At 67.8% G+C, this 54,210-nt stretch carries 58 protein-coding genes (2 of these 58 cut by a window edge); 31 read left to right on the top strand and 27 right to left on the bottom strand.

Translation table 11 applies throughout. The features are described from left to right. On the top strand, positions 1-156 hold the 3' portion of the coding sequence (locus AC1RRV_RS19430; protein ID WP_492861285.1) for a hypothetical protein. It extends 117 nt beyond the left edge of the window; 156 of the gene's 273 nt are visible here — the last part of the coding sequence; its start codon lies beyond the left edge, outside the window; it ends in the stop codon at positions 154-156. Here AC1RRV_RS19430 and AC1RRV_RS19435 read toward each other — a convergent pair. Next, on the bottom strand, positions 151-1,302 hold the full coding sequence (locus tag AC1RRV_RS19435; RefSeq protein WP_492861286.1) for a glycosyltransferase family 61 protein: 1,152 nt from the start codon (positions 1,300-1,302) through the stop codon (positions 151-153). The two genes, AC1RRV_RS19430 and AC1RRV_RS19435, sit on opposite strands and share 6 nt — an antisense overlap. Positions 1,303-1,347: 45 nt before the next feature. After that, positions 1,348-2,805 carry a coniferyl aldehyde dehydrogenase gene (locus tag AC1RRV_RS19440; RefSeq protein WP_492861287.1) on the bottom strand — a complete coding sequence of 486 codons (1,458 nt, stop codon included), beginning with the start codon at positions 2,803-2,805 and terminating at the stop codon, positions 1,348-1,350. Positions 2,806-2,998: 193 nt separating this feature from the next. On the opposite strand from AC1RRV_RS19440, the gene AC1RRV_RS19445 reads away from it, so the two are divergent. Together AC1RRV_RS19445 and AC1RRV_RS19450 are read left to right on the top strand one after the other, a co-directional pair. Then, positions 2,999-4,060, top strand: coding sequence for a GGDEF domain-containing protein (locus AC1RRV_RS19445; RefSeq protein WP_492861288.1), 1,062 nt, complete (start codon positions 2,999-3,001; stop codon positions 4,058-4,060). Positions 4,061-4,206: 146 nt separating this feature from the next. Beyond that, on the top strand, positions 4,207-5,010 hold the full coding sequence (locus AC1RRV_RS19450; protein WP_492861289.1) for an enoyl-CoA hydratase/isomerase: 804 nt from the start codon (positions 4,207-4,209) through the stop codon (positions 5,008-5,010). Here the strand turns inward: AC1RRV_RS19450 and AC1RRV_RS19455 are convergent. Genes AC1RRV_RS19455 through AC1RRV_RS19465 form a run of 3 tightly spaced genes read right to left on the bottom strand, consistent with a single transcriptional unit; the run spans position 4,997 to position 6,783 of the window. Beyond that, complete coding sequence (locus AC1RRV_RS19455) at positions 4,997-5,407, bottom strand: ACT domain-containing protein (protein ID WP_492861290.1); 411 nt, start codon at positions 5,405-5,407, stop codon at positions 4,997-4,999. The genes AC1RRV_RS19450 and AC1RRV_RS19455 overlap by 14 nt on opposite strands. After that, positions 5,404-5,808 (bottom strand): DUF6165 family protein, encoded by a 405-nt coding sequence (locus AC1RRV_RS19460; RefSeq protein WP_492861291.1) that lies wholly within the window; start codon positions 5,806-5,808, stop codon positions 5,404-5,406. The genes AC1RRV_RS19455 and AC1RRV_RS19460 overlap by 4 nt, the downstream gene beginning before the upstream one ends. After that, positions 5,809-6,783: a glycosyltransferase family 9 protein gene (locus AC1RRV_RS19465; RefSeq protein ID WP_492861292.1), complete on the bottom strand. Its 975-nt coding sequence runs from the start codon at positions 6,781-6,783 to the stop codon at positions 5,809-5,811. Positions 6,784-6,891: 108 nt separating this feature from the next. Here AC1RRV_RS19465 and AC1RRV_RS19470 point away from each other — a divergent pair, with 108 nt between their 5' ends. Continuing rightward, on the top strand, positions 6,892-7,452 hold the full coding sequence (locus tag AC1RRV_RS19470; protein ID WP_492861293.1) for a TetR/AcrR family transcriptional regulator: 561 nt from the start codon (positions 6,892-6,894) through the stop codon (positions 7,450-7,452). Between the two features lie 71 nt (positions 7,453-7,523). After that, positions 7,524-8,327 (top strand): lysophospholipid acyltransferase family protein, encoded by an 804-nt coding sequence (locus tag AC1RRV_RS19475; protein ID WP_492861294.1) that lies wholly within the window; start codon positions 7,524-7,526, stop codon positions 8,325-8,327. A gap of 11 nt (positions 8,328-8,338) precedes the next feature. Here the strand turns inward: AC1RRV_RS19475 and AC1RRV_RS19480 are convergent, their stop codons facing one another. The 10 genes from AC1RRV_RS19480 to AC1RRV_RS19525 are packed head-to-tail and all read right to left on the bottom strand — an operon-like array spanning position 8,339 to position 15,792. After that, positions 8,339-8,539, bottom strand: coding sequence for a hypothetical protein (locus AC1RRV_RS19480; RefSeq protein ID WP_492861295.1), 201 nt, complete (start codon positions 8,537-8,539; stop codon positions 8,339-8,341). Further along, the gene (locus AC1RRV_RS19485; protein ID WP_492861296.1) at positions 8,539-8,940 is read right to left on the bottom strand and encodes a HesB/IscA family protein; all 402 of its coding nucleotides are present in this window, start codon (positions 8,938-8,940) and stop codon (positions 8,539-8,541) included. The genes AC1RRV_RS19480 and AC1RRV_RS19485 overlap by 1 nt, the downstream gene beginning before the upstream one ends. Positions 8,941-8,954: 14 nt before the next feature. Next, positions 8,955-9,338 carry an SUF system Fe-S cluster assembly protein gene (locus tag AC1RRV_RS19490; protein WP_492861297.1) on the bottom strand — a complete coding sequence of 128 codons (384 nt, stop codon included), beginning with the start codon at positions 9,336-9,338 and terminating at the stop codon, positions 8,955-8,957. 8 nt (positions 9,339-9,346) lie between these two features. After that, entirely contained in the window at positions 9,347-10,573 is a 1,227-nt protein-coding gene (locus tag AC1RRV_RS19495) for an aminotransferase class V-fold PLP-dependent enzyme (protein WP_492861298.1), read from the bottom strand. Continuing rightward, on the bottom strand, positions 10,573-11,601 hold the full coding sequence (gene sufD, locus AC1RRV_RS19500) for a Fe-S cluster assembly protein SufD (protein ID WP_492861299.1): 1,029 nt from the start codon (positions 11,599-11,601) through the stop codon (positions 10,573-10,575). Before sufD ends, AC1RRV_RS19495 begins: the two co-directional genes overlap by 1 nt. After that, positions 11,598-12,347: a Fe-S cluster assembly ATPase SufC gene (gene sufC, locus AC1RRV_RS19505; RefSeq protein WP_492861300.1), complete on the bottom strand. Its 750-nt coding sequence runs from the start codon at positions 12,345-12,347 to the stop codon at positions 11,598-11,600. The genes sufD and sufC overlap by 4 nt, the downstream gene beginning before the upstream one ends. Continuing rightward, complete coding sequence (locus tag AC1RRV_RS19510; protein WP_492861301.1) at positions 12,340-12,729, bottom strand: hypothetical protein; 390 nt, start codon at positions 12,727-12,729, stop codon at positions 12,340-12,342. Before AC1RRV_RS19510 ends, sufC begins: the two co-directional genes overlap by 8 nt. Then, positions 12,726-14,195, bottom strand: coding sequence for a Fe-S cluster assembly protein SufB (gene sufB, locus AC1RRV_RS19515; protein WP_492861302.1), 1,470 nt, complete (start codon positions 14,193-14,195; stop codon positions 12,726-12,728). Before sufB ends, AC1RRV_RS19510 begins: the two co-directional genes overlap by 4 nt. Further along, a complete protein-coding gene (locus AC1RRV_RS19520; protein WP_492861303.1) occupies positions 14,195-15,334 on the bottom strand; it encodes a cysteine desulfurase family protein in 1,140 nt (379 codons plus the stop codon). The genes sufB and AC1RRV_RS19520 overlap by 1 nt, the downstream gene beginning before the upstream one ends. Next, a complete protein-coding gene (locus AC1RRV_RS19525; RefSeq protein ID WP_492861304.1) occupies positions 15,331-15,792 on the bottom strand; it encodes an Rrf2 family transcriptional regulator in 462 nt (153 codons plus the stop codon). The genes AC1RRV_RS19520 and AC1RRV_RS19525 overlap by 4 nt, the downstream gene beginning before the upstream one ends. A gap of 182 nt (positions 15,793-15,974) precedes the next feature. On the opposite strand from AC1RRV_RS19525, the gene AC1RRV_RS19530 reads away from it, so the two are divergent. Continuing rightward, positions 15,975-16,625: an alpha/beta hydrolase gene (locus AC1RRV_RS19530; protein ID WP_492861305.1), complete on the top strand. Its 651-nt coding sequence runs from the start codon at positions 15,975-15,977 to the stop codon at positions 16,623-16,625. 118 nt (positions 16,626-16,743) lie between these two features. After that, positions 16,744-18,024, top strand: a complete 1,281-nt coding sequence (locus tag AC1RRV_RS19535; RefSeq protein ID WP_492861306.1) for an NAD(P)/FAD-dependent oxidoreductase — start codon at positions 16,744-16,746, stop codon at positions 18,022-18,024. A gap of 130 nt (positions 18,025-18,154) precedes the next feature. Here the strand turns inward: AC1RRV_RS19535 and AC1RRV_RS19540 are convergent, their stop codons facing one another. Continuing rightward, positions 18,155-19,258 (bottom strand): anhydro-N-acetylmuramic acid kinase, encoded by a 1,104-nt coding sequence (locus AC1RRV_RS19540; protein WP_492861307.1) that lies wholly within the window; start codon positions 19,256-19,258, stop codon positions 18,155-18,157. A gap of 43 nt (positions 19,259-19,301) precedes the next feature. Here AC1RRV_RS19540 and AC1RRV_RS19545 point away from each other — a divergent pair, with 43 nt between their 5' ends. From AC1RRV_RS19545 to AC1RRV_RS19565, 5 genes are all read left to right on the top strand, one after another. Then, positions 19,302-19,352: a hypothetical protein gene (locus AC1RRV_RS19545; RefSeq protein WP_324112648.1), complete on the top strand. Its 51-nt coding sequence runs from the start codon at positions 19,302-19,304 to the stop codon at positions 19,350-19,352. A gap of 96 nt (positions 19,353-19,448) precedes the next feature. Continuing rightward, positions 19,449-20,789, top strand: coding sequence for a tyrosine--tRNA ligase (gene tyrS / locus AC1RRV_RS19550; RefSeq protein WP_492861308.1), 1,341 nt, complete (start codon positions 19,449-19,451; stop codon positions 20,787-20,789). Between the two features lie 77 nt (positions 20,790-20,866). After that, entirely contained in the window at positions 20,867-21,328 is a 462-nt protein-coding gene (locus AC1RRV_RS19555; RefSeq protein WP_492861431.1) for a peroxiredoxin, read from the top strand. Positions 21,329-21,566: 238 nt separating this feature from the next. After that, positions 21,567-22,718: a peptidoglycan DD-metalloendopeptidase family protein gene (locus AC1RRV_RS19560; RefSeq protein ID WP_492861309.1), complete on the top strand. Its 1,152-nt coding sequence runs from the start codon at positions 21,567-21,569 to the stop codon at positions 22,716-22,718. Then, positions 22,699-23,235 (top strand): bactofilin family protein, encoded by a 537-nt coding sequence (locus tag AC1RRV_RS19565; protein WP_492861310.1) that lies wholly within the window; start codon positions 22,699-22,701, stop codon positions 23,233-23,235. Before AC1RRV_RS19560 ends, AC1RRV_RS19565 begins: the two co-directional genes overlap by 20 nt. A gap of 57 nt (positions 23,236-23,292) precedes the next feature. On the opposite strand, the gene AC1RRV_RS19570 is transcribed toward AC1RRV_RS19565, so the two are convergent. Continuing rightward, positions 23,293-23,661 (bottom strand): VOC family protein, encoded by a 369-nt coding sequence (locus AC1RRV_RS19570; RefSeq protein ID WP_492861311.1) that lies wholly within the window; start codon positions 23,659-23,661, stop codon positions 23,293-23,295. Positions 23,662-23,750: 89 nt separating this feature from the next. On the opposite strand from AC1RRV_RS19570, the gene AC1RRV_RS19575 reads away from it, so the two are divergent. Beyond that, positions 23,751-24,053: a helix-turn-helix domain-containing protein gene (locus AC1RRV_RS19575; protein ID WP_492861312.1), complete on the top strand. Its 303-nt coding sequence runs from the start codon at positions 23,751-23,753 to the stop codon at positions 24,051-24,053. 3 nt (positions 24,054-24,056) lie between these two features. On the opposite strand, the gene prfB is transcribed toward AC1RRV_RS19575, so the two are convergent. From prfB to AC1RRV_RS19590, 3 genes are all read right to left on the bottom strand, one after another. Continuing rightward, a protein-coding gene (prfB, locus tag AC1RRV_RS19580; RefSeq protein ID WP_492861313.1) for a peptide chain release factor 2 occupies positions 24,057-25,179 on the bottom strand; the annotation gives its coding sequence in 2 pieces (ribosomal slippage) (positions 24,057-25,109 and positions 25,111-25,179; 1,122 coding nt in all). A 67-nt stretch (positions 25,180-25,246) separates the two neighbouring features. Then, a complete protein-coding gene (locus AC1RRV_RS19585; protein ID WP_492861314.1) occupies positions 25,247-27,616 on the bottom strand; it encodes a penicillin-binding protein 1A in 2,370 nt (789 codons plus the stop codon). Positions 27,617-27,791: 175 nt separating this feature from the next. Then, positions 27,792-28,979, bottom strand: a complete 1,188-nt coding sequence (locus AC1RRV_RS19590) for an N-acetylmuramoyl-L-alanine amidase family protein (protein ID WP_492861315.1) — start codon at positions 28,977-28,979, stop codon at positions 27,792-27,794. A 442-nt stretch (positions 28,980-29,421) separates the two neighbouring features. Between AC1RRV_RS19590 and AC1RRV_RS19595 the strand changes: the two genes are divergently transcribed. From AC1RRV_RS19595 to AC1RRV_RS19610, 4 genes are all read left to right on the top strand, one after another. Beyond that, positions 29,422-29,643 carry a hypothetical protein gene (locus tag AC1RRV_RS19595; protein ID WP_492861316.1) on the top strand — a complete coding sequence of 74 codons (222 nt, stop codon included), beginning with the start codon at positions 29,422-29,424 and terminating at the stop codon, positions 29,641-29,643. Further along, positions 29,567-32,302, top strand: coding sequence for an Rne/Rng family ribonuclease (locus AC1RRV_RS19600; protein WP_492861317.1), 2,736 nt, complete (start codon positions 29,567-29,569; stop codon positions 32,300-32,302). The genes AC1RRV_RS19595 and AC1RRV_RS19600 overlap by 77 nt, the downstream gene beginning before the upstream one ends. Positions 32,303-32,445: 143 nt before the next feature. Beyond that, the gene (locus AC1RRV_RS19605; RefSeq protein ID WP_492861319.1) at positions 32,446-33,882 is read left to right on the top strand and encodes a M48 family metalloprotease; all 1,437 of its coding nucleotides are present in this window, start codon (positions 32,446-32,448) and stop codon (positions 33,880-33,882) included. 28 nt (positions 33,883-33,910) lie between these two features. Then, entirely contained in the window at positions 33,911-34,651 is a 741-nt protein-coding gene (locus AC1RRV_RS19610) for a DsbA family protein (RefSeq protein ID WP_492861321.1), read from the top strand. On the opposite strand, the gene AC1RRV_RS19615 is transcribed toward AC1RRV_RS19610, so the two are convergent. Both AC1RRV_RS19615 and thiS read right to left on the bottom strand, forming a co-directional pair. Beyond that, positions 34,648-35,460 (bottom strand): thiazole synthase, encoded by an 813-nt coding sequence (locus AC1RRV_RS19615; RefSeq protein WP_492861322.1) that lies wholly within the window; start codon positions 35,458-35,460, stop codon positions 34,648-34,650. The genes AC1RRV_RS19610 and AC1RRV_RS19615 overlap by 4 nt on opposite strands. Positions 35,461-35,603: 143 nt before the next feature. After that, positions 35,604-35,804: a sulfur carrier protein ThiS gene (gene thiS / locus AC1RRV_RS19620; RefSeq protein ID WP_492861323.1), complete on the bottom strand. Its 201-nt coding sequence runs from the start codon at positions 35,802-35,804 to the stop codon at positions 35,604-35,606. A gap of 78 nt (positions 35,805-35,882) precedes the next feature. Between thiS and aroQ the strand changes: the two genes are divergently transcribed. From aroQ to aat, 5 genes are all read left to right on the top strand, one after another. After that, complete coding sequence (gene aroQ / locus AC1RRV_RS19625; protein WP_492861324.1) at positions 35,883-36,323, top strand: type II 3-dehydroquinate dehydratase; 441 nt, start codon at positions 35,883-35,885, stop codon at positions 36,321-36,323. 61 nt (positions 36,324-36,384) lie between these two features. Continuing rightward, positions 36,385-36,897: an acetyl-CoA carboxylase biotin carboxyl carrier protein gene (gene accB / locus AC1RRV_RS19630; protein ID WP_492861325.1), complete on the top strand. Its 513-nt coding sequence runs from the start codon at positions 36,385-36,387 to the stop codon at positions 36,895-36,897. A 5-nt stretch (positions 36,898-36,902) separates the two neighbouring features. Further along, positions 36,903-38,249: an acetyl-CoA carboxylase biotin carboxylase subunit gene (gene accC, locus AC1RRV_RS19635; RefSeq protein ID WP_492861326.1), complete on the top strand. Its 1,347-nt coding sequence runs from the start codon at positions 36,903-36,905 to the stop codon at positions 38,247-38,249. Between the two features lie 8 nt (positions 38,250-38,257). After that, on the top strand, positions 38,258-38,470 hold the full coding sequence (locus AC1RRV_RS19640; protein ID WP_492861327.1) for a DUF4287 domain-containing protein: 213 nt from the start codon (positions 38,258-38,260) through the stop codon (positions 38,468-38,470). 22 nt (positions 38,471-38,492) lie between these two features. Next, positions 38,493-39,143, top strand: coding sequence for a leucyl/phenylalanyl-tRNA--protein transferase (gene aat / locus AC1RRV_RS19645; protein ID WP_492861328.1), 651 nt, complete (start codon positions 38,493-38,495; stop codon positions 39,141-39,143). On the opposite strand, the gene AC1RRV_RS19650 is transcribed toward aat, so the two are convergent. Together AC1RRV_RS19650 and AC1RRV_RS19655 are read right to left on the bottom strand one after the other, a co-directional pair. Beyond that, the gene (locus AC1RRV_RS19650) at positions 39,080-39,742 is read right to left on the bottom strand and encodes a DUF2155 domain-containing protein (protein ID WP_492861329.1); all 663 of its coding nucleotides are present in this window, start codon (positions 39,740-39,742) and stop codon (positions 39,080-39,082) included. The genes aat and AC1RRV_RS19650 overlap by 64 nt on opposite strands. Before the next feature lie 5 nt (positions 39,743-39,747). Then, complete coding sequence (locus AC1RRV_RS19655; protein ID WP_492861330.1) at positions 39,748-40,143, bottom strand: NADH:ubiquinone oxidoreductase subunit NDUFA12; 396 nt, start codon at positions 40,141-40,143, stop codon at positions 39,748-39,750. Positions 40,144-40,436: 293 nt separating this feature from the next. Between AC1RRV_RS19655 and AC1RRV_RS19660 the strand changes: the two genes are divergently transcribed. From AC1RRV_RS19660 to AC1RRV_RS19670, 3 genes are all read left to right on the top strand, one after another. After that, a complete protein-coding gene (locus AC1RRV_RS19660) occupies positions 40,437-43,166 on the top strand; it encodes a TSCPD domain-containing protein (RefSeq protein ID WP_492861331.1) in 2,730 nt (909 codons plus the stop codon). A gap of 72 nt (positions 43,167-43,238) precedes the next feature. Continuing rightward, a complete protein-coding gene (locus AC1RRV_RS19665) occupies positions 43,239-43,730 on the top strand; it encodes a pentapeptide repeat-containing protein (RefSeq protein WP_492861332.1) in 492 nt (163 codons plus the stop codon). 94 nt (positions 43,731-43,824) lie between these two features. Continuing rightward, a complete protein-coding gene (locus tag AC1RRV_RS19670) occupies positions 43,825-44,712 on the top strand; it encodes a pentapeptide repeat-containing protein (protein ID WP_492861333.1) in 888 nt (295 codons plus the stop codon). 110 nt (positions 44,713-44,822) lie between these two features. Here the strand turns inward: AC1RRV_RS19670 and aspS are convergent, their stop codons facing one another. Further along, positions 44,823-46,661: an aspartate--tRNA ligase gene (gene aspS, locus AC1RRV_RS19675; RefSeq protein ID WP_492861334.1), complete on the bottom strand. Its 1,839-nt coding sequence runs from the start codon at positions 46,659-46,661 to the stop codon at positions 44,823-44,825. Between the two features lie 130 nt (positions 46,662-46,791). Further along, positions 46,792-47,553, bottom strand: a complete 762-nt coding sequence (gene tpiA, locus AC1RRV_RS19680; RefSeq protein WP_492861336.1) for a triose-phosphate isomerase — start codon at positions 47,551-47,553, stop codon at positions 46,792-46,794. Positions 47,554-47,692: 139 nt separating this feature from the next. On the opposite strand from tpiA, the gene AC1RRV_RS19685 reads away from it, so the two are divergent. Both AC1RRV_RS19685 and trpE read left to right on the top strand, forming a co-directional pair. After that, on the top strand, positions 47,693-49,654 hold the full coding sequence (locus tag AC1RRV_RS19685; RefSeq protein WP_492861337.1) for a peptidylprolyl isomerase: 1,962 nt from the start codon (positions 47,693-47,695) through the stop codon (positions 49,652-49,654). Further along, on the top strand, positions 49,654-51,189 hold the full coding sequence (gene trpE, locus AC1RRV_RS19690; RefSeq protein ID WP_492861338.1) for an anthranilate synthase component I: 1,536 nt from the start codon (positions 49,654-49,656) through the stop codon (positions 51,187-51,189). Before AC1RRV_RS19685 ends, trpE begins: the two co-directional genes overlap by 1 nt. 24 nt (positions 51,190-51,213) lie before the next feature. Here trpE and AC1RRV_RS19695 read toward each other — a convergent pair whose 3' ends face one another. Continuing rightward, entirely contained in the window at positions 51,214-51,423 is a 210-nt protein-coding gene (locus AC1RRV_RS19695) for a hypothetical protein (protein ID WP_492861432.1), read from the bottom strand. A gap of 117 nt (positions 51,424-51,540) precedes the next feature. On the opposite strand from AC1RRV_RS19695, the gene AC1RRV_RS19700 reads away from it, so the two are divergent. The 4 genes from AC1RRV_RS19700 to AC1RRV_RS19715 form a co-directional block, all read left to right on the top strand. Next, complete coding sequence (locus AC1RRV_RS19700) at positions 51,541-52,137, top strand: anthranilate synthase component II (RefSeq protein WP_492861339.1); 597 nt, start codon at positions 51,541-51,543, stop codon at positions 52,135-52,137. 8 nt (positions 52,138-52,145) lie between these two features. Then, positions 52,146-53,174, top strand: a complete 1,029-nt coding sequence (gene trpD / locus AC1RRV_RS19705; protein WP_492861340.1) for an anthranilate phosphoribosyltransferase — start codon at positions 52,146-52,148, stop codon at positions 53,172-53,174. Beyond that, a complete protein-coding gene (gene trpC, locus AC1RRV_RS19710) occupies positions 53,171-53,959 on the top strand; it encodes an indole-3-glycerol phosphate synthase TrpC (RefSeq protein WP_492861341.1) in 789 nt (262 codons plus the stop codon). The genes trpD and trpC overlap by 4 nt, the downstream gene beginning before the upstream one ends. A 108-nt stretch (positions 53,960-54,067) precedes the next feature. Further along, positions 54,068-54,210: the 5' portion of a lysophospholipid acyltransferase family protein gene (locus tag AC1RRV_RS19715; RefSeq protein WP_492861342.1), read on the top strand. The gene runs 424 nt beyond the window's last position; the window shows 143 of its 567 coding nt (coding positions 1-143); the start codon lies at positions 54,068-54,070; its stop codon lies off the right edge, out of view.

The following is a 54,210-nucleotide window of genomic DNA, read 5'->3' on the forward strand; positions in this document are numbered from 1 at the left end:
AGCGCGCTAACGGTGTGGTTCGCCACGCCCGGCGGCTTCTGGGGCGGCCTGGTGACCTTCGCCGTCGTCTGGGTGGCCGGCTACTACGGCATGGTCAAGCGCGAGGAAGAGCAGTCGCTCGATCCCTGGGCGCCGGGCCGCAAGGGCATCCTATAGGGCCGCATCCACGAACGTCAGCAGGTCGTCCAGCGACGGCCTGAAGGCGAACTTGAAGCCGCGACGGAACCTCGCCAGCACCGGCGCCTCGCGCGCCGGGCATGGTGACGCGCAGACATAGCCGCGCCAGTCGACGCCAACTTGCCGGCAAGCCGCCCTCACCCACTGGCTGGTGAAGTTCAGCGGCTGGATCTCCACGACCCGCGCGCCGCGCGGCAGGAAGACCGCATTGGCCAGGGCCGCGCCGCTGGCGCCGACCACGACCTCGGCGTCGCGCATCAGGGCGATCTGCTCGCCGGCGCCCAGGGTTTCGGGTCGGACGATCGTGAAGCCCCGCGATGCCAGGGCGCGCTCGAGCGCCGCCTCACCGACCATCACCCGCATCGATTGGCCACGCCGCGAGAGATAGACCCGCCGTGCGCCGCGTCCCGCCGGGGCCCGCTCAAGCACCCGCGCCGCCACCTCGGCCAACAGGCCGTTCGGATGGTGCAGAAAGTGATCCATGCTCGTCGAGAAGGTCGCGCGCTTCAGGCGGACGACCGGCGCGTCGATCTCGCGGAGTTCGATCGCCGGAAAGGCCATGGCGATCAGGTCGCTTTGCCAACTGGTCAGCTTCGGCGCGAGGGCCGGGGCCGCGCCCAGCAGTCCCGCCTGTTCCAGCGCCAGAAGCGACGGCAAGGCGTCGATGACGAAATGGCCGTAGTTGAAGGTCGCCCCCCAGGGCAGAAACACCGCTCCGCTGTCCATCTCGAGCGCCGAGGTCGGCGGCGTAAAGCGGGTCGCGTTCGCGCCAAGGCCGGGGATCGCTGACAGGTCCTGCGAGCCGTGCCGCGCCTCGCCGACCGTGGCGTTATAGAGCGCGCCGTTGGTCCCGATCAGCCCGCCGAAGCCTGGAAACCACCAGGTCTCGCCGACCGCGCAGAGCGCCGGCACGTTGACCGGCGGCGGCGTGGCGATGTCATGCGGCCAGGCGTCGGCCTCTGGGCCGCCCACAAGGCCCAGCGGCGCGCCGGCCGAGGCGTCGTGCTCCGGCGACCACGCGACACCCGGATCGCCGCGCGCGAACCGCTCGCGCAACTCGGCGACCTGCATGCGCGGCAGATCCTGGGCTTCGACGATGGGGCGCAGGGCGAGCGGCGCGGTCATGGGCCGCTTGGAGCATGCCGCGCCCGCCTTGGCTACGTCTTGACCCTATTTCTTGATCTGGCTCGCCAGGTACTTGCGGATCCCCTCCCCGTACGGCGGGCGCAGGCCCAGCATCGGGGCGATGTCCTTCTTCAACTGCTGGAACACGGCCTTGCGGTGGCTGAACTCGCGGAAGCCGTCGTGGCCGTGATAGGCGCCCATGCCGGCCGGGCCGACGCCGCCGAACGGCAGGTCCTCTTGGGCGACGTGGAAGATCACGTCGTTGACCGTGACCCCGCCACTGGTCGTGCGCGCCAGCACCCGGTCCTTCTCGGCCTCGTCGGTCCCGAACCAGTAGAGCGCCAGCGGACGGTCGTGGGCGTTCACATAGTCCACCGCCTCATCGACGTTCTTGTAGGTCTTCACCGGCAGGACCGGGCCGAAGATTTCCTCCTGCATCACCTTCATGTCGTCGGTGGGATCCAGGATCAGGGTCGGCGGGATCTTGCGGTGCTCCTGCTGCGACAGGTCCTCGCCGGCCGGATTGATCTCGACGATCCGAGCGCCCTTGGCCCGGGCGTCATCGACATAGCCCTTCACCCGGTCGTAATGGCGCTGGGCGACCACGGCCGTGTAGTCGGGATTGTCCTTCAGCGTCGGGAAATAGCGGCCGACGGCGGCCTTGGCTTCGGTGACGAAGGCCTCGACCTCCTCCTGCGGCGCGAAGACATAGTCCGGCGCCAGGCAGATCTGGCCGGCGTTCAGGGTCTTGCCGTTCATGATCCGCGCCGCGGCCGTGGCCATGTCGGCGCCGCGCGACAGGATCACCGGGCTCTTGCCGCCCAGTTCCAGGGTGACCGGCACCAGGTTCTCGGCCGCGGCGCGCATCACGTGGCGGGCCACCGAGGTCGCGCCGGTGAAGACCAGATGGTCGAAGGCCAGGCCGGCGAACGCTTGGCCGACCTCTGGCCCGCCGACGAATACCGCGACCTCTTCCTCCGAGAACGCCTTGGCGAACATGGCCTTCAGGAGGTCCGAGGTCGCCGGCGTGAATTCCGACGGCTTGATCATCGCCCGGTTGCCGGCGGCGAACACGCCAGCCAACGGCGCGAAGGTCAGGTTCACCGGGAAGTTCCAGGGGCTGATCACGCCGACCACGCCCTTGGGCTGCCACTGCACGCTGGCCTTGGCGCCGAACAGGCCCAGAATCGCCGGCGTCGTCTTGCGCTTCTCCGGCCTCATCCACTTGGCAACGTTCTCGCGCGCGAACTTCAACGGCCCGATCGAGCCGGCGATGTCCGTCAGGGCTGTCGCCTCCGGCGAGCGCGAGCCGAAATCGGCGTTCACCGCCTTGGCGATCTCGGCCTGGTGTCCGATCAGCAGGTCAATGCAGCGGTTCAGCCACTCAATTCGGGTTTCGAGGCTCAGCGGGCCATCGCGCAGATGCGCGGCCTTTTGGCGCTGGAGGACGTCGTTCATCGCGGCTTTGTGCGCGTCGAAGGACAGATTCACCGGTGCATTCATGGCCTTTTCGCTCCCTCCCAAGGCTCCGGCTTGGCGCGGAGCTCAGCTTATCAATGATCACCATGGGCGAGAGGATGGGGTGACGCAAGCGAGCCCGTTCGTTCTTAACGCCTCGTAAGAACTCTCCGGTCTAAGGTCGCGCTCCAAGCGATCGGTGTTTCCGCAGGGGGAGCCGCCGACGGGGGAAGAGAAAATGTCGGACGTCGAAACCACTCTACGCGGTCCCGAAGCCTACAAGATCGCTTCGCGCGCCCTGGAGCTCATGGAGCGACACCAGGTCTGGCCGACCGCTCTGAACTTCGAGCTGTGGACCCACTATGTGGCCGATCCCGATGGCGCCCTGGCCCGTGAGCTGACCCGCCTGATCTCGCTCGGCGAACCGATGACCGAACTGGTCAGCGAAGAGCTGGCGGCGACCTACCTGCCCAAGGCCCGCCTGAACGAACAGATCCGCGACGCGGGTGACATCCTGTCCAAGGAACTGGAAGCCGTCTCCAAGGCCATCCAGAACGCCCAGAAGTCGAACGCCGCCTTCGGCAAGCAGCTGGCCGGCGCCAGCAAGAGCCTGGACGGTCCGACCGACGTCGACTCCATCAAGACCCTGGTGTCCGGCCTGGCCGACGCCACCCGCCGCGTCCACAAGGAAAACCAGTCGCTGGAATCGCGCCTGGCCGACTCCACGGCCGAGGTCGAGCGCCTGCGCGAACACCTGGAACAGGTCCGCCGCGACGCCACCACCGACGGCCTGACCAATCTCGCAAACCGCAAGGCCTTCGACGAAGAGCTGGACCGGGCGTGCTCCGAGGCCGACGAGCAAGGCACGACGATCTGCCTGGCCGTGCTCGACATTGACCATTTCAAGGGCTTCAACGACACCTGGGGCCACCAGACCGGCGACCAGGTCATCCGCTACGTTGCCTCGGTGATCGGCCGTGTCGCCGCTCCGCCGCGCTTCGCCGCCCGCTACGGCGGCGAGGAATTCGCGATGATCTTCCCGCGCGAAAGCGCCGCGCAAGTGGCCATGACCCTGGAAGAGATCCGCGTCGAGGTCTCCTCGCGCATGCTGAAGCGTCGCTCGACCAACGAGGACCTGGGCGCCATCACCATTTCCTCGGGCTTCGCCGAGCGTAAGTCGAAAGAGAGCGGGCACTCGCTGATGGAACGCGCCGACGCGGCGCTCTACGGCTCCAAGCGCGGCGGCCGCAACCGCGTCACCGCCGCCGAATCCATGCCGGGCGCCGCCAACGCCGCCTGATCGAAATTCGAACTACCGTCACCTTCAGCGCCGTCGACCTCCGGGTCGGCGGCGTTTTCCTTTGAAGATTCCACTAGCCTTCCCAAAGGGCAAAGGCGCCTAGACTCCCCCAACGAACAAACCAGCCCTTGGGGGAGGTCCTAGCCGTGGACTATCAGAAGATCCGCCTCGCGACGCAGGACGGCGTGGCGACCATCACCCTCGCCGATCCCGCCACGCTGAACGCCGCCAGTCTGGAGGTCGCTCGCGAGCTGATCCACGCCTTCTCCTCGATCGCGGCCGGCAAGGTCGAGGCGCGCGCGGTGATCCTGACCGGCGAAGGCCGTGGCTTCTGCTCCGGCGCCAACCTCTCGGGCGGCGGCGCGGCCGGGCGCGAACTGGATGTCGACGGAAAGCCGGACGCCGGCTCGGCCCTGGAGAGCACCTACAATCCGCTGATGACCCTGCTGCGCGACTTCCCGCTGCCGATCGTGACGGCGGTGAACGGCCCGGCCGCCGGGGTCGGCTGCTCGATCGCCCTGATGGGTGACATCATCGTCGCGGCCGAGAGCGCCTATTTCCTGCAGGCCTTCCGCCGCATCGGCCTGGTGCCGGACGGCGGCTCGACCTATCTGCTGCCGCGCCTGATCGGCAAGGCGCGGGCGATGGAGATGATGCTGCTGGGCGACAAGATCCCGGCCGCCACCGCGCTGCAGTGGGGTCTGGTCAATCGCTGCGTGCCGGACGCCGAGCTGATCCCTACGGCCCACACCCTGGCCCTGGAACTGGCCAAGGGACCAGCGGCGCTGGGCACGATCCGCAAGCTGGTCTGGGACAGCCTCGACAGCGACTGGACCGGCCAGCTCCACGCCGAACGCAAGGCCCAGAAGTTCGCCGGCAAGACCGAGGACTTCATCGAGGGCGTCAGCGCGTTCCTTCAGAAGCGCGTGGCGGCCTTCAAGGGGCGCTAGCGGCGCTCCGCTGGAGGTCGAGCAGGATACGAACAGCCTCCTCGGCTCGATCGACCGGCACGAAGACATGGTCGTGGTTCAGCGCCGCGACCATGTTGCAGGCGATCCCCGCCTCGGCCAGCGCCGTCGCCACGGCGGCGGTCAGGCCGACGCCGTCCAGCGCCGAATAGACATCGAGGGTGATCAGGGCCATCGGCGCCTCGACCGGAAGGCCGGCCGTCCCGGCCGCCTCACGCTCCAGGATCAGGCTCACGCCCTCGGCCTCGCGGAACATCGCCAGCGGCTTCAGCGAGGCCCAATCACGATCGCCGGCGGCGCAGAAGACATACTCTCCGCGCTTCAGGTTCGGCGTCATGCCAGCGACCATTTCGCGAGCGTCGCGAATGACTTGCGTCATTCTTTCGATGTCGCGAGGTAGGGCTTGTAGCTCTTCTCCTCGACGATCTCCGAGCCGGCGGCCTCGTTGATGGCGCGCTTGATGGCGGCGCGCTTGTCGTTGTCGATATAGACCCGGCGCGCCAGGGCCACGAAGCCCTCGCCAAAGTCCTGGCGGCGCTCGCAATCGCGCTTGCCGTCCTCGATGTCCCACAGGGCGGCGTTCACGGCCGTCAGTTCCTCGGTCAGGCGCGCGATGTCGGCGTTGTCGGGCAGGTGCTCGCGGGCGGTCGCCTCCAACAAGGCCAGCTCCTTGCGGACATTGGCTTCCTTGGCTGGATCGCCGATGCGCTGGGCCTTCACCCGCAGGATGGTGATCTTGTCGACCAGTTCGCCCGCCGAGATCGGCGCGAGGATGGACATTCAGGAGGCTCCGGAAACCAGACGCTTGAGGGCGTCCCACACCACGTCGACCGGCAGGGCGCTCATGCCGCTTCCGTAGTCCTCCGCGACCAGCATCTCAAGCCGTTGGGCCGCCGGGCGGAACTTCACCGACTTGCGGCGATCCTGCTGCAGCGACAGCAGTGGCGCGCCGCCGGCCGCCAGCATGTGGCCGGGCCCCGCGTCGTTGGCGACACCGGCCGCCAGGCGTCCGGCCAGGGCGATGACCAGCAGCGGGCCCTTCACCTGGGCGTAGCCGTCGGTTCGGTTCCGCTCGGGCTGCAGGGCCTGGGGGAGTTCGCGCGCGGCCACGGCGGCGTCCTCGGCCTCGTCGGGTCCGAAAAGGAAGACGGGCGTCCAGCCCTGGGCGAGGATGCGGCGCGCCAGGTCGAGATAGCGCTCAAGCGGCCAGCGCTTGTCCTGACCGCCAGCGCCGGGCGCCAGGCCGACATAGGTCGGGCCAGCCGGCAGCAGGGCTTCAGCGGCCTTCAGGGCGTCGGAGTCGCCCAACGCCAGCGGCCGCGGCGCGCCCTGCCCGTCCGTGGCCAGCGACAGCAGTCGGGCCAGGCGGTCGGTGACGGCCACCGGCCAATCCTTGTCGCGCGCGTGGCGAGCGGCCGAGACGAAGCGGTCCGTCGTCCCCCGCCGCGCCACGCCGCTACGGCGCAGGTTCTCCTGGGTGTCGATGACGAGGTCGAACTTGCGACCGCCGAACGGCTTGGACCACGGCAGGCTGTCGGCCGCTCGCGCGCCATTGCGGCCTTCGACAATCACCTCGTCGATATAGCCGGCCACCACGCGCTTCAGCGGGCCCGTATAGACGGTCTCGCCCTTGGCCGCGCACCAGTTGATATGGGCGGCCGGGAATGCGGCGCGCAGGCCGGCGAGGAACGGCAGCTTGATCAGGCCGTCGCCGATGACCTCGCCCATCGAATAGATCAGAACCGTCTGGACCATGGCCGTGTGTCGCCGCCCGGCAGCCGGCGGTCAATCGTCTGATTGCCCATCCGGCAATGTAAGTGATTACTCACTTGCGTTCTGGCGCGCCTATGGCATGCTCAACCCATGAGCGCCAAACCCCGCATCGAACGCGCCGCCCTCGAGGCCTTCGTCGTCGACGGCGTCGACGCCACGACCACCAAGACCATAGCCGCCCGCGCGGGCGTCTCCGAGGGCGCGATCTATCGCCACTGGAAGAGCAAGGACGAGCTTGCCGTCGGACTCTTCATGAACTGTCACCGCCGGCTCTCAAAGCTGATCGAGGACGAGGCCGACGCAGTCCAGGGCATCAAGGCCAAATCAGCCGCCCTGGTGAAGGCCTATTGCGCCATCGCCGACGAGGACTGGCTGCTGTTCTCGTTCCACCTGCTGCAGCTCCACCACTTCCTGCCCTACTATCAGGAGGATGGCCGCGACCCGGTCACCCTGGTCGAGAACGTGATCAAGCAGGCGATGATCAGTGCCGAGCTGCCGCCGGGCGACCCGCGCGTGCTGGCCGCCATGGCCATCGGCGTGATCAGCCAGACCGCTCAGAACAAGGCTTACGGACGCCTCGGCGACGATGCGCTCTCGGCCCACGCCCCCCTGATGACCGCGGCCGTCCAGGCCGTGCTCTTCGCTCGATAAGGCGAGCGCGATAGCCAAAAGTGGAAGCCGGTTTTGGCGGCCATCGCGCGACAAAAAGGAAAGACCGAACCATGCGCAGCGCGCTGTTCAACGCCTACTACTGGGTCCTGTCGATCTTCTACGGCTTCTCGGCCGCCTTCGCCGCCCTGGCCCCCGGCCGCAAGCCCGTGGCCTTTGCCCTGCGGCTCTACAGCAAGCGGATGCTGTGGGCGCTGGCGTTTTTCGCTGACGTGAAGGTGCAACTGAAGGGCCAGGAGAACCTGCCCGAAGGCCCCTTCATCATCGCCGCCAAGCACCACAGCTGGGGCGACGGCTTCGTGATGTTCGCCAATGTCGAGAACCTCAGCTTCGTCACCGGCGACCACCTGGAGAAGTTTCCGCTGGTCGGGGCGATCCTGAAGAAGTTCGGGGCCATCGTCGTCGACAGCTGCGGCGGTCCGGAGGCGCGCAAGGCGCTTTCGGAGAGCGCGGCCCAGGTCGCGGCCGAGGGCCGGCGGATCCTGATCTATCCCGAGGGCCACCTGGCCGCGCCGGGCGAGCGGTTCCGCTACCGGACGGGCGTCTACTACATGAGCAAGGACTTCAACCTTCCGGTCGTGCCGGTGGCCACGAACCTGGGCTGCTTCTGGCAGCAGACCGAGAAGAAGAAGACGCCTGGGACGGCGACGATCGAGTTCCTGCCGGCCCTGCCCCAGGGCCTGGAGAAGGCCGAGTTCATGCAGCGCATGGAGACTGTCATCGAAGGCAGGACCAACGAACTGATCGCCCAGGCGCGCGGCGAACCGGTGAGGCCGTCGGTGCTGGTGGAATGGAATGGGCGGAAGAATGTGGCTACGACGCCAGCAGAGCCCGCTGCCGCGAACCTTCTCCCATAGGAAGAGGGATTTTAGACCTCGACCGGGCACTCCGCCGGAACGCCGGCGAATGTGCCCTCGGCCCGACGCTTGGCGAAGTGCGTCTGGGCGCAGGTCGATGAGCACAGCAGGCCGGTGTCCGACCAGTACAGCGGCGCTTCGTCCTCGTGGCGGAAGGCCGGTGCGCCCCAGGCCAGGCCGCATTCGACACAGGACGGCGTGCGGGCCAGCATCAGGGTTCGCCTTCCAGCGCTTCCGGGGCCGGCTGGATCGTCACGCTCTCGCCGCAGCCGCAGGCGTCGGTCTCGTTCGGATTGTGGAACACGAACTTCGAGGAGAGCTTGGTCACTTCGTAGTCGATCTCGGCGCCGATCAGGAACAGCACGGCCTTGGGCTCGATCAGGATGCGAACGCCCTTTTCCTCGATCACCTCGTCGATCGGGTCCTGGGTCTCGGCATATTCGAAGACGTACTCAGACCCAGCGCAGCCGCCGTTCTTCACGCCGACGCGCAAGCCCGCATAGGGCTTCTCAGCCCGGTCCATGATCTCCTTCACGCGCGCGGCCGCGGCGTCGGTCAGGGTGACGACCTTCGGGCGCGGGCGGCGGGGACGTGCGGTGATCGCGGTTTCCATGGAATTTGAACCGATCAGAACATGTTCAGTTGCAGCTTGGCCTCGTCGCTCATCCGCGAAGAATCCCACGGCGGCTCGAAGACCAGCTCGACGGTGCAGGACTTCAGTTCCTTGATCTCCATGACCGCGTCGCGCACCCAGCCCGGCATTTCCCCGGCCACCGGGCAGCCCGGCGCGGTCAGGGTCATGTCGATGGCCACGTCCTTCTCGTCGCTGACGTCGACCTTGTAGATCAGGCCCAGCTCATAGATGTCGACCGGGATTTCCGGGTCGTAGACGGACTTCAGCTTCTCGATCAGCTGGTCCGTCAGCCGGTTCAGCTCGTCCTTCGACAAGGCCGAAGGGACCGAGGGGGGCTCGGCCGAGACGGGTTCGGGGGTTGCTGCGGCGTCGGTCATCTATCGGCTCAACTGAAGAAACTGCGGGCCTTGGCCAGCGCGTCCACGAACGCGTCGGCTTCAGCCTCGGTATTATATAGGGCGAACGAGGCGCGCGCGCTCGACGTAACGCCGAAGCGGCGCATCAGGGGCTCGGCGCAGTGGGTGCCGGCGCGCACGGCGACGCCGTACCGGTCAAGCACCTGGGCGATGTCGTGGGCGTGGGCGCCCTCGACTGTGAACGACAGCACCGCGCCCTTGCCCGGCGCCTCGCCCAGGATCCGCAGACCGTTGACGCCGCGCAGGCGCTCGGCGACGCGTTCGTAGAGGGCGTGCTCGTGGGCGAAGATGGCGTCGCGATCCAGGCCGTTCAGCCACTCGATCGCCGCGCCCAGGCCGACGGCCTCCAGGATCGCCGGCGTCCCGGCCTCGAAGCGATGTGGCGGGTCGGCATAGGTGATCTTGTCCAGCGACACCGAACCGATCATCTCGCCGCCGCCCTGGTACGGCGGCAGGGCCGCCAGACGCTCGGTCTTGCCGTACAGCACGCCGATGCCGGTCGGCCCGTACAGCTTGTGGCCGGAGAAGACGTAGAAATCGACATCCAGGGCCTTCACGTCGACCTTGGTGTGGACCACGCCCTGGCAGCCATCCAGCAGCACCGGCGCGCCGGCCGCGTGGGCCAGGCGGACGATCTGGGCCACATCGTTGACCGTACCCAGCACGTTCGACATGTGGGTGACGGCGACCATCTTGGTCTTCTCGGACAGCAGGCCCTCGAAGGCCTCCATGTCCAGGCGCCCGTCGTCCAGCACCGGGATAAACTTCAGCACCACGCCCTTGCGCTCGCGCAGGAAGTGCCACGGCACGATGTTGGCGTGGTGCTCCATCTCGGAGAGCACGATCTCGTCGCCGGCGTTCAGCGACTGGCCGAACGAACTGGCGACCAGGTTCACCGCTTCCGTGGCGCTCTTGGTCCAGACGATTTCGTTGGTCTGGGCATTGATGAAGTGCGCGACAGTTTCGCGGGCCTTTTCATAGGCTTCCGTCGTTTCGTTGGCCAGCGTGTGCAGGCCGCGGTGGACGTTGGCGTACGAGGTCCGCGCCAAGCCGGTCATGGCGTCCAGCACCACGTCCGGCTTCTGGGCGCTGGCGGCGCTGTCCAGATAGACCAGTGGCTTGCCGTGCACGGTGCGCCGCAGGATCGGGAACTGCTCGCGGATCGCGGCGACGTCGAAGGGCGCGTCAAAAGCCATCAGGCGGGGCTCCCCAGCTTGCGAGCCACCCAGGCGGCGGCGATCTCGCGCGCGCCCTCGTGCTCAATCCGCTCGACCACCTCGCCGACGAAGGCGACGGTCAGCATCGCCTTGGCTTCGGCTTCCGGAATACCGCGCTGGCGGGCGTAGAAGATCGCCTGCTCGTCCAGGGCGCCGATCGTGTTGCCGTGCGCGCATGAGACGTCGTCGGCGAAGATCAGCAGCTCCGGCTTGGCGTCGATCTCGGCCTTGTCCGACAGGATCAGGGCGTGATGGCCCATCCGCGCATCGGTCTGGTCGGCGCCTTGCGCTACGACGATGCGGCCCTGGAAGACGCCGCGCGCCTGATCGGCGGCCATGCCCTTGGTCAGCTGGCTGGTGGTCCCGTCGACGCCGGCGTGAGTGACCACGGTGGTCTGGTCGGCGTGACGCTGGCCGTCCAGCAGGTAGACGCCGTCGAGACGGACCTGGGCGTGAGCGCCTGGATGGTTCACCCGGGTCTCGATCCGCTGGCGGCGCGCGCCCGAGGTCAGAACGGTCTGGGCGTAGGTCGCGCCAGGGGCCAGATCGACCTCGGCGGTGACGACATTGATCGCCTCGGCGTCGTCCTCGACCAGGACGATGCGCTCGAGCGAAGCGCCCTCGCCGACCGCGATGTCGAGCGCGATATCGCAAACATAACCCGCGGCGCGGCCTTCATGGCTTTCCAGCAGGACGAGGGTCTCGCCCGGCTTGACGACCAGGGCGTGGCTGGCGCCTTGCGAAGTCTTGTCGGCCAGGTGGACGAAGCGCAGGGCCACAACGCCTTGAGCGCCGTCGGCGCCGGCGACGCGGCGGCCGTTGACGAAAAGGGTCTCGGCGCGGGTCAGCTCGGCGAACGGGCCGGCCGGAACGTCGCCGTGATGCTCGGGCGCGGCCGGCGGCAGGGCGCGCAGCAGCCCCCGCAGGTCGGTCCAACGCCAGTCCTCGTCGCGCCGCGAGGGCAGCGCGGTCAGGTCGCCGGTCTTGAGGGCGGTCGCAAGGGTCAAGCCGCGACTCCGGCATACTTGTCGTAGCCTTCGGCTTCCAGCTGCAGGGCCAGTTCCGGACCGCCCGAGGCGACGATGCGGCCGGCGGCCAGCACGTGGACCTTGTCGGGTTTGATGTAGTCCAGCAGGCGCTGATAGTGGGTGATCACCAGCATGCCGCGCTCAGGGCCGCGCAGGGCGTTGACGCCTTCGGAGACGATCTTCAGGGCGTCGATGTCGAGGCCGCTGTCCGTCTCGTCCAGGATCAGAAAGCGCGGCGACAGCATCGCCATCTGGAAGATTTCCATGCGCTTCTTCTCGCCGCCCGAGAAGCCGACGTTCAGGCCGCGCTTGAGCATCTCGAAGTCGATCTTCAGCGAGGCGGCCTTCTCCTTGGCCAGCTTCAGGAAGGCCGGAGCCGCGACCTCGTCCTCGCCGCGCGCGCGGCGCTGGGCGTTGAGGGCGGTGCGGATGAAGGTCAGGGCCGGGACGCCGGGGATCTCCAGCGGATACTGGAACGACAGGAACAGGCCCTTGGCCGCCCGCTCGTTGGGCTCCAGGGCCAGCAGGTCGTCGCCGTTCAAGCTGGCCGAGCCTTCGGTGACCTCGTAGCCGCCACGACCGCTCAGCACGTAGGACAGCGTGGACTTGCCGGCGCCGTTCGGCCCCATGATCGCGTGGACCTCGCCGGCCGGCACGTCCAGCGTGACGCCCTTCAGGATCGGCTTGTCTTCGACGCGGGCGTGAAGGTTCTGGATCTTAAGCATGGGTCTCGTTGAGTTTTCTGTATTCCGCGTCTTCGCCGGCGAAGGTTCCGACGATCGCGATCTGGCCTTGGATGGCCGCGTTTAACAGCGAAAGATCCTCGGCGGGGATCCAGTATTCCTCGTGCCCGGGCGTGCCGACGATCTTGTTCTTGTAGGCGCTCAGGAAGGTCGCCGAGACCTCGAAACGCACGACATAGCCGCGCCGCCAGGTGTTGTGAGCGGCGTTCCAGTCCCGCGCGACCTGACCCGCATAGGCGTCGTCCGTCACCGGATGAAAGATCGGCTGATCGATCAGATGCGGCGGGAATTCCCTCCAGCCGGACGCCTTGATCAGCTGCACTTCCTCGATGCCCACCGGCTGGTAGAGGGTGACGGTGGTCATCCCACGCTGCCCTCCAGGCTGATCGCGACCAGCTTCTGGGCTTCGACGGCGAATTCCATGGGCAGCTGCTGCAGCACGTCCTTGACGAAGCCATTGACCAGCAGGGCCACCGCCTCCTCCTGGGAAAGGCCGCGCTGCTGGCAGTAGAACAGCTGGTCATCCGACAGGCGCGTGGTGGTGGCCTCGTGCTCGAACACCGAATGGCCGTTGCGAGCCTCGATGTATGGGACGGTGTGGGCCGCGCAGTCCTTGCCGATCAGCAGGCTGTCGCACTGGGTGAAATTGCGCGCGCCCTTGGCCTTGGGGTGAGCCGAGACCAGGCCGCGATAGGTGCTGGTCGACTTCCCGGCGCTGATGCCCTTGGCGACGATCCGCGAGCGGGTGTTGGCGCCCAGGTGGATCATCTTGGTGCCGGTGTCGGCCTGCTGGTGGCCGTTGGTCACCGCGATCGAGTAGAACTCGCCGGAGCTCCCCTCGCCGCGCAGCACGCAGGACGGATACTTCCAGGTGATGGCCGAGCCGGTCTCGACCTGGGTCCACGACACCTTGGAGCGGTCGCCTCGGCAGTCGGCGCGCTTGGTGACGAAGTTATAGATGCCGCCCTTGCCGGTCTCGGGATCGCCCGGATACCAGTTCTGAACGGTCGAATATTTGATCTCGGCGTCGTCCAGCAGGACCAGCTCGACCACGGCCGCGTGCAGCTGGTTCTCGTCGCGCATCGGGGCCGTGCAGCCCTCCAGATACGAGCAGTAGGCGCCCTTGTCGGCGATGATCAGCGTGCGCTCGAACTGGCCGGAATCCTTGGCGTTGATCCGGAAATAGGTCGACAGCTCCATCGGGCAGCGCACGCCCGGCGGGATGTAGACGAACGAACCGTCGCTGAAGACCGCGCTGTTGAGGCAGGCGAAATAGTTGTCGGAGGTCGGCACGACGCTGCCCAGGTACTGGCGCACCAACTCCGGATGCTCGCGGACCGCCTCGCTCATCGAGCAGAAGATGACGCCGACGGCGGCCAGCTCCTTCTTGAAGGTGGTCACGACGCTGACGCTGTCGAACACCGCGTCCACGGCGTAGCGCGGCGCGCCTTCGACGCCGGCCAGGACTTCCTGTTCTTTCAGCGGGATGCCCAGCTTGGCGTAGACGGCCAGAATCTCCGGATCGACCTCGTCCAGGCTCTTGGGGCCTTCCTTGGTCGAGGGCGCGGCGTAGTAGTAGCTGTCCTGATAGTCGATTTTTGGGAAGTTCACCTTCGCCCAGGTCGGCTCTTCCAGCTCAAGCCAGCGGCGATAGGCCTCCAGCCGCCAGTCCAGCATCCACTGCGGCTCGTCCTTCTTGGCCGAGATGAAGCGCACGATGTCCTCGGAGAGGCCCTTGGGGGCGAACTCCTGCTCGATATCGGTCGTGAAGCCGTGCTCGTACTTTTCGAGCGCGGCGACGGTTTCGACAGTTTCCTTGACCGCGGCCACTACGCCACCTCCCGACGCCGAGCGCCGATACGCTTCCAGGCGGCGAGCCAGGCGTCGCCGCACTTGATCCAATCGTCTTCCGTGCTGGCCCAGCCGCCGCTGACACGCAGGGCGAACGGAGCCAGATCGGTCCGGCCCATGGCTTCTACCACGCGGCTGGCCTTGACCTTGCCTGACGAACAGGCGCTGCCGGCGCTGACCATGACCCCGGCCAGGTCCATGTTCATGACCTGGACCTCGGAGCCGAAGCCCTCGCCCGCGAAGCACAATGTCTGGGGCAGGCGATCCGCGCCCTCCCCGAGCACGACCGCGCCTTGCGCCTTGACCCGTTGAGCCAGGGCGTCGCGCCAATGGGACAGTTCGGCCATCGAAGCAAGGCTTTCCTGCGCCGCGCGTGAGGCCGCCCCGAAGGCGGCGATGCCCGCCACGTTCTCTGTGCCGGCCCGACGACCGCGTTCCTGACCGCCGCCGTGCTGGCGGCGGACGAGCGTGGCGCGGGTTCCGGCGACCAGAGCGCCCACGCCCTGGGGCCCGCCCAGCTTGTGGGCCGACAGCGCCATGGTGTCGGCGCCGAGGCCCGAGAAATCGATCGCGATCTTGCCGGCCGCCTGGACGGCGTCGACATGCAGCCAGCCGTCGTGAGCGCGAACCAGGGTCGAGGCTTCGGCGACCGGCTGGATCACGCCCGTCTCGTTGTTGGCCAGCATCAGGCAGACCAGGGCCTTGCCCGGCGCTTCAAGCGCTCGCGCCAGCCCTTGCAGATCGGCGACGCCATCGCCTTTCACCGGCAGGACCTCGACCGGCAGGCCCGAGGCCTTGGCCGTCTCGGTCACCGCGTCGTGCTCGATGGCGCTGATGATGATGCGGACGACGCCGGCGGCCTTGGCGCTCTCGATGGCCAGGGCGTTGGCCTCGGTGCCGCCGCTGAGAAAGGTCACCGACCCGGCCGGAACACCCACCAAGGTTCCAACCTCGGCGCGGGCGCGCTCAACCACGTCGCGCGCGGCGCGGCCGGCAGCGTGAACGGATGAGGGATTGGCCGGACTCTCCAGGGCGCGCAGCAGCGCTTCCTTCGCCTCCGGTCGCAGGGGGGCCGTGGCGTTATAGTCGAGATAGACCGATGTGCGGGTGATGCTCACTCGGCCGCGATCTCCAACGGGCGAGCCGGACGCAGGTCGCCCTTCAGCACGTCGGCGACCGAGACGCTGGCCAGGTAGCCATGGATCTGGCGGCCCATCTCTTCCCAGAGGCCGTGGGTCATGCAGCGCTCGCCGCCGGCCATACAGCCCTTGGCCTGGCCCTTGGTGAAGCCGCAGCGGGTGGCGCGCAGCGGCTCGTCGACCGCCAGCACGATGTCGGAGATGAAGGTCTCGGTCGACGCCTTGGCCAGGCGATAGCCGCCGCCGGGTCCCCGGGCGCTGATCACCAGCCCCTTGCGACGCAGGCGCGCGAAGAGCTGTTCCAGATAGGACAGCGAGATTTGCTGGCGCGCGGCGATCTCGGCCAGGGCCACGGCCCGGCCATCGCTTTCGTCCTGGCGCTTGGCCAGGTCGGTCATCGCCATGACCGCGTATCGCCCTTTGGTGCTCAGGCGCATCGCCTTACCCCTTGCAGATTCCGCGCGCATCGGCTTTTGCGTGTGCTACAAGCCGCGACTTCGCGCGCGGGCCCTCGAGCCCGCCATGCGGTTGGCGATTTAGGAAGACCAAGCGCGGCGGTCAAGTATTCTGACCCTGAAAAAGGGCCGAATGCGGACCGTCGCCAGCTAAAGGGGACGATATGCCTGATGTGATTTTGACCGGCGCGTCCGGCCGGATCGAAGGTCGCTATTCTCCGGGCAAGACCGAAACAGCGCCGATCGCGCTGATCCTGCACCCGCACCCCAAGGCCGGCGGTCACATGAACCACCCGGTGGCGGTTCAGCTGTACCACCTGTTCATGAAGCGCGGTTTCGCGACCCTGCGCTTCAATTTCCGCGGCGTGGGCCGCAGCCAGGGCGAGTTCGACGCCGGTATCGGCGAACTGGCCGACGCCGCCACGGCTCTGGACTGGCTGCAGACCAGCAACCCGGCCGCCAGCCAGACCTGGGTCGCCGGCTTCGACTTCGGCGCCTATATCGGCATGCAGCTGTTGATGCGCCGCCCGGAGACGGACGGCTTCATCTCGGTGTCGCCGCCGACCAATATGTACGATTTCAGCTTCCTGGCCCCCTGCCCGGCCTCGGGCCTGTTCCTGACGGGCTCGGCCGACACCATCACCCCGCCGGTCGAGGTGGAGCGCGTGGTGACCAAGCTGCGCACCCAGAAGGGCATCACGATCGACTACGAGGTCATCGACAAGGCCAGCCACTTCTGGACCGAGCACCTGCCCAGCGTCGAGAAGAGCGTCAGCGAATATCTCGACAAGCGCCTGGCGGCGGATCCGATCTAGAGACTTCCAGAAGGCCTCCCTCCGGGGAGGCCTTTTTCGTTGCGACGAGACGCCGCTGGCGTAACAACGGTCGCCGCCCTATATATTCACCGAGTGATGAATATGAGCGGAGACGGTGATGCACTACGACATCGTCATCGTCGGCGGGGGCGCCGGCGGACTGGAACTGGCTTCGCGGCTGGGGCGCAAGCTCGGAGGGCGAAACGGCAAGCGCCGCGTGCTGCTGATCGACCGTTCCAGCTTCCACATCTGGAAACCCACCCTGCACGAGGTGGCGGCCGGCACCCTGGACGTCCATCAGGAAGGCATCTCCTATTCGATCCTCGGCCGCACGAACGGCTTCAACTTCCTGCTCGGCGAGCTGGAAACCTTCGATCCCGCCGCCAAGCGCCTGACCCTGAAGGCGATCACCGACGGGGACGGCCAGGTCCTGGCGCCCGAGCGGGCCATCAGCTTCACCTACGGCGTCCTGGCGATCGGCAGCGGCTCCAACCTGTTCGGCACGCCGGGCGCGGAGCTGGCGCATCTGCTGGAGCGGACCGAGGACGCCGAGGCCTTCCACACCCGCCTGCTGGCGGCTTTCACCAAGGCCTCGTTCTCGTCCGACAAGGTCATGCGGGTCGCCATCGTCGGCGGCGGGGCCACGGGCGTCGAGCTTTCGGCCGAGCTGATCGAGGCTCATCGCGAGCTGCTAGGCAGCCTTGGCGACGAACAACGCTTCCGTCTGGACATCACCGTGGTCGAGGCCGCGCCGCGCATCCTGGGCGGCCTGCCCCACAAGATCGCCGACAAGGCCACCCTGGCCCTGGAGCGAAAGGGCGTGGCCGTGAAGACCAGCGCCAAGGTGCTGGCCGTCCACGCCGACCGGCTGGAAACCAGCCAGGGCGACATTCCGGCCGACCTGATCGTCTGGGCCGCCGGGATCAAGGCCGCCGACACCAACACCGGCTTTGGTCTGGAGACCAACGGCAGCAACCAGTTCGTGGTCAACGACCGCCTGGAAACCTCGGCCCCCGATGTCTGGGCGCTCGGCGACTGCGCCGCCGCGCCGTGGAAGGACGGCAAGACCATCCCAGCCCGCGCCCAGGCCGCGCACCAGCAGGCCAGCTATCTGGAGAAGGCGTTGCTGGCGCGCTTGAGCCAGCGCCGGATCGAAGCGCCCTTTGTCTATCGCGACTTCGGTTCGCTGGTGTCGCTGGGCGACAACAAGGGCGTCGGCGCGCTGATGGGCGGGCTAGGCGGTCCGAACTTCTTCGTCGAGGGCCTGATCGCCAAGTGGGCCTACATGTCGCTGCACCTGGACCACCATCGGGCGATCCTGGGCGTAGGTCGGACCGCGACCCTGGCGCTCGCGCGACTGTTGCAGCAGCGGGTGTCGGGACGGTTGAAGCTGCACTGAAGCATTCAAGATCCTCCCCCTAACGGGGGAGGTGTCGGCGCGTAGCGGCGACGGAGGGGGAAGAGGCAGGCTCTGCAGCACTTCCCCCTCCGGCGCTTCGCGCCACCTCCCCCGCTAGGGGGAGGATCTATTAGGGTCTAACGATCCGTCCACCGGTCATCGGCGCCTTCACGCCCGTCGTGCCGGGGAAGCTGATCGGCAGCCCCTTGGCCGTCCGCGCCGCGAGGTAGGCGAAGGCCTCGGCCTCGATGCTGTCGCCCCGCCAGCCGAAGTCCTCGGCGGTCTTGACCGGCACCGGCGCGCGTTCGGCCAGGACCCGCATGATCTGGGGATTGTGCCGCCCGCCACCGCAGACGATCAGGGCGCTAGGCCGCGCGCCCAGGTCAAAGGCCTTGATCACCGCTTCCGCCGTGAACGCCACCAGGGTGGCGGCCGCGTCCTCGGCCGACAACGGCTCCACCAGGTCCAGCGGGAAATCATAGCGATCCAGAGACTTGGGCGCGGGGCCGGAGAAGTAGGAACTATCCAGGAAGCGATCGAGGATCGCCTGCTCCACCCGACCGGACGCGGCCAGGCGACCATTCTCGTCGAACCGACCCAGGCCGCGTTCCTGCAGCATCAGGTCGATCATGCCGTTGCCGGGCCCCGTATCGAAAGCCAGCAGGCCGCCGTCCTCGTCGATCAGGGTGATGTTGGCCACGCCGCCGATGTTCAGGGCCGCCACCGGCGCCGCCAGGCCCGAGGCGCGGGCGCGGGCGGCGTGATAGATCGGAGCCAGCGGCGCGCCCTGCCCGCCCGCCGCCACGTCGGCGGTCCGGAAGTCGAAGGCCACGGGACGACCGCAGGCCTTGGCCAGGCGCTCGGCGTCGAGCAGCTGCACGGTCCGGCCGATCCGATCCGGCGTCGGGCGCTCATGCAGCACGGTCTGCCCATGCACGCCCAGCAGGTCGAAGTCGCTCCAGGCCAGGCCATGCTCGGCCAGGAAGCTCTCGGCGGCGTGGAAGTGTTCGTCCGCGACAGCCTCCGCGGCCTCGGCGAAGATGTCCGGCGCGGGCTTGTCGCGCGGCCAGCCTCGGGCGACCTCGGTGGCGACCAGCAGCAGGTCGCGGGTCTCCTCGCGGAGTTTTCGTTCGCCGGCGGGACCGAAGCTCTGGATCTCTTCGCCGTCCGTTTCCAGCACCGCCATGTCGACCGCGTCGAGCGAAGTGCCGGTCATGAATCCCAGGATTTTCATGGGACCGTTGACTGCCACGACCGTGAAACGGTAGCTAGCCTCAATGATCGACGCTTTCGTCCCGGCCCGCCCCTATTACCGCCCGCTGCCATAGCGGGAGGCCGACCAGACACGTCGCAACGCCCCCGCCTCGCCGGGGTCGCTCATTCCAAGTCGATCATGCGCTCCGGCATCCCGTCCGGAGTCCGAAATGAAACCCTCACAAGCTGATCTCGCCGTGCTAGACGGCGCGCCATCTCTTCCAAAGCCGTCCAAACCAGAGAGTCGATCCATGTCCGCCGCGTCGTCCTTCAAGTCGGAGTTCCTGCGAACCCTGGAGGCGCGTGGCTACATCCATCAGATCACCCATCCGGACGAGCTGGACGCCGCCGCTGCCGGCGGGATTGTCACGGCCTACATCGGCTTCGACGCCACGGCCCCGTCCCTGCACGTCGGCAGCTTGATCCAGATCATGATGCTGCGCCGCCTGCAGCAGGCCGGTCACAAGCCGATCGTCCTGATGGGCGGCGGCACGACCAAGGTCGGCGACCCGACCGGCAAGGACGAAAGCCGCAAGCTGCTGTCGGACGCCGACATCGCGGCCAATATCGCCGGCATCAAGCAGGTTTTCGCCAAGTTCCTGACCTTCGGCGACGGCCCGACCGACGCCATCATGGTCGATAATGACGAGTGGCTCTCGAAGTTCGGCTACGTGCAGTTCCTGCGCGACTACGGCGTGCACTTCACGGTCAACCGGATGCTGGCCTTCGACTCGGTCAAGCTGCGGCTCGAGCGCGAGCAGCCGATGACCTTCCTCGAATTCAACTACATGCTGATGCAGGCCACCGACTTCCTGGAGCTGAACCGCAAGTACAATTGCGTTCTGCAGATGGGCGGCTCGGACCAGTGGGGTAACATCCTCAACGGCGTGGAGCTGACGCGCCGCGTCGACCAGAAGGCCGCCTTCGGCCTGACGACGCCGCTGCTGGCCACCGCCTCGGGCGCCAAGATGGGCAAGACCATGGCCGGCGCGGTGTGGCTCAATGCCGAGCAGCTGAGCCCCTACGACTACTGGCAGTTCTGGCGCAACACCGAGGACGCCGACGTGGGCCGCTTCCTGAAGCTGTTCACCGACCTGCCGCTGGACAAGATCGCCGAGCTGGAAGCCCTGCCAGGCGCCCAGATCAACGACGCCAAGAAGGTGCTGGCCGACGAAGCCACCCGCATGGCCCACGGTGAAGACGAAGCCCGCAAGGCCCGTGACGCCGCCGAGAAGGCCTTCGAACAGGGCGCGCTTTCTGCCGACCTGCCGACCTTCGAGGTGCCCGCCGCGGAACTTGAAGCCGGCATCGTGCTGGCGGCCCTGTTCACCGACGCCGGCCTGGCCGCCTCGCGCGGCGAGGCTCGCCGCCTGGCCCAGGGCGGCGGCGTCAAGGTCAACGACAAGGCCGAGGCCGACGCGAACCGTGTGATTGGATCGGCCGACCTGGTCGAGGGCGTCGTCAAGCTCGCCGCCGGCAAGAAGAAGATCGTCTTGGTGAAGCCTGTTTAGTTAGCTAGTTGATTGTCATCCCGGCGCCGGCCTAGCCAGAGGCCGGGATGACGGATTCCAAGGTGGAGAAGCGTTCGATGCTGCAGCCCGGCGATATGGCCCCCGACTTCGATCTGCCGACCGACACCGGCCGGGTCAGCCTGTCGGGCCTGAAGGGCAAGAACGTCGTCCTCTACTTCTATCCGAAGGACGATACCGCCGGCTGCACGTCCGAGGCCCTGCAGTTCTCGTCGGAAGTCGAGGAGTTCGCCAAGCTGGGCGCGGTGATCGTCGGCATCTCGAAGGACAGCGCCGCCTCGCACGCCAAGTTCCGCAAGAAGCACGACCTGACCATCGACCTGGCCGCCGATCCGCTGGGCGACGTGGTCGAGGCCTATGGCGCCTGGGTCGAGAAGAGCATGTACGGCCGCAAGTACATGGGCATCGACCGCTCGACCTTCCTGATCGACCGCCAAGGTGTGGTCCGCGAGGTCTGGCGCAAGGTGAAGGTCCCCGGCCACATCAAGGCCGTCATGAACGCCGCCAAGAGCATCAAGTAGTTTTCGTCTCTATTCGGAACCGTTCGGCCGCGCGGGTGTTGTATCCGCGCCTCTACCTGTGACCTTTCCAACCAAGCGCAACCTTAATGCGTGACGAACGCGGTCAGGAAACGTTAAGGGTCGGCAAGCAAAACTCGCTTTTTGCGACTCGCGCTCTCTTCGGGCGCGAAGAGTCTTGCACGTTTCCGCTTTATCGTAGCATATCGCCCAGACCTGAAACGGGGGGTTTTCTGGGACGATGGCGATTACGCGCTTCAAGCGGCTGCGGCATTCTCTCGAAGCCCTCTTTCCGGAGAGGCACATCTACATCCGCTCCGGCGGTGAGATGCGCGGATACGTTTTCTCCAGCAACAAGCAACTGCTCGGCGCGACCGCGGTCACCGCCGCCGCCCTATGGATGGGCGTCTGCACGGCCTCGATGATGGTCAACGCCCTGGCGGTCAGCTCGACCGACCAGCAGGTCATCAAGCAGAAGGCCTATTACGAGCGCCTCAACGCCGACCGTCAGGCCCGCCTGAACAGCGCGGTGGCCCAGCTGTCGGCGACCAATGGCAACCTGGACGACCTGGCCACCTCGGTCGAAAAGCGCCACGCCGCGCTCGCCATGCTCGTCTCCGATTTCAAGGGCGTTCCCGGCGCCGCCGACGCCCTGACCGTGGCCAAGCCGCGCCTGCTGGCCGCCAGCCCCGTTGAGCGCATCCAGAGCACCCGGATGGATCAGGAACGCCTGATCGACGCCGCCGAAAGCTTCGCCAAGAGCCGCGCCGAGCGCCTGCGCCTGGCCATGCGGATGGCGGGCCTGGACGCCGGCAACTTCACCGGTCGCGGCGCGTCCTTGGGTGGCCCGCTGATCGAGGCCAAGGATCCCCGCGCCCTCGCCGCCGTCCTGGACGTGGACGAAGAGTTCGCCAGCCGCATCCAGCACGCGGCCAACGACATGTCGGACATGCGCTCGCTGGGCGCGGCGGCCAAGAAGCTGCCGTTCTTCCGCCCGACCAGCAATCCGGCCCTTTCGTCCAGCTACGGTGTCCGTTTCGACCCGTTCACACGCCGGCCGGCCTTCCACTCGGGCCTCGATTTCCCGGGCGCCTTCTACACCCCGATCATGGCCACCGCGCCGGGCGTCATCTCGTTCACGGGCGTGCGTTCGGGCTACGGCAACACGGTCGAGATCGACCACGGCGGCGGCTTCAAGACCCGCTACGCCCACCTGGCCACCATCGGCGTCCGCGTCGGCCAACGCGTGGCGATCGGCAATCGCGTCGGCGCCATGGGTTCGACCGGCCGCTCGACCGGCCCACACCTGCATTACGAAGTCTGGGTCAACGGCAAGGCCCAGAACCCCAACCGTTTCCTGAAGGCTGGTGAGTATGTTCAGCAAGCAAGCTAAGTCCGCCCCCAAGGGGTCGGCCCGCATCGAGCCGCTGCCGACCCAGATGGCGGTCGTTCCCACGGATCAAGCCCGTCGCGCGCCGCCGAAGGTGGCCTCGCTGCTGTCGGCCGACCTGACCATCGAGGGCAGCGTCACCGGCGAGGGCGAGCTGCAGATCGACGGCGTGATCAAGGGCGACGTCCGCGTCGGCCGCCTGACCATCGGCGAAACCGGCCACGTCGAAGGCTCGCTCTACGCCGAGATCGTCGAGGTGCGCGGCCGGGTGGTCGGCTCGATCACGTCCAAGCAGGTCCGCCTCTACGGCACCTCCTATGTCGACGGCGACATCACCCACGAGCAGTTGGCGATGGAAACCGGCGCCTTCTTCCAGGGTCGCAGCCTGAAGTTCCAGCGCCCCGCGCCGGTCCAGGCTCCCGCTCCGGTCGCCCAGGCGGCGCCGGCTCAGGCGGCTCCGGCGGCCGCGCCGCCCCAGGCCGAAGCCACCCTGGCCCTGGCCAAGCCCGTCGCGGGCTGAGGCTTCCAGGCTCAAGAAAGTCAGAACGCCCCGGAGTGATCCGGGGCGTTCTTTCGTTCAGCGGCTGGAGAGCACGAAGGTGTTGCCGTCCGGGTCCTTGAACTTGGCGAAAGTCCCCCAAGGCTGCTTCTCGGGCGGCCCCTCGAACTCGACGCCCTTCTCGCTCAGCTTGCGATAGGCGTGCTCGACGTCGTCGCAGGCCAGCGAGCCGTTGAAGAAGCCGCCGATCCGGTCCTCGTGGCCGTCGGGCGTGAACAGCACTAGGCCGGTCTCCGCGCCGGGGATCGACAGCTCGATCCAGCGCTGCTTGCCCATGGGCTGGTCGGTGGCCACGCGCAGGCCCACCTTCTCGGTCCAGAACGCCAGGGCGCGATCCTGGTCGCTGACCGGGATGCTGACGAATTTGACCTTGCTGATCACGCTCATGGTTGTCCCCTCTCCGTGTTGCGATCGGTGTCGGAGGAAGTAGCCGCCCGACCTTGCGCCGGTGAAGACGTGCAGGCATTGCTATAGCAATGAATACGCCAAGCTACGAGATCGACCGCTACGTCCTCGACACCCTGATGGCCGACCTAGTCGGTCACGACCACAGGCCGTCGTCGTTCCTGGTCTACCTGGCGATCCTGGCGGCGCATGCCGATGGTCGCGCCAGCTTCAGCCACGCCGAGCTGGCCGAGCGCACAGGGCAATCTCGGCGCACCGTGCAGAACGCGGTCGAGAACCTGAAACGAAGGGGTCTGGTCGAGATCAGCCGCCAGGGACCGACCGAGGCGGCGACCTATGTCCCGCTGACGCCTTGGAAGCGCCAGCGGGATTAGGGATCAGGCTTCGGCGCCGTCGCGCGTGGCGCCGACGCGCTGGGCCAGCGAAGCGCCCATGAAGGCGTCGAGGTCGCCGTCCAGCACGCCTTGCGTGTCGGAGGTCTCGACGTTGGTCCGCAGGTCCTTGACCATCTGGTAGGGCTGCAGGACGTAGCTGCGGATCTGGTGACCCCAGCCGATGTCGGTCTTCTGGTCTTCCAGAGCCTGCTGGGCGGCTTCCCGCTTCTGCAGCTCGGCCTCGTAGAGACGGGCGCGCAGCATTTTCCAGGCTTCATCCCGGTTCTGGTGCTGCGAGCGCCCGGCCTGGCAGGCCACGGCGATGCCGGTCGGAATGTGCGTGAGACGCACGGCCGAGTCGGTCTTGTTGATGTGCTGACCGCCGGCGCCGCTGGCGCGGTAGGTGTCGGTCCGCACATCGGCCGGATTGATCTCGATCTCGATCGTGTCGTCGACCACGGGATAAACCCAGGCCGAGGCGAACGAGGTGTGACGGCGGGCGCTGCTGTCATAGGGGCTGATGCGCACCAGACGGTGCACCCCAGCCTCGGTCTTCAGCCAGCCATAGGCGTTCTGGCCCTTGACCAGCAGGGTCGCGGACTTGATGCCGGCCTGGTCGCCGTCGGTCTCTTCGACGAGCTCGGTGGTCATGCCGTGGGCGTTGGCCCAGCGCGTGTACATGCGCAGCAATATGCCGGCCCAGTCGCAGGACTCGGTGCCCCCGGCCCCGGAGTTGATTTCGATGTAGCAGTCGTTGCCGTCGGCCTCGCCCGAGAGCAGGGCTTCCAGTTCGGCGCGGCCGGCGCGCTCCTTCAGCAGCTTCAACTGGGCGCGGGCGTCGTTCAGGGAGTCCTCATCGGACTCCATCTCGGCCAGCTCGGCGTATTCCAGGGCGTCCTTGAGCTCGCGCTCGATCGCCTGCACGGACTCGACCTTGGCGGCCAGGGCGGCGCGATCGCGCGAGACCGCCTGGGCCTCGGACGGGCGGTCCCAAAGGGTCGGGTCTTCGACCCGGGCGTTCAGCTCATCAAGCTTTCGGAGGGCGACATCCCAGTCAAAGACGCCTCCTGAGCAGTCCCACGGACTGCTCGATGTCAGCCGCGGCGGCCTCGACATCCGGTCGCATCACGTTACTCCGTGACAGTGTTGAAGGGCGCGGGAGATAGCGTGCGTCGCGCTCCCACGCAATGACATCAGTACAATCCGCTAAGCGGGTCGACCTTCTGCGGTGGCGGTTTGCCCGGCTGAGCCTGGGGCTGCTGGACGGGCGGCAGGCCCGGCGGCAGGTCCTGGTAGGGAACCGGCCCGGTCGGGGCGACCTCGACCTTCGGCTCGGTGCCCGGGCGGAACGCTTCCCGGACGCCCCGGACCATGGCGAACTTGGCGGTCTTCGGCGGCTTGAAGTCGACCAGGGGCTGCCCCTCCAAGGCCACCTTCATGAAGTCGATGAACACCGGCACGGCGTCCGTGGCGCCGGTCTCACCCTCGCCGAGCGAGCGGTTGTCGTCAAAGCCGACGAAGACCCCGACCACCAGGTTGGGCGAATAGCCGACAAACCATGCGCTGCGATACTCGTTGGTGGTGCCCGTCTTGCCGGCCAGCGGACGTCCCAGCGAGCTGACGGCGGCGGCCGTGCCGCGCTGGACCACGCCCTGCAGCATCGAGGTGATCTGGTAGGCGGTAACGGGATCCATGACCTGATCGCCCGGCGCGGCGAAGCGCGGGCTCTCGTCGCCGCTGAACCCGGCGTCGCAGCGCTCGCAGTCGCGCTTGTCGGCGCGGAAGATGACCTTGCCTTCGCGATCCTGCACCAGCTCGATCAGGTGCGGCTCGACGCGGCGGCCACCATTGACGAACGGGGCGTAGGCGGCGGTCAGCTTGAACGGCGTCGTCTCCCCGGCCCCCAGGGCCATGGCCAGCACGGGGTCCATGTCGCGGACCACGCCGGTGCGCTTGGCGAAGTCGATGATCTTCTTCATGCCGACGCCCTGGGCCAGGCGCACGGTCATGGCGTTGATCGACTGTTCCAAGCCCTTGCGCAGCGGCTGCGCGCCGTAGAATTCCTTGTGGTAGTTCTCCGGGCTCCAGTCCTCGCCGTTCGCGCCCTTGAAGGTGATGGCGCTGTCGACGATCACGCTGGCCGGCGTGTAGCCGTTCTCCAGGGCCGTGGCGTAGACGAACGGCTTGAACGCCGACCCCGGCTGACGCATCGCCTGGGTGGCGCGATTGAAGTTCGAGAGCGAGAAGCTGTAGCCGCCGACCAGCGCGACGATGCGGCCGGTATAGGGCTCCATGGCCACCATGGCGCCGTTCACCGCTGGCACCTGGCGCAGGCGATAGCCGCCCGTGGCTGTCCTCTCCACGAACACGAGGTCGCCGGCCTTCAGGCCCTTGCCGTTCTTGGCCCAGGTCACGTCCTCGCCGACGATCTGGCCCTCGCCTTCCTTCTTCGCCAGGCGCACGCGGCCGTCATTGGAGACGACCAGGGCCGGACGCCAGTTCGTGCGTTCCGACGGGACCGCCTTGGCGAGGGCGGTCTTTTCCCAGCTCAGGTCGGTGGACTCGACATGGCCCCAGGCCCCGCGCCAGCCGTGGCGACGGTCGTACTTCTCCAGACCGTCCATCAGCGCGACGCGGGCCGCCGTCTGCATCCGGGGGTCCAGGGTGGTGCGCATATAGTAACCGCCCTCGTTCAGGCGGGACCCCAGGGTGGCCATGCCGCGCTGGCGGACTTCCTCGACGAAGTAGTCGGCGTCGCGATAGGCCGCGCGCTTCGGAGCGGCCTGGACGACGAGGTCCTCGGCCATGGCCTTCTCGGCGTCGGCCTTGGAGACCCAGCCCTGCTCGGCCATCTGGCCCAGCACCCAGTTGCGGCGGATGAGCGCCTTCGTCTTGTTGCGGATCGGGTGGTAGTTGTCCGGCCCCTTGGGCAGCGAGGCCAGATAGGCGCACTGGGCCAGGGTCAGGTCCGGCAGGGACTTGCCGAAATAGTTATAGGCGGCCGCGCCGACGCCGAACGAGCGATAGCCGAGCCAGATTTCGTTCAAATAGAGCTCGAGGATCTGCTGCTTGGTCAACGACTGCTCCAGGCGGTGGGCCAGGATCGCTTCCTTGAACTTGCGGCCGACCGTGGCGTCGCTGGTCAGGAGGACGTTCTTGGCGACCTGCTGGGTGATGGTCGAGCCGCCCTCCAGCCGCCGCCCGCGCATCGCGTTGCCGACGTTCTTGAGCATGGCGCGCGACAGCCCGCCCACATCGACGCCGCCGTGCTGGAAGAAGTTGCGATCCTCGGCCGCCAGGAAGGCCTGGGCCAGCTGCGGCGGGATCTGGTCGTAGGGAATGAAGATCCGGCGCTCTTTGCTGTACTCGCCGATCAGGGTGCCGTCCCAGGCGTAGACGCGCGTGGCGGTCGGCGGACGGTAGTCCTGCAGCTCACCGGCGTCGGGCATGTCGTGGAACAGCCAGGCGGCGTAGATCGCGATCGCGAATCCCGCGACCGCGATGGCCGAAAGCACCGCCACGCCCGCGATGGCCATCCATCGTTCGGTGGGTTTCAGATCCACGCGACCTCCGTCGGACAGGCCCCCTAGCCTGCCTTGCACTTTTCACTAGATCGCTTGTCGCCCAACCGTAAGCGGTTTTGCGGTCGCACCTTCGCCAGCGAAGCGCGAACGATCACCCTCTGTGATTAGAGTGCGCCGGAAGAAAGGGGAAGCGCCCCGCTTCGGTCGTGAGGCCTCAGGACTTGCGCAGACCCGCCGAAAAATAGGCCTCGATGGAGTCGGCCACGGCGCCGACCATCCGAGCGCGGCTGCCCTTGGTGGTCAGGAAGGCCTCATCGTCAGGATTGGTGATGAAGCCCATCTCCAGCAGCACGGCCGGCACGTCGGGGGCCAGCAACACGATGAAGCCGGCGTCGCGGTGGCTACGGCGCAGCAGCGTGGTTTCCTCGCCGACATTGGCCAGCAGCAGTTGGGCGAAGGCGGCCGAACGGTTCTTGGTGGCGCGCTGCGACAGATCCAGCAGGATCTGGCTGACCGCGCGATCGCGGCCCGGCAGGTTCGCCTTCATCAGCCAGTCGTCCTTCTCGAGGACGCGGCCGACGCGATCGGCGCCCTTTTCCGACAAGGTGTAGACCGAAGCGCCCCGCGTGGTGGTGTCCGGACCCGAGTCGGCGTGCATGGAGATGAACAGGTCCGCGTCGGCGCGACGGGCGATCTGCACGCGCGATTCCAGCGGAATGAAGGTGTCGGTCTCGCGGGTCAGCACCACCTGGAAGCGGCCGGTGCGTTCGAGACGGTCCTTCAGCGCCAGGGCGGCGGCCAGGGTGACATCCTTCTCGTGGACATTGGCGCCCAGCGAGCCGGGATCCTTGCCGCCGTGGCCGGCGTCGATGACGATGACCTTCTTCAGGCGCAGCGGCGCGGCCTTGACCGGCGCGGTCGCCAGGGTCAGGCGCGGCGTTTGCGGGGCGATAGCCCCGTCCACGGCCTTGAGGTCGATGACATAGCGATAGGCGCTGGCCCCGTCGCCGGGCGGCAGCAGGAAGCGCCGGCGGACCTCGGCCTTGCCGGCCAGGTCCAGGCGCAGACGAGCGCCGCCGGCGGCCTCGTCGATCACCCAGCGCTTGACCAGGCCCTGGCCAGAGCCCTGGAGGTCGCCGGACACCAGGACATTCGGAAGCGCCAGAACCAGGCGCTGGTCGTCCATGCCGTCGGAAATCAGCTTGCCGGCGGCGGCGCGATCCAGGTCGATGACGACGCGCGTCTCCGAACGGTCGCCGCCGAAACGGACCTTCTGCACGCCCGCCGGCGCGGCGGGGCCTTGAGCCGTGGCCACGGCGACGCCCGCGGTCGTCAGACCGCCGACAATCAGGATCGCCCTGAACCAGCCCATGCGGGCCAAACTGATGAGAACCTTACGCATCCGCCCGCGCTAGTCGGAATTGGTGAACCGGAGGTCAATATCGCCCGGGCGCGGTAGCGAAAGGGTTAAGTCGAGATCGTCCGTCGAACGCTTTTCTTTTGCGCGCTTATGTGGCTACAGTCCCGCCGCGCGCGAATGCCGTGATCGTCACGACTCCGTGCGGGCCGCCTGTGTTGTGGAAAAGAGGTCTTGAACCTCTTCCGTACCGTAGACGGCAGATTAGATAGTGTTTCGAGACGCGGCCGACCGAGCGGGCAAGATGCCTACCGAGACGCTGTGTCGCGGGGCTCGCGTCGGGCTCAAACGCCCTCTTGGCGACGACGCGCCATCCGATCCGCGCCTTCCTGGCGCGACAACAATACCTCCTCGCGCCACTCGTGACGCGACAGGCAAACCATCCAGTTCCGCGCCCCCGGCGCGGTAGGGACAAACGAAACCCCCAATGGGCTGCGCCGCACCCGATCGCCTTTGGCACCTGACCCTTCGGACCCGCTACAGCGGGACGACGACGGTCGGCGACGCGCGCGCCCTTCATTCATATCGGCGCCCGGGCCTCGCGCCCGCCGTGCGCCGTGGAGACTCCCTTAATGTCGAAGAAGATGCTGATCGACGCAGCACACGCCGAAGAGACGCGTGTGGTCGTCGTGGACGGAACCCGGGTTGAAGAATTCGATTTCGAAAGCCAGACCCGCAAACAGCTCCGCGGAAACATCTATCTCGCCAAGGTAACGCGCGTCGAACCCAGCCTTCAGGCCGCGTTCGTCGAGTACGGTGGCAATCGCCACGGCTTCCTGGCGTTCAACGAAATCCACCCGGACTACTATCAGATCCCGGTCGCCGACCGCGAAGCGCTGATGCGCGACGACAGCGGTGACGACGAGGACGACACCCCGATCTCCCGTCGCGCCTCGGGCGGCGACGACGAGGACGACGTCAACGGCGGCGCCCGCGCGGTCGACGACGACGATGACGACGTCGAGGAAGAACTGGCGCGCCGCAAGCGCCGGCTGATGCGCAAGTACAAGATCCAGGAAGTGATCCGCCGCCGGCAGATCATGCTGGTTCAGGTCGTCAAGGAAGAGCGTGGCAACAAGGGCGCGGCCCTGACCACCTACCTGTCGCTGGCCGGCCGCTACGGCGTCCTGATGCCCAACACCGCCCGTGGCGGCGGCATCAGCCGCAAGATCACCGCCATCACCGATCGCAAGCGCCTGAAGAGCGTCGTCCAGAGCCTGGACGTGCCGCAGGGCATGGGCCTTATTGTCCGCACGGCGGGCGCCAAGCGCACCAAGGCCGAGGTAAAGCGCGACTACGAATATCTGCTGCGTCTCTGGGAGAACATCCGCGAGAACACGCTGCACTCGATCGCCCCGGCGCTGATCTACGAGGAAGAAGACCTCGTCAAACGCGCCATTCGCGACATGTACGACAAGGACCTGGAGGGGATCTGGGTCGAGGGTGACGCCGGCTACAAGGAAGCGCGCGACTTCATGCGCATGCTGATGCCGAGCCAGTCCAAGAAGGTCTTCAACTACCGCGATCCGACGCCGCTGTTCGTCAAGCACAAGATCGAGGACCATCTGGCCCAGATCTATTCGCCGGTCGTGCCGCTGCGTTCCGGCGGCTATCTGGTGATCAACCAGACCGAGGCCCTGGTCGCCATCGACGTCAACTCGGGCAAGGCGACGCGCGAGCGCAACATCGAGGCCACCGCCCTCAAGACGAACGTCGAGGCCGCCGAGGAAGCCGCCCGCCAGCTGCGCCTGCGCGACCTGGCCGGCCTGATCGTCATCGACTTCATCGACATGGATGAAGGCAAGAACAACCGCACGGTCGAGAAGGTCCTGAAGGACGCTCTCAAGGACGACCGCGCCCGCATCCAGATGGGCAAGATCTCGGGCTTCGGCCTGATGGAGATCAGCCGCCAGCGCCGCCGCACCGGCGTTCTGGAAGGCACGACCCACGTCTGCGAACACTGCGAAGGCACCGGCCGCGTCCGCTCGGTCGAGTCGAGCGCCCTGGCCGCCCTGCGCGCGGTCGAGGCCGAGGCCCTGAAGGGCAGCGGCGCGGTGATCCTGAAGGTCTCGCGTTCGGTCGGCCTCTACATCCTCAACGAAAAGCGCGCCTATCTGCAGCGCCTGCAGCAGACCCATGGCCTGCTGGTCACGGTTCTGGTCGACGACAGCCTGCACGCCGGCGAGCAGGAGATCGAGCGCACGGAACTGGGCGAACGCATCGCCGTGGCTCCGGCGCCGTATGTCGAGGAAGACGACGACTTCGATCCCTCGGCCTTCACTGACGAGGAAGAAGAAGACGAAGCGATCGACCTCGACGACGAGGACGACATCGAGCGCGAGGACACCGACGACGACGACGCCTCGGCCCGCAAGGAGACCCGCGACGACGATCGCGGTGACCGTAAGGGGCGCCGCCGCCGTGATCGCGGCCGCGGCCGCGGTCGTCGCGACGAAGCCGAGACCGAGACAGCGACCGAGGTCGAAGCCGAGGGCGAAGAAGACGAGAGCGACGCCGAAGACCGCGCCGAGTTCGGCGACGAGGACGAGGACGCCCGTCGTCGCCGTCGTCGTCGCGGCCGTCGTGGCGGTCGTCGTGGCGGTCGTGAGGACGGCGATCGTCCGGCCGACGCCTTCGTCTGGATCCGCCCCCGCGTCCCGTTCGGCGAGAACGTCTTCACCTGGCACGACCCGGCCGCCCTGGTCGGTGGCGGCGAACCGCGCCGTCCGGCGCCCGAAGCCCGCGCCGAGGCCGCCACAACGGCCGAACGTCCGGAACGCACCGAGCGTCCGGAGCGTCCGGAGCGTGAAGAACGTCCCGCTCGTGAACGCGGCCGCCGCGGCCGTGATCGCGGCCGTCGCCAACGCGACGACGCCGTCCAGGTCGAAGCCGCCGTCGACACCGCCTCGGTCGAGGCCGTGACCGCCGAACCGGCCGAGCCCTTCGAGGCGCCGATCCTAGCTCCGCCGGTGATCGCCAGCCCGCCGGCCGACGTCTGGGTCGAACTGCCCGAAGCCGAGGACGCGCCGAAGAAGCCCAAGCGCACGCGCTCACGCAGCAAGAAGGCCGCGCCCGAGGCTGAAGCCGAGGTCGTTGCTGAAACCGTCGAGGCCGTGGCCGAACCCGTCGCCGAGGTCGCGCCGGAACCGGTCCAGGCTCCGGAACCGGAACCCGTCGTCGAGGCCACTCCGGCTCCGGCTCCCGAACCCGAGCCGGTTGTCGAGACGGTCGCCGCTTCGGCTGAGCCCGATCCGAACGAGATCACCACCCCGCCCGAAAAGCCCCGGAAGGGCTGGTGGCGCCGGTAGGTGACCTGATCGCGGCCCGCGCGTCTTGACGGCGCGCGGGCCGAAATCGTCTGGGCGACGATCAGGAAGCTCTTGTTCCCTCGCCTTCACGATCCAAGTTAGACTGGTCAGGGTTCGCGGGGGCGCGATCTGGAGATCACTCGATGACTTCGCGTAGCGGGCGCGCTGGGAAACGCCAGATGGGACGGCGATTGGGCGCGGCGACCGCCGCCCTGGCCGTTTTTGCGTCCGGCGTTTCGGTTCCGCGGGTCGCCTCGGCCCAGGACGGCGGCATGTCGCTGATCCGCGACACCGAGATCGAAGAAATCCTGCACCACGATTCCGACCCGATCTTCACGGCGGCCGGTCTGGACGCCAGGAACGTCCGGATCCTGATCGTCGGCGACAAGTCCCTGAACGCCTTCGCGACCCAGGGCCTGCAGATGGGCCTCAACACCGGCCTGATCCTGCAGACCGAGAACCCCAACCAATTGCGCGGCGTCATCGCCCACGAAACCGGACACTTGGCCGGTGGTCACCCGAGCCGTTCGGACGAGATGATGAAGGCCGGGCTCAAGCCGATGATCCTGACCATGGGTCTGGGCGTCCTGGCCGCCTTGGCCGGCTCCGCGGACGGCGCGGCGATCCTGCTGGGCAATGCGCAGTATGCCGGCGCGCTCGGAGCCCTGGGCTATAGCCGCGAGCAGGAATCCCGCGCCGACCAGGCCGGCGCCGGCTTCCTGGAGGCCACCGGTCAGTCGGGCCGCGGCCTCGTCGAGTTCTTCGACAATTTCCGCTACCAGGAGGTCTTCGACCAGGCCCGCCGGTTCGCCTATTTCCGGAGCCATCCGCTGTCGTCGGAGCGGATCGAGGTGCTGCGCAGCCGCGTCGAGCGCCAGCCCCACTTCAGCGCCGTCGATACGCCAGAGGATCTGGCCCAGCACGAGGTCATGAAGGCCAAGCTGGAAGGGTTCCTGAACCCACAAGTCGCCTTGATGAAGTACAAGGAGACCGACACCGGCTTTCCGGCCCGCTACGCCCGCGCCATCGCCTATTACCAGATGAAGGAGCCCGACCGGGCCCTGAAGCTGATCGACGGCCTGCTCGCCGACCACCCGGAAAATCCCTATCTGTGGGAGCTGAAGGGCCAGGTGTTGTTCGAATTCAACCGCGTGGCCCTAGCCGAGGAGCCGCAGCGCCGCTCGGTGGCCCTGAAGCCCGACGCCGCCCTGCTGCGCGTCAATCTCGGCCAGACCCTGATCAGCCTCGACGATCCCAAGAAGGTCGAGGAAGGCATCCAGGAGCTGAAGCGCAGCCTGCTCAACGAGCCGGACAACTCGGTCGCCTGGCGCCTGATGGCCCAGGCCTACGACAAGCAGAAAAAGGACGGTGAGGCGCGCCTGGCCACCGCCGAGCAGTACTTCTCGCTGGGCGCGGTGCGCGAAGCCAAGGTCTTCGCCATGCGGGCCCGGGAGCTGCTGACCAAGAACACGCCGGACTGGCGTCGCGCCACCGACATCGTCCTGGCTTCGCGCCCCTCTAACCAGGAACTGAAGGACCTGGCCAAGGAAGGCGCCGTGCAATCCAACCTCGGCCGCTGAAGCGGCCTTCCTCTCTTCCGAGACCTCTATGACCCTGCTTCGTCGCGCAGCGACCTTCGCCCTGCCCTTCGCCCTCGTCGGCGCGACCCTCGCCGGCTGCGGCAAGCCCCAGCCCGACAAGGCGTTCGGCGAAAAGGTCCGCGCCTACCTGCTGGAGCACCCCGAAGTGCTGGTGGAAGCTAGCCAGGCGCTGCAAAAGAAGCAGGCCGCGCAGCAGGCCGTGTCGGCCCAGCAGGCCATCGTCAAGCACCGCCAGGCTATCGAGCGCGATCCGCGCGACATCGTCATCAATCCGGCGGGCGCGATCACCGTCACCGAGTTCTTCGACTACAAATGCGGCTATTGCCGTCACGTCGCGCCCGAACTCGTCGAACTGGTCCAGAAGAACCCCGATGTCCGCCTGGTGCTGAAGGACTTCGTGATCTTCGGCAACGACAGCGAGGCCGCCGCCCGCATCGCGCTAGGCGCCAAGGACCAGGGCAAGAGCCTGGAGCTCTACAAGGCCCTGATGGCCGAGAACGCTCTCGACGCGGCCGGCGCGCTGCGCATCGCCAAGGGCCTGGGCGTTGACATGGACAAGGCCAAGGCCGTCGGCGAGAGCCAGGCCGTGACCCAGCACATCGCCGACACCGACGCCCTGGCCCGCATCCTGAACCTGTCGGGCACCCCGGCCTTCATCGTTGGCGACACCCTGGTGCCCGGCGCCGACATGAACGCCCTGAAGCTGGCGATCGAGCAGACGCGGGCGAGCAAGGCGAAGGCGGGCTAGATCAGTCCCGCCAGCGGCGAGCTGGGATCGGCGTACAGCCGCTTCTGCATCCGGCCGGCGAGGTAGGCCTCGCGGCCGGCGATGACGGCGTGCTTCATCGCCTTGGCCATGCGGATCGGATCCTTGGCCTCGGCGATGGCCGTGTTCATCAGGATGGCGTCACAGCCCAGCTCCATGCCGATCGCCGCGTCCGAGGCCGTGCCGACGCCGGCGTCGACCAGCACCGGCACCTTGGCGTTCTCGACGATGATCCGCAGGTTCACCCGGTTCTGGATGCCCAGGCCCGAGCCGATCGGCGCGCCCAGCGGCATGATGGCCACCGCGCCCGCCTCTTCCAGCTTGCGGGCATAGACCGGGTCGTCAGAGCAGTAGACCATGACCTGGAAGCCCTCGGCGACCAGCAGCTTCAGCGAGCGCAAGGTCTCTTCCATGTCCGGGAACAGGGTCTTGGGGTCGCTGAGGACCTCCAGCTTGACCAGGTCCCAGCCACCGGCCTCGCGGGCCAGGCGCAGGGTGCGCACCGCGTCCTCGCCGGTAAAGCAGCCCGCCGTATTCGGGAGATAGGTGAATTCGGTCGGCTTGATGTAGTCGATCAGCAACGGCTGGCTGGGATCGGTCAGGTTCACGCGGCGCACGGCCACGGTGACGATCTCGGCCCCGGCCGCGCGGGCGGCGGCGGCGTTGGTCGCATAGTCCTTGTACTTGCCCGTGCCGACGATCAGGCGCGAGCGAAAGGTGCGGCCGGCGACGGTCCAAGTTTCGTCGGTGTCGGGAGCCGAGACGGAGTCGGGGGAAACGTGCGCGTTCATCGGGCTGGTTTACGCCTGGGAACGCTCGGTTTCAAACGCCTTGCGTCCTTCGAGGCTCGCTTTGCTCGCACCTCAGGATGAGGATCTATCGCTCGGGCGTCCTCATCCTGAGGCGCCGCGAAGCGGCCTCGAAGGGCGCAGGATCAGCCGCCACCGATAAAAGTGACGATCTCGATGCGGTCGCCGTCGGCCAAGGCAGTGTCGCCATAGGTCGAGCGCGGAGCGATCTCGAGGTTGCGCTCGACGGCCACCTTGCGGGCGTCCAGGCCCAGGGCGCTCACCAGATCGGCGATCGTGACAACGTTGGCCACGTCCCGTTCTTCCCCATTCAGTAAAAGCCTCATATCTCCTCCGAAGCGAGCCGTGCTTGTGACCCGGCGGAACCGGCTATACAAGACCCTCGGAATCGACGGCGGAGCCGCATGGTAAAACCGATCCACGTGCTGAGCGGACCCAATCTCAACCTGTTGGGGACCCGCGAGCCCGAGATTTATGGCAAGGACACGCTCGACGATGTCCGTGCGCGCTGTGAGGCGCGGGCGGCTTCGCGCGGTGTTTCGGTGGTTTTCCGCCAGTCCAACCATGAGGGCGTGCTGATCGATTGGGTGCAAGAGGCGCGTGAGTCGGCCTCGGCGCTCATCATCAATCCGGCCGGCTACGGCCACACCTCGATCGCGCTTCTGGATGCGCTCAAAACCTTGAGCATCCCGGTGATCGAGTGCCATCTGTCCAACCCGGCTGCGAGAGAGGAATTCCGCCGCCACACCTTCGTTTCGCTAGCGGCCACCGGGATTGTCTCCGGCTTCGGCGCGGCGAGTTATGAATTGGCGATCGAGGCCGCTTTCGGCCTGATCCGCGTTTAGCAACGACATCGCCCGGCGTTTTCCGCCGCCGAGGCGTTCAAAAAGAACAAGGTAAGCTTCCATGTCGAACCCCAAGGCCCCCGCCGATCCGGTCGAAGCTCCGGCCATCGACGCTCGTCTGGTCCGCAAGATCGCGGACATCCTGAAGGACACGGGCCTCACGGAGATCGAGGTCGAGCACGGCGGCCTGAAGATCCGCGTCGCGCGCGAACTGACCGCCGCTCCCGTCAACTATGTGCAGCAGTCGGCCGCTCCGACCTACGCCCCGGCTCCCGCTCCGGCCGCGCCGGTCGCCGCGGCGCCGGTCGCCGAAGCCGCTCCGGCGCCCGCCGCCGCGCGTGGCGACGCCGTGAAGTCCCCGATGGTCGGCACCGTCTACATGTCGCCCCAGCCGGGCGCGGACGCCTTCATCAAGGTCGGTGACACCGTCACGGCCGGTCAGACGCTGTTGATCGTCGAAGCCATGAAGACCATGAACCCGATCTCGGCTCCGAAGGCCGGCAAGGTCGTCGAGATCCTGGTCGCCGACGCGCAGCCCGTCGAGTTCGGCGAGCCGCTCGTCGTCATCGAGTAACGATCATGTTCGACAAGATCCTGATCGCGAACCGGGGCGAAATCGCGCTCCGGGTTCACCGCGCCTGCAAGGAAATGGGCATCGCCACCGTGGCGGTCCACTCCGAGGCCGACCGCAACTCGATGTGGGTGCGCCTGGCGGACGAAAGCGTCTGCATCGGCCCCGCCCCCGCCGCCAAGAGCTACCTCAACATCCCGTCGATCATCGCGGCGGCCGAGATCACCGGCGCCCAGGGGATCCACCCCGGCTACGGTTTCCTGTCGGAGAACGCGCGCTTCGCCGAGATCGTCAACGCGCACGGCTTCACCTTCATCGGCCCGAAGCCCGAGCACATCCGGATGATGGGCGACAAGATCACCGCCAAACAGGCCGTGAAGGACGCCGGCATCCCGGTCGTCCCCGGCTCGGACGGCGGCGTCTCGACCGAGGAAGAGGCCTTCGCGGCCGCCGAGGAAATCGGCTTCCCCGTGCTGATCAAGGCCGCCTCCGGCGGCGGCGGTCGCGGCATGAAGGTCGCCCAGACGCGTGAGGACCTGGCCGAGGCGGTCTCCACCGCCCGCTCGGAGGCCCGCGCGGCCTTCGGCGACGACACGGTCTATATGGAGCGCTATCTCCAGAAGCCGCGTCACATCGAGCTGCAGGTGATCGCCGACAGCCACGGCAACGTGGTGCACCTGGGCGAGCGCGACTGCTCGCTGCAGCGCCGTCACCAGAAGGTGCTGGAAGAAGCCCCCTCGCCCGCCCTCGGCGCGGCCGATCGCGCCAAGATCGGCAAGATCGTCGTCGACGCCGTCAAGGCCATTGGCTACCTGGGCGTCGGGACCATCGAGTTCCTGTGGGAGAACGGCGAGTTCTTCTTCATCGAGATGAACACCCGCCTGCAGGTCGAGCACCCGGTCACCGAAGCCATCACGGGCATCGACCTGGTCCGCGAACAGATCCGCATCGCCGCCGGCCTGCCGCTGTCGTTCACCCAGGACGACGTCGTCTTCGAGGGGCACGCCATCGAGTGCCGGATCAACGCCGAGAATGCGCGGACCTTCACGCCCTCGCCCGGCACCATCACGGACTTCCATGCCCCTGGCGGGCTGGGCGTTCGTCTGGATTCGGCGATCTACACCGGCTACGCGATCCCGCCCTATTACGACAGCCTGATCGGCAAGCTGATCGTGCACGGCCGCGACCGCGCCGAGTGCATCGCGCGCCTGAAGCGCTGCCTGGGCGAGATGGTCGTGGGCGGGATTGAGACCACGATCCCGTTGTTCCAGGACCTCCTGGTTCAGCCCGACATCCTGGCCGGCGACTACGACATCCACTGGCTGGAACGCTGGATCAAAGCCCAGGAGGCCTAGGATCTAGCATGGTGCGCGCCGACTACTGGGACGTCAGCGACGAACAGGTCGTCGAGAAGACCGGTCACCCCCTGGCCCACTGGGCCGGGGTGATCGCGCCGATCGCCGGCCGGAAGTCGAACGATGTCGTCGCGCACCTGCAGTCCGCCCACGGGGTTCCACGCTATTGGGCGCGCACCCTGACCACGTGGTATCTCAAGCAGGCCGAACAGGCCGGTTGAGACGACAGCGTCGGGAACCCAGGTGGACGCCTTCACGGTCGACGATCTGATCGCCTGCTATGCGCGGGGCGTGTTTCCGATGGCGGACGCCCGGGATGACGAAAGCGTCTTCCTGATCGATCCAGAACGCCGAGGCGTTCTGCCGCTGAACGGACTGCACGTCCCCAAGCGCCTGGCCCGCACCGTGCGCGGCGGCCTCTACGAGATCCGGATCGACACCGCCTTCGACGCGGTGATCGAGAGCTGCGCGGCCGCCAAGCCCGGGCGGCTGGAGACCTGGATCAACCATCCCATCCAGCGCCTCTACGGCCAGCTCTACGCCCGGGGCCTGGCCCATAGCGTCGAGGCCTGGCGCGGCGATGAGCTTGTGGGCGGACTGTATGGTGTTTCGCTGGGCGGCGCCTTCTTCGGCGAGAGCATGTTTTCCACCGCGCGCGACGCCAGCAAGGTGGCCCTGGTGCACCTGGTGGCGCGCTTGATCGCCGGCGGCTATCAGCTGCTCGACACCCAGTTCATCACCGACCACCTGGCCCAGTTCGGTGTGATCGAGATCGGCCGCGCGGACTATCGCCGGCGACTGGCCAAGGCCCTGAACGTCCCGGGTGACTTCTACGGCTTGGCGGGCGGCGCGACGGGGACCGACTGCTTGCAGGCGATCAACCAGGCGTCATAGACCGGGTGCTGCAGCGGGTTCAGGCCCGGGGAGCTGGCGTACATCCAACCCTTGTAGATCTGGCGTCCCGGAGGGGCGGCGCGACCGCCCTGGGCCTTGGGCTGGGTGTCGACGACGACATAGGCCGTCGACTCCGGCGCGATCTCGTCCGAGGCGGCGGTCTCGCAGGCGCGGATGGTGAAGATCAGGGTCTTGTAGCGGATCGGCTGACCGATCGGGACCTCGAACCGCATGGTCTCGGTCGTGACCTTGTCCAGGGCCTGCAGGATCGCGATCGAGTAGCGTGCGCGCTTGGTCGGCTCAACCGGCTTGGCCGGGGTCGTGGCGGCCGGCTTGGGCGCGGTCGCCGCGGTCGGCGGCGGCGATGCTGGCGGATTGGGATTGGCCACGGCCGGCGAGACCTGGGCCGGCTGGGCTGGACGCTGCTCGGGTCCCGGCGCGGGCGCCACGGGACGCGGCGTCTGCGCGACAGGCGCTTGCGGGGCCGGCGGCGGGGTCTGGGCCTGAGGCGCGGTGTTCTGGCGCGCGAAGGCGGGGCCCGTCACGGTTAAGCCGGACAGGACGGCAAAGGCGGCGACCAGGGACGCCCGGCGGGCCATCGGGCCTATTCCGGCTTCCAGGCTTCGTAGTCGCTGGTCGCGGCGGCGCGCTCGCCGCCCCGGGTCAGCGAACCCTTCGGACGCCAGGCATGCACCGTGCCGGTCAGGTTCGGGAGGTGATCCTTCTCCCAATCGCGGCGCATCAGCGGAACCTGGGTCGGCGGCTCGTCGAAGGTGTAGTGCAGCCAGCCGCTCCAGTCCGGTGGGACCTTCGAGGCTTCCGCATAACCGTTGTAGATCACCCAGCGGCGCTTGCGTTCGTCGTAGCTGTCGCTGTTGTCGCGCGCCTCGAAATAGCGATTGCCCTGCTCGTCCTTGCCGATGAACACGCCGCGGCGGCCGATATGGAAGCGCTGACCCAGGGTCGCGCCATTCCACCACGTGAAGATCGCTTTCAGCACTACGTTCGCACCCGAAATTGCAGGGCCCCGAGGGGCATACATGGGCCGCCGCGACAGGCGCGGCGAAGCGGCGGGACCATAGCGCCCCAGCCCCGCAGCGTCCAGAGTCAGCCGGGCGACGGCAACTTCAACATCTTGTGGATTAGGGGCGCCTGACCCGCAACATCTATTGAGGCTCGGCGAGCAAGGTTCTAGCTTAGGGTGCGACCTTAAGCGCATCTAACGGCACGGAATCAGTCGTTAGGAATTTGGTAAGATATCGCGACAGATCGACCGGACCCGGAACCCGCCCCATGCGCACCCACGCCAAAGCCGCAGGAATGGTCTCCGCCATGGAGTGGCGCGACCTGGAGCGCAGCGACAGCGTCGTCGTCGTTTCCGCACCGCCTTCGTGGACCGACGCCCGTGTCGAGGCCTGGCTGGACTGGGCCGGCCAGATCGAGCCCAAGGCTCCGCTGGGCGGCGGTCCGGCTCGTTACGCCGACCGCGTTGCCCAGGCTGGCCTTGCGCGCGGTCTGTTCGGCGACAAGGCCGACGCCGCGGCTTTCCGCGAAGCCCTTCTGGCCACCATGCTGACCGGCATCGCCACGCCCACGGGCGGCCTGGCCGGCCTGGACCTGCTTCCCGATATCGCCGAGATCGAGTTCCAGACCGCCGTCAGGTCCAGCCTGGCGCGCCGCCGGGCCCATGCCCTGGCCACCCAGGCCGCCGCGCGCCTGGACAAGGCGCTGGCCCAGGTCGCCGACGCTGTCCGCCGCTGCCAGGGCGATCCGCGCGCTTGCGGCGACGTCCGCAAGAACCCTGCCCTGGCCCGCGCCGCTCGCAAGGCCCGCGAGCTGGGCGCGGACGACCGCACGATCCTCGACGCCATCGCCACCGCCGACGGCCCCCGCGTGGCGGCGACCGAGCTGCCGCCGCTTCGCGAACCCGCCATGGTCGCCTCGGCTTCGCGCCACGGCGTGGCGGCCGGCGACGAGGCCTCCGGCCTGGCCGCCCAGGCCGGCTGGGAAACCAGCGCCCTGACCCTGACCCTCTCGCCCACGGACGCCGACCTGCTCTCGCGTGGCGTCGGGATCGGCGCGGCGATCGACGCCAGCGCGTTCCTCGACGGCGAGAGCTTCGACGTCGAGCGCTTCACCTATGTCTGCCACCTCTGGGCCACGGCGCTCGAGCTGGATCGCGGCGACCGCCCCGCGCGCCTGGGTCTGGCCGGCGTCGGCGACTGCCTGCTGAGCCAGGGTCTTTCCCAGACCGGCGTCGAAGGTCGCGACGCCGCCGCCGCGCTGTGGGCGCTGGCGGTCGGCGCGGCCCTGTCGGCCTCCGCCGAGGCCGCCGCCGTGCTGGGCCAAGACGCGCTCTTCGCCCAGGACCGCCAGGGCGTGCTGAAGACCTTGGCTGAACGCCGCGTGCGCGCGGCGGCCCTTCGCTCGGCCCTCGCGACCGAAGCCGCCGCCGCCCTCGCCACCGCTCATGCCCTGGCCCGCAAGCACGGCCTGCGCTCGGCCGCCCTGGTCGGTCCGTTCGAGGACGCCGAAGCCACCTTGCGTCTCGGCGGCGCGCCGGTCGGCCCCTCCGGCGCGATGTCCCCCGTTTCGGTCACCCAGACCGCCGACGGCTTCCTGCTTCCCGCCTTTAGCGCCGCCGCCTTCGAGGCCCTGTCGACCGAGGACGTCGACCTCGACGCCGCTCGGCGCCACGCCCTGGGCCATGGCTCGCTGGCCGAAAGCCCGGCGATCGATCACGCGATGCTCCAGGCTCGCGGCTTCACCGCCCATGAGATCGAGAAGGCCGAGCACGCCCTGCGTGAGAACCAAGGCCTCCGCGCGGCCTTCGCCCCGGCGGTCGTTGGCGCGGGCTTCCTGCGTGACGTGCTGGGCGCCTCGGCCGAGGACGTCGCGCGCCGCGACTTCGACACCCTGGCCTTCGCCGACTTCTCGGCCACCGAGATCGAGGCCGCCCAGCGCCACGCCCTGGGCGCCGGCCGGCTAGGTGACTGCGAGGCGCTGAATCCCGAGCTGCGCGAGGCCTTCCAGTCCATCGAGGCGCCCACCTTCGCCGACCGCCTCGCCATGATCGCCGCCGTCGACGGCTTCGCCTGCCTGCCGACGCCGGTGGCCATCCCGGTGGCCTTCGACGCCCGCCCGGCCGACGCCGTGCGCGCCCAGGCCGCCGCCGCGCGGTCGGGGATCCGCGCCATGCGCCTGCAACGCGCCGCCGCGCCCGCCGACTTCAAGCTGGACCTTCCCGAGGAACCCGCCGCCGAACCGGCGCGCGCCACGCCCACGCTCACGCGCGAGCCCGTGGTCACCGAACGGGTGGTCGAGAAGATCGTCGAGCGCGATCGCTCGCGCCGCCGCCTGCCCGACCGCCGCAAGGGCTATATCCAGAAGGCGGCCGTGGGCGGTCACAAGGTCTATCTGCACACGGGTGAGTACGAGGACGGCGAGCTGGGCGAGCTGTTCATCGACATGCACAAGGAAGGCGCGGCGTTCCGCAGCCTGATGAACAACTTCGCCATCGCGGTGTCGCTGGGCCTGCAGCACGGCGTGCCGCTGGACGAGTTCGTCGACGCCTTCGTCTACACCAAGTTCGAGCCGGCGGGTCCGGTCTCGGGCAACGACTCGATCAAGTCGGCGACCTCGATCCTGGACTACATCTTCCGGGAACTGGGCGTATCCTATCTGGGCCGGGACTATCTGGCCAACGGCGACCCGGGCGAGTTCAACGCCGACGGCCTGGGCGCCGGCAAGGGCCTCGTGGACGACGAAGCCGATGAGCTCGACACCGACCCGGTGCCAGCCAGCAAGTTCATCTCCAAGGGCTTCTCGCGCGGCGCCACACCCGACAACCTGGTCTTCGCCTCGTTCGGCCGTCGCCGGCTCGAGGGCGCGGATCGGCCCGGCGCGGATGGGGAAATGTGCCCGGCCTGCGGGGACCTTTCGTTGACCCGACAGGGCGGCATGACCGTCTGCGACACCTGCGGAGCCCAATCGGAACGTCCGGGGCCCGTCGCCTCATCGTAGGACCGTTCTGTTGGCGTTAAGTTTGCTAGGCCAGGGTGCGAAACGCTTCTTTCGCGTAGGACGTGCGCCAAAATGAAACCGATCGCCCTGCTCGCCGCTCTTTCGATCCTGGCCGTGGCGGCTCCCGCCGTCGCCCAGAACGCCGGCCAGATCTCGTCCGTGCGCAACGGCGCCAATTGCCCGCGCTGCAACCTGTTCCAGGCCGACCTGTCGAACCTGGAGCTGAAGAGCAAGAACTTGGCGGGCGCGCGCCTGCGCCAGGCGGACTTCTCGACGGCGGTCATGAACCGCACCAGCTTCGCCGGCGGCGACCTACGCGACGTCAACGCCTATGGCGCGGTGCTGACCGGCGCGAGTTTCGCCCATGCCGACCTGACCAACGCCAGCTTCGTGGGCGCCTATCTGCAGGGTGCGAATTTCTCCGGGGCCAGACTATCCGGCGTCAACTTCTCGGGCGCCGAAATGAGCCGCGCCGTCGGCCTCACCCAGGGCCAATTGAGCCAGGCTTGCGGCGACGACTCCACGTTGATTCCGCGTGGTCTCTCCATCCCCCGCTGCCGTTAAATCCCCGTCATTACCGCGATTTAAGTGGCTTCTGGCGCCCCGTCGGTCCAAACCGTAACTCACACAGTCGCGTATGGACTGCACGGAGAAGTCGATGTCCCGCTTGGGCGTTTCCATCGCCGCCTTGACGCTGAGCCTGCTGGCCCTGACCAGCCCGGCTCACGCCTCGATCGAAGACAAGGACGTCGCCAAGCTGACCTCCTTCGGCGGGATGTGCGCCAACTGTGACCTCGCCGGTCGCAAGCTGATGAACGCCAAGTTCGCCGGCGCGAAATTCACCAAGGCGATCCTGATCGGCAGCGACCTGCGCGGTGCCATGTTCTACGGCAGCGACTTCGGTTGGGCCGATCTTAGCCGCGCCGACCTGCGTGGGGCCGAGATGCGCGGCGCCATCTTCAACAACGCCAATTTCACCGACGCCCGCATGTCCGGCGTCGAGAGCAGCGGCGCCAACTTCACCCAGGCCACGCTGGTGCGCGTCGACCTGTCGTCCGCCGAACTGCACGCGGCCCAGATGCCGGGCGCCGACCTGCGGAAGGCCCGCCTTTCAAACGTCGAGCTGACCGGCGCCAACCTTTCCGCGGTCAACGCCCGCGACGCGGACTTCACCAGCGCCGACATCAACCACGCCAATCTGAGCGGCGGCCGCTTCGAAGGCGCCAGCTTCCGCAACGCCGACATGACGGCGTCGAATCTGCGCGGCGCGGTCTTCAGCGGCGCGGACTTCCGCAATGCCGACCTGACCCTGGTGGTGCTCAGCGGCGCGGACCTGTCGGGCGCGCGCGGCCTGGATCAGGACCAGCTGGACGAAGCCTGCGGCGACAGCTCCACCCGCCTGCCCTCGGGCCTGAACGTCCGTTCGTGCAGCGGCATCCGCGGCTCCCAGCATTTCCTGCTGCTGCGCGAGATCCCCAGGGCTCCGCCCGCGCCGCCCGCCCTTCCGGCGCCCCCGGCCAAGCCGCCGAAGCCTCCGAAGTACTGATCGACGCTCGCAAGTCGAGCGGCTCAAGCGACCAAGAAAAAGCCCTCCGATCGCGAGACCGGAGGGCTTCTTCGTTTCTGGGCTCTCGCCCGCGCCTAGACCTTGATGGTCTACACCTTGATCGGCGGCGCGGTGCGGATGTGCAGCTCCTTGAGCTGCTTGTCGAGCACGTTGGCCGGCGCGTTCATCAGCAGGTCCTGGCCCTGCTGGTTCAGCGGGAAGGCGATGACCTCGCGGATGGCCACCTGGTCGGCCAGCAGCATCACGATGCGGTCGATGCCGGGGGCCAGACCGCCGTGGGGCGGCGCGCCGTAGCGGAACGCGTTCAGCATGCCGCCGAACTGCTCCTCGACCACTTCCGGGCCGTAGCCGGCCGTGGCGAAGGCCTTGAGCATGATCTCGGGTTTGTGGTTCCGGATCGCGCCCGAGCACAGCTCGTAGCCGTTGCAGACGATGTCGTACTGATAGGCGCGGATGGTCAGCGGATCCTGGGTCTCCAGGGCCTCCAGACCGCCCTGCGGCATCGAGAACGGGTTGTGCGAGAAGTCGACCTTCTTCTCTTCCTCGTTCCACTCGAACATCGGGAAATCGACGATCCAGCAGAACTTGAACTGGTTCTCGTCGACCAGCTTCAGCTCCGTGCCGACCCGCGTGCGGGCCAGGCCGGCGAACTTGGCGAACACGGCGGGGTCGCCGGCCACGAAGAAGGCCGCATCGCCCGTGCCCAGGCCCAGCGATTCCATCAGGGCTTGCGTCGGCTCGCCCAGGTTCTTGGCGATCGGGCCGCCCCAGCCGCCTTGGTCTTCCGACCAGAACACGTAACCCAGGCCCGGCTGGCCTTCGCCTTGCGCCCAGCTGTTCATGCGGTCGCAGAACGCGCGGCTGCCGCCGGTCGGCGCGGGAATGGCCCACACCTGGTTCTTGGCGTCGGCGCCCAGGATCTTGGCGAACAGGCCGAAGCCGCCGTCACGGAAGTGCTCCGAGACGTTGGCCATCTTGATCGGGTTGCGCAGGTCCGGCTTGTCGCTGCCGTACCAGGCCATCGACTGCATGTAGGTCAGGCGCTCAAAGCCCTGGTGCTCGAAGCTGGCGCCGGCGTCGTTCGTGAAGGTGTGGGTCCCGCTGATCGGCGAGACCGGCTTGCCGTTGCTGAACTCCTCGAACACGCCGTGCATGACGGGCTCGATGGCCGCGAACACGTCTTCCTGCGTCACGAAGCTCATCTCGACGTCGAGCTGGTAGAATTCCAGCGAACGGTCGGCGCGAAGGTCCTCGTCGCGGAAGCACGGGGCGATCTGGAAGTAGCGATCGAAGCCCGAGACCATCAACAGCTGCTTGAACTGCTGGGGCGCCTGCGGCAGGGCGTAGAACTTCTCCGGATGCAGACGCGAAGGCACCAGGAAGTCGCGCGCGCCTTCCGGCGAGCTGGCCGTCAGGATCGGCGTCTGAAACTCGTTGAAGCCCTGCGCGAACATGTGGTTGCGGATCGACTGGATCACGCGCGAGCGCAGGACGATGTTCTTGTGCAGCGTCTCGCGACGCAGATCGAGATAGCGGTGCTTGAGGCGGATCTCTTCCGGATAGTCCGGCTCGCCGAAAACCGGCAGCGGCAGCTCGGCCGCTTCCGACAGCACCTCGACGGCCGAGACGCGGATCTCGATCTCGCCGGTGGGCAGGTTCGGGTTCACCACGCTGGCGTCACGAGCGACCACCTCGCCGTCGACGCGGATCACGCTCTCGGCGCGCAGACGTTCGACGATGGCGAAGCCCGGGGTTTCCGGGTGCAGGACCAGCTGCGTCAGGCCGTAATGGTCACGCAGGTCGATGAAGACCAGACCGCCGTGGTCGCGCTTGCGGTGGATCCAGCCCGACAGACGCACGGCCGAGCCGGTGTCGGAAGCGCGCAGGGCGCCGCAGTTGTGGGTGCGATAGGCGTGCATGGTGGTCATGAAAGTCTTGAATACGCGGTGATTTGCAAGGCGCGGTAAGGCGCACGTGGGCGCCGTGATGTCAAGGATTCTGGGACAGGCCATGCCTTGGCGCGGCCCGTCCGCGGAAGGATTTGGGGCTCACGCCATCCTAGGCTGCTTCGACGATCGCCAGGAAATCCTTGGCCTTGAGCGAAGCGCCGCCGACCAGGGCCCCGCCGACGTCCGGAGCCGACAGGATCTCGCGGGCGTTCTCGGGCTTCACCGAGCCGCCGTAGAGGATCGGAACGCCCCGCCCCTGCTCGCCGAACAGGGCCACCAGCTCGGCCCGGATGGCCGCGTGCATCTCGACGATGTTGTCGACCGAGGCGGTGTGACCCGTGCCGATGGCCCAGAGCGGCTCGTAGGCGACGTTGAACGCCTTGCCCGCCAGGCTGGCCGGCAGAGATTCGCGAATCTGGTTCAGGACGAATGGGACGGCCTGGCCCGCTTCACGCAGCGCCAGGGTCTCGCCGACGCAGATAATCGGCTCCAGGCCCGCGGCCAACGCCGCCTCGGCCTTGGCGGCGATCTGGGGCGAAGTCTCGGCATGATCGGTGCGCCGCTCGGAATGGCCGCAGATCACCAGGGTCGCCCCGGCGTCGGCGATCATCTCGGCCGAGACATCGCCGGTATGGGCGCCGCTGGCCTTGTGATGGCAGTCCTGGCCGCCGACCAGAACGAACGAACCCTCCACGGCCTCGACGAGGCGGTGCAACAGGGTGGCGGGCGGGAAGATGGCGACACGGGCCGCCGCCGGCTGGCGGTCCAGGCCCGCCGCAACGGCGCGGGCCTCGTCAAGGGCGCTCGAGAGGCCGTTCATCTTCCAATTTCCGGCGATCAACGGCCGGGGAGTGGTGCTTGAAAGGGTCATGGACGCCTTCTTGGCGTCACGCTCGCTTGGGAAGTCAAGTGCGCGCCGCTTGCCCCCCTGGCCACGGCTCTACTATATCCGCAGCTCCTGGTCGGCGCGCGAGCGCGTCGTCGGCCCGACTGGAAGGTTTTTCGAACGCATGCTCGCCGGTTTCCGCTCCTTCGCCAAATCGCCGTTCGCGGTGCTGTTGTTCGGCTTGCTGATTGTCAGCTTCGCCATTTTCGGCATCAGCGACGTCTTCAAGGGTCCCCAGGGCTCGGGCGTGATCAGCGCCGGCTCGCGCACCATGTCGCCGCAGGACTTCAAGCAGCGCTTCGACAACTACCGCAAAGCCATGGAGCAACGCTCCGGTGAGTCAATCACGCCGGACCAGGCCGTCGAGCGGGGCGTGGACCGTCAGATCGTCCAGGAGCTGACGCTGCAGGAATCGATCGCCGCGGCGATCGGCAAGATGGGCGTGAACCCGTCCGACAAGCTGGTCGGCGAAATCGTGCATCAGCAGATGAGCCAACTGCCGCCCACCCAGCGCCCGTTCAACCCGATCACCGGCAAGTTCGACCAGCAGGCCTATGCCGCGCTGCTGGCTCAGAACAACCTGACGCCGGCCGGCTATGAGGCCTCGCTGCGCGACGAGATCGCCAACGCCCACTTCTTCTCGGCCGTCGCCGACGGCCTGAAGGCCCCGCGCATCTATGCCGCCCTGCAGGGCGCCTACCTGCTGGAGGGCCGCGACATCGTCGCTTTCGCCATCAATCCGGCTTCGATCGAGAAGCCCGCGCCGCCGACCGACGCCCAGCTGACGGCCTTCATGAAGGAAAACGCCGAGAAACTGACGCGTCCGGAAACCCGGGTGCTGTCGATCATGCGCGTCAGCGCCAAGGCCCTGGAGCCGACGGTCGCCCTGAACCCGGCCGACGTGCAGAAGGCCTTCGACTTCCGCAAGGAAAGCCTGGCCCGGCCGGAAACCCGCTCGATCGTCCAGATCGTCGCTCCGGACGCCAAGGCCGCCGCCACGATCTCGCAGCGCCTGGGCAAGGGCGAGGATCCGGCCGTCGTCGCCAAGGCCTTCGGCAAGACGCCACTGACCCTGGCCGACAAGCCCAAGACCGCCATTCCCGATCGCAAGGTCGCCGAAACCGCCTTCACCCTGGCCGCCGGCCAGGTCAGCGCCCCGATCACGGGTGAGCTGGGCGTCTCGGTGATCAAGGTCCTCAAGATCTCGCCCGGCGTGGTCGCCACCCTGGAAAGCGTCCGTCCGCAGATCGAGGCCGAGGTTCGCGCCCAGACCGCCCAGAGCAAGGCCTACGACCAGACCCAGGCCTACCAGGACGCCCACGACGGCGGCGCTGACCTGATCGCCGCCGCCACCAAGGCCGGCGCCATGGTCGTCACGACCGCCCCGATCACCGCTCAGGGCACGGACATGATGGGCCAGCCCATCCCCGGCCTGACGCCGGACATCATCAAGACCGCCTTCGGCCTGTCGCAAGGCGGGGAAAGCGAACTCGTCGAGTTGGGCAAGGGCGAGTACTACGCCGTCAAGGTCGAAAAGGTCATGCCCGCCGCCCTGCCCCAGCTGGCCGAGGTCAAGCCGCAACTGAGCGCCGTCTGGCTGGGCCAGGAGATGGTCAAGCGCATGAAGGCCAAGGCCGAAGCGCTGATGGCCCGCGTCAAGAAGGGCGAGTCCATGGAAGCCGTGGCAGCCTCGGCCCAGTCCAACGTCCAGAAGGTCCCCGGCCTGTCGCGCCAGAACGCCCAGCAACACATGGGCCTGGGTCGCGACTTCCTCGGCGCGGCCTTCGCCGCCAAGTCCGGCGAAGTGTTCGTGGCGCGCGCCGGCCAGCAGGGTGAGGCCTATGTGGTCGCCAAGCTGGAAGCCGTGCGCGCGGCGCCGACCGCGAGCGTCGCCCAGATCGCCGGCTACGCCCAGGCGCAAGCCGCCAACGGTCTGATGCGCGACCTCGGCGAGGCCGCTCGCAACGCCGCCAAGGTCCAGATGAAGACCAAGAGCAACCTGACGCTCGCCCGCCAGGCCATCGGTGTCGACACCGAGGCCCTGGCCAAGGCCGAAGGCGCCAAGGCCGGAAAGAAAGCCGAGTAATGAGTCTGGAGCCCGCGTTCGACGCCTTCTCGGAAATCTATGATTCCGGGCGGCAGCAGGTCGTCTGGACCCGCCTGATCGATGATCTCGAGACCCCGGTCTCGGCCTATCTGAAGATCGCCCAGGCGCGTCCTTACAGCTTCCTGTTCGAAAGCGTCGAAGGCGGGGCCTGGCGCGGTCGCTACTCGATCGTGACGATGAACCCGGACCTGGTCTGGCGCTGTCGCGGCGACATGGCCGAGATCGCCGAGGGCGATGACATCGCCGCCGGCCGCTACACGCCTCAGCCGGGCGACGCGCTGGACAGCCTGCGCGATCTCGTGGCCCGTTCGCGGATGGAGCTGCCCAAGGGCCTGCCGCCCATGGCCGCCGGCGTGTTCGGCGCTCTGGGCTACGACCTCGTTCGCCTGGTCGAGCGTCTGCCCGACATCAACGAGGACACCCTGGGCCTGCCGGACGGGATCATGACCCGGCCGCAGATCGTGGCGATCTTCGACGCCATCGCCCAGGAGATCATCCTGACGACGGCCGTACGCCCGCGGGCCGGCGTCTCGGCCAAGGACGCCCATGCCGCCGCCCGCGCGCGGATCGAGGCCGTGATGGCCGACCTGCATCGTCCCCTCGCCCACGACGCGCCCCGCGCCCCGCGCGGCCCGATGGACTTCACGACGCCGGTCAGCCGCGCCGACTACGCCGACGTGGTCGCCAAGGCCAAGGACTACATCGCCGCCGGCGACATCTTCCAGGTTGTCGCCAGCCACCGCTTCCGCGCGCCCTTCGATCTGCCGCCGTTCGCCCTGTACCGCTCGCTGCGTCGGACCAATCCGTCGCCGTTCCTGTTCTTCCTGAACCTGGACGGCTTCAACCTCGTGGGCTCCAGCCCCGAGATCCTGGTCCGCCTACGCGACAACAAGATCACCATCCGCCCGATCGCCGGCACCCGTCCGCGGGGCGCGACGCCCGAAGAGGACGCGGCGCTGGAAGCCGAACTGCTGGCCGATCCCAAGGAACGCGCCGAGCACCTGATGCTGCTGGACCTGGGCCGTAACGACGTGGGTCGCGTGGCCATGCTGCGCCACGAGGGCCGCAACGCCCCGGTCGAGCGTCCCAAGGGCCCGAACGTCCGCGTGACCGAGAGCTTCAAGATCGAGCGCTACAGCCACGTCATGCACATCGTCTCGAACGTCGAGGGCACCGCGCCCGACGGCGTCGATCCGGTCGACGTGCTGATGGCCGCCCTGCCCGCCGGCACACTCTCCGGCGCGCCCAAGGTGCGGGCCATGGAGATCATCGACGAGCTGGAAGTCGAGAAACGCGGCATCGGCTATGCCGGCGCGGTGGGCTATTTCGGCGCCGACGGCTCGGTCGACACCTGCATCGTGCTGCGCACGGCGCTGGTCAAGGACGGCATGATGTACGTCCAGGCCGGCGGCGGCATCGTCGCCGACAGCGATCCGGACGCCGAGTATGACGAGACCCTGCACAAGTCGCGCGCCCTCAAGCGCGCGGCCGAGGAAGCCTGGCGATTCAGCTGAGCCTTAGGGCTGCTTCTTCCTGGACTAGGGACCGCCCAGCCGGTCGTCCGGAAGGTGTTGGGTGACCGCCGGCGGCGCCAGCACCATCACCGTGGCGAAGCTGAGCGCGCAGAACGCGGCGAAAGCCGCGGCGGCCAGCACCGGCGCCATCTTCTGCACGCGCGCCTTCGGCCGCAGCAAAGCGCGGACATAGGCGACGGCGACAGGGTCCAGGGCGGAATCACGCGGGTCCATGATGTCCATCATGCCCCGCTCCGCGATCGCTGTAACCGTTACTGAAAGCCGCAGGCGAAAATCGCGCTACACAACAGCGTCGCCCGCGCTAGAACCTGACCTCCGAAAGGCGGCGTCATGATCCTCGTCATCGATAACTACGACAGCTTCACCTACAACCTCGTCCACTATCTCAACGAGTTGGGGGCCGAGACCGTCGTCTACCGCAACGACGCCCTGACGGTGCAGGAGGCCTTAGGTCTACAGCCCGCCGCCGTCCTGCTGTCGCCGGGGCCCAAGGCCCCGGATCAGGCGGGGATCTGCCTGCCCCTGCTGCGCGCCGCTCCGGCCGACCTGCCGATTCTTGGCGTGTGCCTGGGCCACCAGGCCATCGGCCAAGCCTATGGCGGCGAGGTGATCCGCGCCAAGCAGGTCATGCACGGCAAGGTCAGCAAGGTTCGCCACGACGACAAGGGCATCTTCAAGGGCCTGCCCAACCCCTTCACCGCCACGCGCTATCACAGCCTGGCCGTCCGCCGCGAAGACCTGCCACCCGATCTGGAAGTCACCGCCTGGACCGACGACGGCGAGATCATGGGCGTGCAGCACAAGAGCCGCCCCGTGTTCGGCGTCCAGTTCCACCCGGAATCGATCGCCACCGAGGGCGGCCACCAGATGCTGGCCAACTTCATGGACCTGTCGGGCGTCAAGCGCGACGCGGCGGTCTGGGTCTAGGCCGCGCCATGTCCGACGCTTTCAAACCGCTGCTGGCCAAGCTGGCCGACGGCCAGACCCTGGGCGACGACGACGCCGAGGTGTTCTTCGCCGCCTGCCTGCGCGGCGAGCCGACCCCGGCCCAGGTGGCCGCCGCGGTCACCGCCATGCGCCTGCGCGGCGAGACGGTGGGCGAGATCGCCTCCTGCGCCCGGGCCATGCGCCGCGCGGCCGTTCCGCTGGAGCATCCCTACGACGTCATCGACGTCTGCGGCACCGGCGGCGATGGCCTGCACACCTTGAACATCTCGACCGCCGTGGGCTTCGTGGCCGCCGGCGGGGGGCTGAAGGTCGCCAAGCACGGCAACCGCGCCATCACCTCGAAGTCCGGCACCGCTGATGTGCTGACCGCCCTGGGCGTCAATATCGACGCCACCCGCGAGCAGCAGCGCCTTGCCCTCGACGAGGCCGGCATCTGCTTCCTGTTCGCCCAGGCGCATCACGGGGCGATGAAGCACGTCTCGCCGATCCGCCAGCAGCTGGGCTTCCGGACGATCTTCAACCTACTGGGCCCGCTGACGAATCCGGCCGGCGCCAAGCGGCAGGTGGTCGGGGTCTCGGCCTCGCGCTTCGTCGAGCCGATCGCCAAGGCCCTCGGGGCTCTGGGCGCCGAGCGCGCCTGGTCGGTGCATGGCTCGGGCATGGATGAGCTGACCACCACGGGCGAGACCGAGGTCGCCGAATGGCGCGACGGCGTCATGCGCCTGTTCACGATCACACCCGAGGCCGTCGGCCTGCCGCGCGCCTCGCTGTCGGACATCACCGGCGGCGATCCGGACTTCAACGCCGCCGCCCTGACCCGCCTGTTCGACGGCGAAAAGGGCCCCTATCGCGACATCGTGCTGCTGAACGCCGCCGCCGCCTTCCTGGTCGCCGACAAGGTCGAGACCCTGTCGGAGGGCATCGAACTCGCGGCCGACGTCATCGACACGGGCAAGGCCAAGGCGGCTCTGGCCGGCCTCGTCGCGGCCACCAACACCGAACTGGCGAGCGCATGACCGACATCCTGGCCAAGATCGCCGCCTACAAGCGCGAAGAGGTGACCGACCGCAAGCGTCGGCGCACCCTGACCGCCCTCGAGAACGCCGCCAAGAACGCCTCGTCGCCGCGCGGTTTCAAACGCGCCCTGATCGATCACCACGCCCCCGGCAAGCTGGCCCTGATCGCCGAGGTCAAGAAGGCCTCGCCGTCCAAGGGCCTGATCCGCGCCGACTTCGACCCGCCGGCCCTGGCCCGAAACTACGAAGCCGGCGGCGCGGCCTGCCTTTCCGTGCTCACCGACGGTCCCAGTTTCCAGGGCGCCGACGCCTATTTGATCGATGCCCGCGCGGCGACCGCCCTGCCCTGCATCCGCAAGGACTTCCTGGTCGACCCCTGGCAGGTGGCCGAGAGCCGCGCCCTCGGCGCGGACGCCATCCTGGTCATCCTGGCCATGATCGACGACGTCCTGGCCGCCGAGCTGATGTCCGAGGCCAAGCGCCTGGGCATGGACGCCCTGGTCGAAGTGCACGACGAAGCCGAGATGGCTCGCGCCGGGGACCTGGGCTCGGATCTGGTCGGCATCAACAATCGCGACCTGAAGAGCTTCGTCGTCGACCTGGCCGTCACCGAGCGTTTGTCCGCCCTAGCGCCGAGCGACGCCCTGCTGGTCACCGAAAGCGGCATCTTCGTCCACGACGACGTCGTGCGGATGGAGGCGACCGGCGCCAAGGCCATGCTGGTCGGCGAAAGCCTGATGCGGCAGGCCAACGTCACCGAGGCCACCCGCGCCCTGATCGGCTGACGGATCGGGTACGCGCCACCTGGCGTTTTCAAACGCGCCCGCTCACAGTCGCCCCAACAACAAGCCGCCGCTCCAGGACGTCGGCGAACGTCGCGCGAGGAAACGCGAATGCATTGGGTCGCCCGCGTGGTGAATTGGTCCCTCGTCGCCTTCTTCAAGCGCGAGGGCTGGACGATCGAGGGCTCGGCCCCGACGACGACCCGCAAGTTCGTGATCATCGCCGCGCCGCACACCAGCAACTGGGACTTCGT

The organism is Caulobacter sp. GW821-FHT11E10 (genome assembly GCF_058808375.1).

Coding starts and splice junctions, on each gene's coding strand:
- AC1RRV_RS19435 (WP_492861286.1), bottom strand. CDS start 1,302: ATGACCGCGCCGCTCGCCCTGCGCCCCATCGTCGAAGCCCAGGATCTG.
- AC1RRV_RS19440 (WP_492861287.1), bottom strand. CDS start 2,805: ATGAATGCACCGGTGAATCTGTCCTTCGACGCGCACAAAGCCGCGATG.
- AC1RRV_RS19445 (WP_492861288.1), top strand. CDS start 2,999: ATGTCGGACGTCGAAACCACTCTACGCGGTCCCGAAGCCTACAAGATC.
- AC1RRV_RS19455 (WP_492861290.1), bottom strand. CDS start 5,407: ATGACGCAAGTCATTCGCGACGCTCGCGAAATGGTCGCTGGCATGACG.
- AC1RRV_RS19460 (WP_492861291.1), bottom strand. CDS start 5,808: ATGTCCATCCTCGCGCCGATCTCGGCGGGCGAACTGGTCGACAAGATC.
- AC1RRV_RS19465 (WP_492861292.1), bottom strand. CDS start 6,783: ATGGTCCAGACGGTTCTGATCTATTCGATGGGCGAGGTCATCGGCGAC.
- AC1RRV_RS19470 (WP_492861293.1), top strand. CDS start 6,892: ATGAGCGCCAAACCCCGCATCGAACGCGCCGCCCTCGAGGCCTTCGTC.
- AC1RRV_RS19475 (WP_492861294.1), top strand. CDS start 7,524: ATGCGCAGCGCGCTGTTCAACGCCTACTACTGGGTCCTGTCGATCTTC.
- AC1RRV_RS19480 (WP_492861295.1), bottom strand. CDS start 8,539: ATGCTGGCCCGCACGCCGTCCTGTGTCGAATGCGGCCTGGCCTGGGGC.
- AC1RRV_RS19485 (WP_492861296.1), bottom strand. CDS start 8,940: ATGGAAACCGCGATCACCGCACGTCCCCGCCGCCCGCGCCCGAAGGTC.
- AC1RRV_RS19490 (WP_492861297.1), bottom strand. CDS start 9,338: ATGACCGACGCCGCAGCAACCCCCGAACCCGTCTCGGCCGAGCCCCCC.
- AC1RRV_RS19495 (WP_492861298.1), bottom strand. CDS start 10,573: ATGGCTTTTGACGCGCCCTTCGACGTCGCCGCGATCCGCGAGCAGTTC.
- sufC (WP_492861300.1), bottom strand. CDS start 12,347: ATGCTTAAGATCCAGAACCTTCACGCCCGCGTCGAAGACAAGCCGATC.
- AC1RRV_RS19510 (WP_492861301.1), bottom strand. CDS start 12,729: ATGACCACCGTCACCCTCTACCAGCCGGTGGGCATCGAGGAAGTGCAG.
- AC1RRV_RS19525 (WP_492861304.1), bottom strand. CDS start 15,792: ATGCGCCTGAGCACCAAAGGGCGATACGCGGTCATGGCGATGACCGAC.
- AC1RRV_RS19530 (WP_492861305.1), top strand. CDS start 15,975: ATGCCTGATGTGATTTTGACCGGCGCGTCCGGCCGGATCGAAGGTCGC.
- AC1RRV_RS19535 (WP_492861306.1), top strand. CDS start 16,744: ATGCACTACGACATCGTCATCGTCGGCGGGGGCGCCGGCGGACTGGAA.
- AC1RRV_RS19540 (WP_492861307.1), bottom strand. CDS start 19,258: ATGAAAATCCTGGGATTCATGACCGGCACTTCGCTCGACGCGGTCGAC.
- tyrS (WP_492861308.1), top strand. CDS start 19,449: ATGAAACCCTCACAAGCTGATCTCGCCGTGCTAGACGGCGCGCCATCT.
- AC1RRV_RS19555 (WP_492861431.1), top strand. CDS start 20,867: ATGCTGCAGCCCGGCGATATGGCCCCCGACTTCGATCTGCCGACCGAC.
- AC1RRV_RS19560 (WP_492861309.1), top strand. CDS start 21,567: ATGGCGATTACGCGCTTCAAGCGGCTGCGGCATTCTCTCGAAGCCCTC.
- AC1RRV_RS19565 (WP_492861310.1), top strand. CDS start 22,699: ATGTTCAGCAAGCAAGCTAAGTCCGCCCCCAAGGGGTCGGCCCGCATC.
- AC1RRV_RS19570 (WP_492861311.1), bottom strand. CDS start 23,661: ATGAGCGTGATCAGCAAGGTCAAATTCGTCAGCATCCCGGTCAGCGAC.
- AC1RRV_RS19575 (WP_492861312.1), top strand. CDS start 23,751: ATGAATACGCCAAGCTACGAGATCGACCGCTACGTCCTCGACACCCTG.
- AC1RRV_RS19590 (WP_492861315.1), bottom strand. CDS start 28,979: ATGCGTAAGGTTCTCATCAGTTTGGCCCGCATGGGCTGGTTCAGGGCG.
- AC1RRV_RS19595 (WP_492861316.1), top strand. CDS start 29,422: ATGGGCTGCGCCGCACCCGATCGCCTTTGGCACCTGACCCTTCGGACC.
- AC1RRV_RS19600 (WP_492861317.1), top strand. CDS start 29,567: ATGTCGAAGAAGATGCTGATCGACGCAGCACACGCCGAAGAGACGCGT.
- AC1RRV_RS19605 (WP_492861319.1), top strand. CDS start 32,446: ATGACTTCGCGTAGCGGGCGCGCTGGGAAACGCCAGATGGGACGGCGA.
- AC1RRV_RS19610 (WP_492861321.1), top strand. CDS start 33,911: ATGACCCTGCTTCGTCGCGCAGCGACCTTCGCCCTGCCCTTCGCCCTC.
- AC1RRV_RS19615 (WP_492861322.1), bottom strand. CDS start 35,460: ATGAACGCGCACGTTTCCCCCGACTCCGTCTCGGCTCCCGACACCGAC.
- thiS (WP_492861323.1), bottom strand. CDS start 35,804: ATGAGGCTTTTACTGAATGGGGAAGAACGGGACGTGGCCAACGTTGTC.
- aroQ (WP_492861324.1), top strand. CDS start 35,883: ATGGTAAAACCGATCCACGTGCTGAGCGGACCCAATCTCAACCTGTTG.
- accB (WP_492861325.1), top strand. CDS start 36,385: ATGTCGAACCCCAAGGCCCCCGCCGATCCGGTCGAAGCTCCGGCCATC.
- accC (WP_492861326.1), top strand. CDS start 36,903: ATGTTCGACAAGATCCTGATCGCGAACCGGGGCGAAATCGCGCTCCGG.
- AC1RRV_RS19640 (WP_492861327.1), top strand. CDS start 38,258: ATGGTGCGCGCCGACTACTGGGACGTCAGCGACGAACAGGTCGTCGAG.
- AC1RRV_RS19650 (WP_492861329.1), bottom strand. CDS start 39,742: ATGGCCCGCCGGGCGTCCCTGGTCGCCGCCTTTGCCGTCCTGTCCGGC.
- AC1RRV_RS19660 (WP_492861331.1), top strand. CDS start 40,437: ATGCGCACCCACGCCAAAGCCGCAGGAATGGTCTCCGCCATGGAGTGG.
- AC1RRV_RS19665 (WP_492861332.1), top strand. CDS start 43,239: ATGAAACCGATCGCCCTGCTCGCCGCTCTTTCGATCCTGGCCGTGGCG.
- AC1RRV_RS19670 (WP_492861333.1), top strand. CDS start 43,825: ATGTCCCGCTTGGGCGTTTCCATCGCCGCCTTGACGCTGAGCCTGCTG.
- aspS (WP_492861334.1), bottom strand. CDS start 46,661: ATGACCACCATGCACGCCTATCGCACCCACAACTGCGGCGCCCTGCGC.
- tpiA (WP_492861336.1), bottom strand. CDS start 47,553: ATGACCCTTTCAAGCACCACTCCCCGGCCGTTGATCGCCGGAAATTGG.
- AC1RRV_RS19685 (WP_492861337.1), top strand. CDS start 47,693: ATGCTCGCCGGTTTCCGCTCCTTCGCCAAATCGCCGTTCGCGGTGCTG.
- trpE (WP_492861338.1), top strand. CDS start 49,654: ATGAGTCTGGAGCCCGCGTTCGACGCCTTCTCGGAAATCTATGATTCC.
- AC1RRV_RS19695 (WP_492861432.1), bottom strand. CDS start 51,423: ATGGACCCGCGTGATTCCGCCCTGGACCCTGTCGCCGTCGCCTATGTC.
- AC1RRV_RS19700 (WP_492861339.1), top strand. CDS start 51,541: ATGATCCTCGTCATCGATAACTACGACAGCTTCACCTACAACCTCGTC.
- trpD (WP_492861340.1), top strand. CDS start 52,146: ATGTCCGACGCTTTCAAACCGCTGCTGGCCAAGCTGGCCGACGGCCAG.
- trpC (WP_492861341.1), top strand. CDS start 53,171: ATGACCGACATCCTGGCCAAGATCGCCGCCTACAAGCGCGAAGAGGTG.